The organism is Mesorhizobium sp. B2-3-15 (assembly GCF_006442875.1).
Lineage (GTDB): Bacteria > Pseudomonadota > Alphaproteobacteria > Rhizobiales > Rhizobiaceae > Mesorhizobium > Mesorhizobium australicum.
Window position 1 is genome coordinate 337,544 of sequence record NZ_VFVO01000001.1, and the last position, 54,764, is coordinate 392,307.

The 54,764-nt window shown below is 64.0% G+C and carries 57 protein-coding genes and 2 pseudogenes (2 of these 59 running past the window's edge); 25 read left to right on the forward strand and 34 right to left on the reverse strand.

Going from position 1 to position 54,764, the window contains the following annotated elements; all coding sequences use genetic code 11:
* The 10 genes from FJ954_RS01670 to FJ954_RS01715 form a co-directional block, all read right to left on the reverse strand.
* Window positions 1-479 carry the 5' portion of a COG4280 domain-containing protein gene (locus tag FJ954_RS01670; protein ID WP_140660207.1) on the reverse strand. Its footprint begins 277 nt before the window's first position, so only the first 479 of its 756 coding nucleotides appear in the window; the start codon lies at window positions 477-479; the stop codon falls past the left edge of the window.
* Between the two features lie 131 nt (window positions 480-610).
* Complete coding sequence (gene phnN / locus FJ954_RS01675) at window positions 611-1,240, reverse strand: phosphonate metabolism protein/1,5-bisphosphokinase (PRPP-forming) PhnN (RefSeq protein WP_015314549.1); 630 nt, start codon at window positions 1,238-1,240, stop codon at window positions 611-613.
* Complete coding sequence (locus tag FJ954_RS01680; RefSeq protein WP_140660208.1) at window positions 1,237-2,376, reverse strand: alpha-D-ribose 1-methylphosphonate 5-triphosphate diphosphatase; 1,140 nt, start codon at window positions 2,374-2,376, stop codon at window positions 1,237-1,239. The genes phnN and FJ954_RS01680 overlap by 4 nt, the downstream gene beginning before the upstream one ends.
* 36 nt (window positions 2,377-2,412) lie before the next feature.
* Entirely contained in the window at window positions 2,413-3,120 is a 708-nt protein-coding gene (locus tag FJ954_RS01685; RefSeq protein WP_015314551.1) for a DUF1045 domain-containing protein, read from the reverse strand.
* 152 nt (window positions 3,121-3,272) lie between these two features.
* Window positions 3,273-4,085, reverse strand: a complete 813-nt coding sequence (iolB, locus tag FJ954_RS01690) for a 5-deoxy-glucuronate isomerase (protein WP_140660209.1) — start codon at window positions 4,083-4,085, stop codon at window positions 3,273-3,275.
* A gap of 303 nt (window positions 4,086-4,388) precedes the next feature.
* Window positions 4,389-4,601, reverse strand: a complete 213-nt coding sequence (locus FJ954_RS01695) for a DUF3329 domain-containing protein (protein ID WP_015314553.1) — start codon at window positions 4,599-4,601, stop codon at window positions 4,389-4,391.
* A 40-nt stretch (window positions 4,602-4,641) separates the two neighbouring features.
* The gene (iolE, locus tag FJ954_RS01700; RefSeq protein ID WP_140615359.1) at window positions 4,642-5,559 is read right to left on the reverse strand and encodes a myo-inosose-2 dehydratase; all 918 of its coding nucleotides are present in this window, start codon (window positions 5,557-5,559) and stop codon (window positions 4,642-4,644) included.
* A gap of 105 nt (window positions 5,560-5,664) precedes the next feature.
* Window positions 5,665-7,515, reverse strand: a complete 1,851-nt coding sequence (gene iolD, locus FJ954_RS01705) for a 3D-(3,5/4)-trihydroxycyclohexane-1,2-dione acylhydrolase (decyclizing) (protein WP_140660210.1) — start codon at window positions 7,513-7,515, stop codon at window positions 5,665-5,667.
* Window positions 7,516-7,553: 38 nt separating this feature from the next.
* Entirely contained in the window at window positions 7,554-9,488 is a 1,935-nt protein-coding gene (iolC, locus tag FJ954_RS01710) for a 5-dehydro-2-deoxygluconokinase (protein ID WP_140660211.1), read from the reverse strand.
* A gap of 158 nt (window positions 9,489-9,646) precedes the next feature.
* The gene (locus FJ954_RS01715) at window positions 9,647-10,492 is read right to left on the reverse strand and encodes a MurR/RpiR family transcriptional regulator (protein ID WP_140660212.1); all 846 of its coding nucleotides are present in this window, start codon (window positions 10,490-10,492) and stop codon (window positions 9,647-9,649) included.
* Window positions 10,493-10,644: 152 nt separating this feature from the next.
* On the opposite strand from FJ954_RS01715, the gene FJ954_RS01720 reads away from it, so the two are divergent.
* On the forward strand, window positions 10,645-11,754 hold the full coding sequence (locus tag FJ954_RS01720) for a Gfo/Idh/MocA family oxidoreductase (RefSeq protein WP_140660213.1): 1,110 nt from the start codon (window positions 10,645-10,647) through the stop codon (window positions 11,752-11,754).
* 20 nt (window positions 11,755-11,774) lie between these two features.
* Here the strand turns inward: FJ954_RS01720 and FJ954_RS01725 are convergent, their stop codons facing one another.
* Complete coding sequence (locus tag FJ954_RS01725; protein ID WP_140660214.1) at window positions 11,775-12,473, reverse strand: YafY family protein; 699 nt, start codon at window positions 12,471-12,473, stop codon at window positions 11,775-11,777.
* A 128-nt stretch (window positions 12,474-12,601) separates the two neighbouring features.
* Between FJ954_RS01725 and FJ954_RS01730 the strand changes: the two are divergent.
* Window positions 12,602-13,237 (forward strand): annotated as a pseudogene (locus FJ954_RS01730) (LysE family translocator).
* A 41-nt stretch (window positions 13,238-13,278) separates the two neighbouring features.
* Here the strand turns inward: FJ954_RS01730 and FJ954_RS01735 are convergent.
* The 3 genes from FJ954_RS01735 to FJ954_RS01745 all read right to left on the reverse strand — a co-directional run bounded on the left by FJ954_RS01735 (window position 13,279) and on the right by FJ954_RS01745 (window position 15,345).
* Window positions 13,279-13,794 carry an SRPBCC family protein gene (locus FJ954_RS01735; protein ID WP_210242349.1) on the reverse strand — a complete coding sequence of 172 codons (516 nt, stop codon included), beginning with the start codon at window positions 13,792-13,794 and terminating at the stop codon, window positions 13,279-13,281.
* Window positions 13,772-14,137 carry a metalloregulator ArsR/SmtB family transcription factor gene (locus tag FJ954_RS01740; protein WP_140615371.1) on the reverse strand — a complete coding sequence of 122 codons (366 nt, stop codon included), beginning with the start codon at window positions 14,135-14,137 and terminating at the stop codon, window positions 13,772-13,774. The genes FJ954_RS01735 and FJ954_RS01740 overlap by 23 nt, the downstream gene beginning before the upstream one ends.
* 116 nt (window positions 14,138-14,253) lie before the next feature.
* Window positions 14,254-15,345, reverse strand: coding sequence for a 3-deoxy-7-phosphoheptulonate synthase (locus FJ954_RS01745; RefSeq protein WP_140615373.1), 1,092 nt, complete (start codon window positions 15,343-15,345; stop codon window positions 14,254-14,256).
* Between the two features lie 265 nt (window positions 15,346-15,610).
* On the opposite strand from FJ954_RS01745, the gene FJ954_RS01750 reads away from it, so the two are divergent.
* Both FJ954_RS01750 and FJ954_RS01755 read left to right on the forward strand, forming a co-directional pair.
* Window positions 15,611-15,856, forward strand: a complete 246-nt coding sequence (locus FJ954_RS01750; protein ID WP_140615375.1) for a type II toxin-antitoxin system VapB family antitoxin — start codon at window positions 15,611-15,613, stop codon at window positions 15,854-15,856.
* Window positions 15,853-16,278: a type II toxin-antitoxin system VapC family toxin gene (locus FJ954_RS01755; protein WP_224622823.1), complete on the forward strand. Its 426-nt coding sequence runs from the start codon at window positions 15,853-15,855 to the stop codon at window positions 16,276-16,278. The genes FJ954_RS01750 and FJ954_RS01755 overlap by 4 nt, the downstream gene beginning before the upstream one ends.
* Before the next feature lie 35 nt (window positions 16,279-16,313).
* On the opposite strand, the gene FJ954_RS01760 is transcribed toward FJ954_RS01755, so the two are convergent.
* The 7 genes from FJ954_RS01760 to FJ954_RS01790 form a co-directional block, all read right to left on the reverse strand.
* Window positions 16,314-17,108, reverse strand: coding sequence for an SDR family oxidoreductase (locus tag FJ954_RS01760; protein ID WP_140615377.1), 795 nt, complete (start codon window positions 17,106-17,108; stop codon window positions 16,314-16,316).
* A gap of 32 nt (window positions 17,109-17,140) precedes the next feature.
* Entirely contained in the window at window positions 17,141-18,136 is a 996-nt protein-coding gene (gene iolG, locus FJ954_RS01765; protein WP_015314567.1) for an inositol 2-dehydrogenase, read from the reverse strand.
* Between the two features lie 115 nt (window positions 18,137-18,251).
* Window positions 18,252-19,034, reverse strand: coding sequence for an ATP-binding cassette domain-containing protein (locus FJ954_RS01770; protein ID WP_015314568.1), 783 nt, complete (start codon window positions 19,032-19,034; stop codon window positions 18,252-18,254).
* A 2-nt stretch (window positions 19,035-19,036) separates the two neighbouring features.
* Window positions 19,037-20,113, reverse strand: a complete 1,077-nt coding sequence (locus tag FJ954_RS01775; protein WP_140660215.1) for an ABC transporter permease — start codon at window positions 20,111-20,113, stop codon at window positions 19,037-19,039.
* A 108-nt stretch (window positions 20,114-20,221) separates the two neighbouring features.
* Window positions 20,222-21,163 carry a sugar ABC transporter substrate-binding protein gene (locus FJ954_RS01780; RefSeq protein WP_015314570.1) on the reverse strand — a complete coding sequence of 314 codons (942 nt, stop codon included), beginning with the start codon at window positions 21,161-21,163 and terminating at the stop codon, window positions 20,222-20,224.
* A gap of 334 nt (window positions 21,164-21,497) precedes the next feature.
* Window positions 21,498-22,097 (reverse strand): hypothetical protein, encoded by a 600-nt coding sequence (locus FJ954_RS01785; protein WP_246681005.1) that lies wholly within the window; start codon window positions 22,095-22,097, stop codon window positions 21,498-21,500.
* 269 nt (window positions 22,098-22,366) lie between these two features.
* Window positions 22,367-23,398 carry a LacI family DNA-binding transcriptional regulator gene (locus FJ954_RS01790; protein ID WP_140660216.1) on the reverse strand — a complete coding sequence of 344 codons (1,032 nt, stop codon included), beginning with the start codon at window positions 23,396-23,398 and terminating at the stop codon, window positions 22,367-22,369.
* 135 nt (window positions 23,399-23,533) lie between these two features.
* Here FJ954_RS01790 and FJ954_RS01795 point away from each other — a divergent pair, with 135 nt between their 5' ends.
* From FJ954_RS01795 to FJ954_RS01805, 3 genes are read left to right on the forward strand one after another with little or no spacing between them, the layout of a single operon-like run.
* Window positions 23,534-24,625, forward strand: coding sequence for a fatty acid desaturase family protein (locus FJ954_RS01795; protein ID WP_140620604.1), 1,092 nt, complete (start codon window positions 23,534-23,536; stop codon window positions 24,623-24,625).
* A 27-nt stretch (window positions 24,626-24,652) separates the two neighbouring features.
* Complete coding sequence (locus FJ954_RS01800) at window positions 24,653-24,967, forward strand: MocE family 2Fe-2S type ferredoxin (protein ID WP_015314574.1); 315 nt, start codon at window positions 24,653-24,655, stop codon at window positions 24,965-24,967.
* A gap of 5 nt (window positions 24,968-24,972) precedes the next feature.
* Window positions 24,973-26,202, forward strand: coding sequence for an FAD-dependent oxidoreductase (locus FJ954_RS01805; protein ID WP_140620602.1), 1,230 nt, complete (start codon window positions 24,973-24,975; stop codon window positions 26,200-26,202).
* 232 nt (window positions 26,203-26,434) lie between these two features.
* Here the strand turns inward: FJ954_RS01805 and FJ954_RS01815 are convergent, their stop codons facing one another.
* The 5 genes from FJ954_RS01815 to hslV form a co-directional block, all read right to left on the reverse strand.
* Complete coding sequence (locus tag FJ954_RS01815) at window positions 26,435-27,394, reverse strand: DUF1402 family protein (protein ID WP_140660217.1); 960 nt, start codon at window positions 27,392-27,394, stop codon at window positions 26,435-26,437.
* A 170-nt stretch (window positions 27,395-27,564) separates the two neighbouring features.
* Entirely contained in the window at window positions 27,565-28,875 is a 1,311-nt protein-coding gene (gene hslU / locus FJ954_RS01820; protein WP_015314577.1) for an ATP-dependent protease ATPase subunit HslU, read from the reverse strand.
* Window positions 28,876-28,879: 4 nt separating this feature from the next.
* Window positions 28,880-29,479, reverse strand: coding sequence for a DUF2585 domain-containing protein (locus FJ954_RS01825; RefSeq protein ID WP_140660218.1), 600 nt, complete (start codon window positions 29,477-29,479; stop codon window positions 28,880-28,882).
* An 8-nt stretch (window positions 29,480-29,487) separates the two neighbouring features.
* Window positions 29,488-30,003 carry a GNAT family N-acetyltransferase gene (locus FJ954_RS01830; RefSeq protein ID WP_140660219.1) on the reverse strand — a complete coding sequence of 172 codons (516 nt, stop codon included), beginning with the start codon at window positions 30,001-30,003 and terminating at the stop codon, window positions 29,488-29,490.
* A 47-nt stretch (window positions 30,004-30,050) separates the two neighbouring features.
* Window positions 30,051-30,602, reverse strand: coding sequence for an ATP-dependent protease subunit HslV (gene hslV / locus FJ954_RS01835; RefSeq protein WP_015314580.1), 552 nt, complete (start codon window positions 30,600-30,602; stop codon window positions 30,051-30,053).
* Window positions 30,603-30,834: 232 nt separating this feature from the next.
* On the opposite strand from hslV, the gene hisB reads away from it, so the two are divergent.
* The 9 genes from hisB to coaA are packed head-to-tail and all read left to right on the forward strand — an operon-like array spanning window position 30,835 to window position 36,603.
* Window positions 30,835-31,434: an imidazoleglycerol-phosphate dehydratase HisB gene (hisB, locus tag FJ954_RS01840; RefSeq protein WP_140660220.1), complete on the forward strand. Its 600-nt coding sequence runs from the start codon at window positions 30,835-30,837 to the stop codon at window positions 31,432-31,434.
* A 4-nt stretch (window positions 31,435-31,438) separates the two neighbouring features.
* Complete coding sequence (locus FJ954_RS01845) at window positions 31,439-31,915, forward strand: DUF2628 domain-containing protein (protein WP_140660221.1); 477 nt, start codon at window positions 31,439-31,441, stop codon at window positions 31,913-31,915.
* 1 nt (window position 31,916) lies between these two features.
* Window positions 31,917-32,567: an imidazole glycerol phosphate synthase subunit HisH gene (gene hisH, locus FJ954_RS01850; RefSeq protein WP_140660222.1), complete on the forward strand. Its 651-nt coding sequence runs from the start codon at window positions 31,917-31,919 to the stop codon at window positions 32,565-32,567.
* Between the two features lie 3 nt (window positions 32,568-32,570).
* A complete protein-coding gene (locus FJ954_RS01855) occupies window positions 32,571-32,861 on the forward strand; it encodes a DUF1330 domain-containing protein (RefSeq protein WP_140660223.1) in 291 nt (96 codons plus the stop codon).
* Window positions 32,862-33,611 (forward strand): 1-(5-phosphoribosyl)-5-[(5-phosphoribosylamino)methylideneamino]imidazole-4-carboxamide isomerase, encoded by a 750-nt coding sequence (gene hisA, locus FJ954_RS01860; protein WP_140660224.1) that lies wholly within the window; start codon window positions 32,862-32,864, stop codon window positions 33,609-33,611.
* Window positions 33,608-34,444: an arginase family protein gene (locus tag FJ954_RS01865; RefSeq protein ID WP_140660225.1), complete on the forward strand. Its 837-nt coding sequence runs from the start codon at window positions 33,608-33,610 to the stop codon at window positions 34,442-34,444. Before hisA ends, FJ954_RS01865 begins: the two co-directional genes overlap by 4 nt.
* Window positions 34,441-35,235, forward strand: coding sequence for an imidazole glycerol phosphate synthase subunit HisF (gene hisF / locus FJ954_RS01870; protein ID WP_181177739.1), 795 nt, complete (start codon window positions 34,441-34,443; stop codon window positions 35,233-35,235). Before FJ954_RS01865 ends, hisF begins: the two co-directional genes overlap by 4 nt.
* A 60-nt stretch (window positions 35,236-35,295) precedes the next feature.
* Window positions 35,296-35,619 (forward strand): phosphoribosyl-ATP diphosphatase, encoded by a 324-nt coding sequence (locus tag FJ954_RS01875; protein ID WP_015314588.1) that lies wholly within the window; start codon window positions 35,296-35,298, stop codon window positions 35,617-35,619.
* A 24-nt stretch (window positions 35,620-35,643) separates the two neighbouring features.
* A complete protein-coding gene (gene coaA / locus FJ954_RS01880; protein ID WP_140660227.1) occupies window positions 35,644-36,603 on the forward strand; it encodes a type I pantothenate kinase in 960 nt (319 codons plus the stop codon).
* A gap of 56 nt (window positions 36,604-36,659) precedes the next feature.
* Here coaA and FJ954_RS01885 read toward each other — a convergent pair whose 3' ends face one another.
* The 5 genes from FJ954_RS01885 to FJ954_RS01905 all read right to left on the reverse strand — a co-directional run bounded on the left by FJ954_RS01885 (window position 36,660) and on the right by FJ954_RS01905 (window position 41,586).
* Window positions 36,660-38,207 carry a DegQ family serine endoprotease gene (locus tag FJ954_RS01885; protein ID WP_140660228.1) on the reverse strand — a complete coding sequence of 516 codons (1,548 nt, stop codon included), beginning with the start codon at window positions 38,205-38,207 and terminating at the stop codon, window positions 36,660-36,662.
* 186 nt (window positions 38,208-38,393) lie between these two features.
* Complete coding sequence (locus FJ954_RS01890; RefSeq protein WP_140620608.1) at window positions 38,394-39,113, reverse strand: MBL fold metallo-hydrolase; 720 nt, start codon at window positions 39,111-39,113, stop codon at window positions 38,394-38,396.
* A gap of 51 nt (window positions 39,114-39,164) precedes the next feature.
* Window positions 39,165-40,331: a diphosphate--fructose-6-phosphate 1-phosphotransferase gene (locus tag FJ954_RS01895; protein ID WP_015314592.1), complete on the reverse strand. Its 1,167-nt coding sequence runs from the start codon at window positions 40,329-40,331 to the stop codon at window positions 39,165-39,167.
* Between the two features lie 153 nt (window positions 40,332-40,484).
* Window positions 40,485-41,252, reverse strand: coding sequence for a L,D-transpeptidase (locus tag FJ954_RS01900; RefSeq protein ID WP_140620583.1), 768 nt, complete (start codon window positions 41,250-41,252; stop codon window positions 40,485-40,487).
* Window positions 41,253-41,316: 64 nt separating this feature from the next.
* Window positions 41,317-41,586 (reverse strand): hypothetical protein, encoded by a 270-nt coding sequence (locus FJ954_RS01905; RefSeq protein WP_140660229.1) that lies wholly within the window; start codon window positions 41,584-41,586, stop codon window positions 41,317-41,319.
* Between FJ954_RS01905 and FJ954_RS01910 the strand changes: the two genes are divergently transcribed.
* Complete coding sequence (locus FJ954_RS01910) at window positions 41,585-42,208, forward strand: LysE family translocator (protein WP_140660230.1); 624 nt, start codon at window positions 41,585-41,587, stop codon at window positions 42,206-42,208. The genes FJ954_RS01905 and FJ954_RS01910 overlap by 2 nt on opposite strands.
* Before the next feature lie 30 nt (window positions 42,209-42,238).
* Here FJ954_RS01910 and FJ954_RS01915 read toward each other — a convergent pair.
* Window positions 42,239-45,024: pseudogene (locus FJ954_RS01915) on the reverse strand (autotransporter outer membrane beta-barrel domain-containing protein).
* A gap of 226 nt (window positions 45,025-45,250) precedes the next feature.
* Here FJ954_RS01915 and FJ954_RS01920 point away from each other — a divergent pair.
* Both FJ954_RS01920 and xylB read left to right on the forward strand, forming a co-directional pair.
* Entirely contained in the window at window positions 45,251-46,576 is a 1,326-nt protein-coding gene (locus tag FJ954_RS01920; protein WP_140660231.1) for a tetratricopeptide repeat protein, read from the forward strand.
* Window positions 46,577-46,656: 80 nt separating this feature from the next.
* Window positions 46,657-48,111, forward strand: coding sequence for a xylulokinase (gene xylB, locus FJ954_RS01925; RefSeq protein WP_140660232.1), 1,455 nt, complete (start codon window positions 46,657-46,659; stop codon window positions 48,109-48,111).
* 299 nt (window positions 48,112-48,410) lie between these two features.
* Here the strand turns inward: xylB and FJ954_RS01935 are convergent, their stop codons facing one another.
* On the reverse strand, window positions 48,411-48,773 hold the full coding sequence (locus FJ954_RS01935; RefSeq protein WP_015314598.1) for a nuclear transport factor 2 family protein: 363 nt from the start codon (window positions 48,771-48,773) through the stop codon (window positions 48,411-48,413).
* 113 nt (window positions 48,774-48,886) lie between these two features.
* On the opposite strand from FJ954_RS01935, the gene xylA reads away from it, so the two are divergent.
* Both xylA and FJ954_RS01945 read left to right on the forward strand, forming a co-directional pair.
* Entirely contained in the window at window positions 48,887-50,212 is a 1,326-nt protein-coding gene (xylA, locus tag FJ954_RS01940) for a xylose isomerase (protein ID WP_015314599.1), read from the forward strand.
* 208 nt (window positions 50,213-50,420) lie between these two features.
* Window positions 50,421-50,630, forward strand: a complete 210-nt coding sequence (locus FJ954_RS01945) for a hypothetical protein (RefSeq protein ID WP_015314600.1) — start codon at window positions 50,421-50,423, stop codon at window positions 50,628-50,630.
* An 11-nt stretch (window positions 50,631-50,641) separates the two neighbouring features.
* Here the strand turns inward: FJ954_RS01945 and FJ954_RS01950 are convergent, their stop codons facing one another.
* Entirely contained in the window at window positions 50,642-51,619 is a 978-nt protein-coding gene (locus tag FJ954_RS01950) for a GlxA family transcriptional regulator (RefSeq protein ID WP_015314601.1), read from the reverse strand.
* A 79-nt stretch (window positions 51,620-51,698) separates the two neighbouring features.
* Between FJ954_RS01950 and FJ954_RS01955 the strand changes: the two genes are divergently transcribed.
* The 4 genes in view from FJ954_RS01955 to FJ954_RS01970 are tightly spaced (at most 23 nt apart) and all read left to right on the forward strand, a layout consistent with a single transcriptional unit that may run on beyond the window.
* Window positions 51,699-52,616, forward strand: a complete 918-nt coding sequence (locus tag FJ954_RS01955; protein ID WP_023772124.1) for a 3-keto-5-aminohexanoate cleavage protein — start codon at window positions 51,699-51,701, stop codon at window positions 52,614-52,616.
* Window positions 52,617-52,639: 23 nt separating this feature from the next.
* On the forward strand, window positions 52,640-53,269 hold the full coding sequence (locus FJ954_RS01960) for an HD domain-containing protein (RefSeq protein WP_140660233.1): 630 nt from the start codon (window positions 52,640-52,642) through the stop codon (window positions 53,267-53,269).
* Window positions 53,266-54,360 (forward strand): carnitine 3-dehydrogenase, encoded by a 1,095-nt coding sequence (locus FJ954_RS01965; protein WP_140660234.1) that lies wholly within the window; start codon window positions 53,266-53,268, stop codon window positions 54,358-54,360. Before FJ954_RS01960 ends, FJ954_RS01965 begins: the two co-directional genes overlap by 4 nt.
* Before the next feature lie 4 nt (window positions 54,361-54,364).
* A protein-coding gene (locus tag FJ954_RS01970; protein ID WP_140660235.1) for an acyl-CoA dehydrogenase crosses the window boundary here: on the forward strand, window positions 54,365-54,764 show its beginning. The gene runs 764 nt beyond the window's last position; only the first 400 of its 1,164 coding nucleotides appear in the window; its start codon is at window positions 54,365-54,367; its stop codon lies beyond the right edge, outside the window.

A 54,764-nucleotide genomic window follows, 5' to 3' on the forward strand; every position in this document is an offset into this window, starting at 1 on the left:
CTGGCGTAAAATGTCTGCCCATGCGCTGCGCCGACGGCAATGACGATGAACACCACCTCGACACCCTCGAGCAGCACCGCCTTGAACGAGGCCAGCCCGGCGAGGTAGTCGGCGCGCCGGTCGGCGGCCTGCCGGTGCAGGGCCGCGGTTTCCTTGGCGAAGGCCGCTTCCTCGTCATGCAGGGCAATGACGCCGACGCTGCGCAGGATGGCTTTTCGCAGCCAGCGCATGCCGAACAGGATGAGCAGCACCCCGACGACGAACTGCAGGGTGGTGATCGGGACCAGCGCCAGCAGCGGGCCGAAGGCCAGCACCAGGGCCGCCAGCACCGCCAGCGCCAGCGCGGCGCCGGTCAATGCCGGGCGCCAGCTGCGTGTCACCCCCACCGCGAGCACGATGGTGAAAGCTTCGACGACCTCGACCAGGGAGGCGAGAAATGCCGCCGTGACTGTCGAGAGAATGGGTGTCAGTGTCTGCATGAAGCTTCCTGTCTGGCTCGCCCCTGATTCCTGGGGCGAATTCCGGAGCGTAATCCAGAATCACCCTATGCGGCCAGCAGCCCGGAGCATTTCCAGCGACAGCGCAAGCAGGCGGGTGAAACAAGTCCGGATCAGATCAGGCCTGACATGTCGGAAAACGCCATGGCCTTGCGCAGCACTTCGGCGAAACGCTCGCCGGCCACTTCGCGCGGACCGCTGTTGTCGATCGACGTGACACCAGGGCCGGACAAGCTCATATTGGCGCTGCGCGCCAGCCGCGCCAGCACCTCGCCGCGCGACTCGCGACCGCGCATGGCCAGCCGCTCGGCCAGCACCTCGGGCGAAGCGGTGATCTCGACGATCGCCAGATTGGCATAGCGCTCGCGCAAGGTGGGGATGATCGCGCGCGACACGTTGGCGACGGCGACATGTCCATTGGAAACAGACCAGTCGACATCGGCAGGCAGGCCATAGCGCAGGCCATGCGCTTCCCAGGAGACGGCGAAAGCGCCGTCGGCATCGGCCTCGGCGAAGGCGGCGTCGGCCAGCGTATCGTGGTCCTCGCTCGCCGCATCGCTCGGCCTGGTGATGACGCGGCGCACGAACTCCAGCTGCGTCTCGTCGGCAAAGAGCGCCTTGGCATAGCCGATCACCGTGTCCTTGCCGGCGCCGCTGGGGCCCACGACAGCGACAAAGACGCCGTGACGGATCGGAAAGGTTTCGGCGGACAGTTCGCGCTCGATCGAGGCCGACACCATCATGCCACCCGGCGTCCCTGCCGCCAGACGGTGCGTACGACCGGAACATGATCGTCGACGCGCACGCGCACCAGATCGGCGCGACGGCCCTGCTCGATGACGCCACGGTCGTCGAGGCCGACGGCCTGCGCCGGGTTCTTCGAAACCATGGCGACGGCCTGCGGCAGCGAAATGCCTTCCACCATGTCGCCGAGGAAGAAGGCCGACTGGATCAGGCTGAAGGGAATGTAGTCGGACGAAAGGATGTCGAGCAGGCCATCGCTGGCCAAGGTGCGAGCCGAGACATTGCCCGAATGCGAGGCGCCGCGCATGACATTGGGCGCGCCCATCAGCACGCCGAGCCCGGCGGCCTTCGAGGCCCGCGCCGCTTCCTCGGTGGTCGGGAACTCGGCGACCCGCACGCCCTGCTCGATGGCCTCGTCGACATGAGCCGACGTCGCATCGTCGTGGCTGGCGAGCACGATGCCGCGCTCCTGGCAGGCGGCGGCGATGAAGACGCGGTTCGGCCCAGAGTTGCGTGCCGATTCGGCCATCCGCTTCTCGCAGAATTTCTGGAAATCGCGATCCGAGAGTTTCAGCTTGCGCTGGTAGTAGTAGGCATAGGTTTCAAGGTTGACGAACTGGCGCTGGCCTGGCGCATGGTCCATCAGCGACGCCAGCTTGACCCGTTCGTCACCGTCGAAATTGGCGAATGCGTCGAGGCAATCCGGTGCTGAAACCTCGCAGCGAAGATGCAGGAAGTGATCGGCCCGCAGACGATCCCGCGCGACGCTGTCCTCGATCGCATCGGCCAGCTTGCGAATGTCGTCCAATGTCAGGTCGGCGTCCTCGTCCATGCCGACGCGCAAGGCATCGAGCACGGTCGTGATGCCGGCGGTCGCCACCTGCGCGTCATGGGCGAGCACCGCGGCGATCGGATTCCAGCGCACTTTCGGCCGCGGCGCATAATGGCCCTCGAGATGGTCGGTGTGGAGTTCGACCAGCCCTGGAATGATAAAGTCGCCGCCCATGTCCTCGCCGGTCCGGGCAGCACCGGCATCGATGCCGGCGATCAAGCCATCGCGCAGCACCAGTGAGCCTTCGACGATCTCGTCGGCAAGAACGATGCGGGCGTTGGAAAGAACAGTTTCGGCGGTCATTGCGGGTAGTCCTTGGTTCTTGCAGTCGGGTTTCGTTCAGGCGGTTTTCCGGGCCGGGCGGCGTCCGAGCGCGTGCTGGGAAAGCACCATGAATGGCGCGCCGGGTTCGGGTTCGACGAACAATGTCAGCGCGTCCACGAGCACGGGCTGGCGCAACACATCGGCGAACAGGCTGTCGATCGCCGCGCGCAGGCGAGGGCTTTCCTGTGGGCCGGCCCGGCCGGACAGGGTCATGTGGAAGCGGAAGGTCTCGAAGACATAGGGATAGCCCCATTGGCAGAGATTGCGAAACTCGGCCGGCTTCAGCGAATCCGGGCTGCGCCGCTCGATCTCGGCCTCTGACAGCGGTGCGCGAAACCGGTCGAAATCGCGTACCACATTGTCGGCGAAGCGGTTGAGCGGCGGCAGCGGCCCTTCCGGCACCAGCGCGAAGAAGCTGTCGATCTGGCTGACGATAAGGCGCGGGATCGTGACGACAGGCGTAACCTCGGCAAAATGATCCAGCGCCGCGCGCAGCGAGGTCTCGGTCTCCGTGGCAGCCAGGTGGAAGGGCGCCTTCAGCGTCGCGTGAAAGCCGTAGCGGCGTGCCGAGGCGGTGTGGAAGGCCACTTCCGCCGCCGACAGATCGGCAACGGCCTCAACCGGCCTGGTCGCGGCACCGAACGGATCGCGGCCCAGCCAGTCGGCGGCGATGCGCGCCAGCGGCTCGTCCTGCCGGGGGGTGAAATAAATGGCATAACGCATGGGAAGTCCTCGTCAGAACCGTTGCCATAGGTGATTTCCATGACGGATTGACGAAGCTTTGACGGGTTTTAGAAGGCAAATCGACCCCTAGGGTCCTTAGCCGACGATTTTTCCCAGCTGGACCAATAAGTTCGGCCGGAAACGCGAGACGGTCAGGCCTTCATCAACCATTCGTGCTCGGGCGCATTGTGGAATTTCCAGGTCCGCTTCGGTCCGGCCATCACATTGAGATAATAGAGGTCATAGCCGTGGCAGGCGGCACAGGGGTGATAGCCCTTGGGCACCAGCACCACATCGCCGTCCTCGATCGCCATGGCTTCGTCCAGCGCACGATGTCCGCTTTTGTCGGCATCGGTGTAGACGCGCTGGAAGGCAAAGCCCTGCGGCGGGTTGAGGCGATGGTAGTAGGTTTCCTCCAGATAGGATTCGGCAGGCAGATTGTCCTGGTCATGCTTGTGCGGCGGGTAGCTCGACGTGTGACCGCCGGGCGTGATGACCTCGACGACCAGCAACGAGTCGGCCGGCTGGCCTTCCGGCAGGATGTTGGTGACGTAGCGCGTATTGGTGCCCTTGCCGCGCACCTCCTGGCCGAGATCGTCCGGTCCGATCACCCGGACCGGCAGGCCACCGCCAAGACCAGGCGCCGAGCAGACGCCAAGTTCCAGCTCGGTATCGGCCGTTACCGACCAGTCCGATCCCTGCGGCACGTAGACCGACCACGGCTTGCCATCGAAGGGCGACATGCGGTCGCCGAGCAGGCCGAGATCCTTGCCGCCGGCTTTCGCGGTACCCTTGCCGGTCACGAACACCAGGCAGACTTCGCGGTCGTCCGTCTTTCCCGAGGCGCTTTCGCCCGGCTTCAGCCGATGCAGGTCGAAACCGACATAGGTCCAGCCGGCGCTTTTCGGCGTCACATGGGCGACGCGGCCATGGCCCTTGTCGGCCTTGACGAGCAGTTTCGACATTTTGTCTCTCCTATCCTAGCCTTCCAACTTCGTCATCCTGGGGCGGAGCAGGAGCGAAGCTCCGTCGCGAAGACCCCAGGATCCATGCCGATACCTACGTCGAAGGGCGCAGCGGAGCGGAATTCCTGCACCGTCACAACGCTTCAAAGTCATGGCATGGATCCTAGGGTCTGCGCCGCGTCGCTACGCTCCTTGCTCCGCCCTAGGATGACGAAGCGAGGGGCGTTTCGGCCAATCGCCGACGTGTGCGATCCGTTACGCTCGCAGTATCCAATCCACAAAACTGCTCGCGCCATGGACCGCCTATTCCTTCGGATCGGCCGGAGGCTTCGTCTCGTCGGCCGGCTTATAAAGATAAAAAAATTGCCAGGCGCCGTAGCCGGCAAAGCCGAGCGCGATGACGCCCCAGAACGGCGTGCCGGTGGCGAACTCGATGACCGACCAGATGAGGCAGACCGCGACGACGGCGACACGCCGCCACAATGGCCGGAAGAAGGGGTGCTCGGAATCTTTCATCTGGCCAGCCTACAGCAAGCCCGGCCTGGCGAGAACCCGATCAGGCATTCGGAAACCCTTGCGTCTCCACCGTGTAACCGGCTGATGTCATCACCCGCATCAGCTCCTTGTGGCCAACCTGCGCCATCTTCAGCGGCGGGTTCTTCTTCGGGTCCTGCTCGGCCTCGACCACGAACCAGCCTTCATAGCCATGGTCGGCGAAGCGCTGCACGATGGCGCCGAAATCGAGCGAACCGTCGCCCGGGACGGTGAAGGCGCCGAGCGACACGGCGTCGAGGAAGGACTGCTTCGTACGGTCGAGCTTCTCGATCACGCCCATGCGCACGTCCTTCACATGGACGTGGCTGATGCGCTTGTGGTGGTTGTCGATGGCGCGCAGCACGTCGCCGCCGGCAAAGGCGAGGTGTCCGGCATCGAGCAGCAGTGGGATGCCTTCGCCGGAATGGCGCATGAAGGCATCGAGCTCCGGCTCGGTCTCGACCACAGCCGCCATGTGATGGTGATAGGACAGCGGCATGCCTTGCTCGGCGCACCATTCGCCGAATTCGGTCAGGCGCCGCGCGTAGGCCTTCATCTCGTCGCCAGTGAGCTTCGGCTTGGTGGCGAGCGGCTTGGAACGGTCGCCCTGGATCGAGCGGCCGACCTCGCCATAGACGATGCAGGGCGCGTCGACTGCCTTGAACAGGTCGATCATCGGCTGGATGCGGTCCTTGTTGGCAGCCATCTCCTCATCGACCAGCGTGCCGGAAAACCAGCCGCCGCACAGCGTCACGTCGGCGGCCTTCAGGATCGGCAGCATGATGGCGGGGTCGTTGGGAAAGCGCCGGCCCATCTCCATGCCGGTGAAGCCGGCAGAGCGCGACTGGCGCAGACATTCCTCCAGCGACACGTCATCGCTCAGTTCGGCAAGATCGTCGTTCCACCACGCGATGGGGGACATGCCCAATTTGGCTTTCAAGTCGTCACTCCGGATTAGACAGTTCAATTTTTGGCGCTAGCGCCGCCCCTCATCCGCCTGCCGGCACCTTCTCCCCGTATCGTGACGGGGAGAAGGGAGCTGGCGTCAATCGCCGACGCTCTGCATCCGCCGCTTCTCGTCATAGGCCTTGCGCGCGGCGTTCACCTGAGGCCGCGCCGAAACCTCGGGCACCGCCACGTCCCACCAATGGCCACCGGCATCGGTCGAAACCAGCGGATCGGTGTCGATGACCAGCACGGTGGTGCGGTCGTTCTTCTTGGCTTTTTGCAGCGCGTTTTCCAGCTCGGCAACCGACGGCACTTTCTCTGATATCGCACCCATGCTCGCCGCATGCGCGGCAAAGTCGATGTCAGGCAGGATTTCATAGCGCGAGTCCTGCAAGAGATTGTTGAAGTTGGCGCCGCCGGTCGCCATCTGCAGCCGGTTGATGCAGCCAAAACCCCTATTGTCGAGCAGCACCACGGTCAGCTTCAGGCCGAGCATCACCGAGGTGGCGATCTCGGAGTTGAGCATCAAGTAGGAGCCGTCGCCGATCATGACGACGACCTCCTCGTCGGGCTTGGCCATCTTGGTGCCGAGCCCGCCGGCGATCTCGTAACCCATGGTCGAGAAGCCATATTCGGCGTGGTAGGAGCCCGGCGCACCGGCCTGCCAGAGCTTGTGCAGTTCGCCGGGAAGTCCGCCTGCCGCATGCAGCAGCGTCACGCCTGAGCCCATGGCGCGCTGCACGGCGCCGATCACCTGCGCATCCGAGGGGAAAGCAGCGTTGGTCGAGGCCGTCACCTTGGCCGCATCGGCCTGCCAGGCCTTCTTGCCGGCGGCCGCATTGTCGGTCCAGGCGGCGGGCGCCTTCCAGCCTTGCAGCGCGGTTCCCAACTCGGCCAGCCCTTCCCAGGCATCCGCGACCAGCGGCAGCGCCCGGTGCTTGCCGGCATCGAAGGGCTGCACGTTGAGCCCGATGATGGTCTTGCCGGAATTCTTGAACAGCGCCCACGAGCCGGTGGTGAAATCCTGCAGCCGCGTGCCGATGGCCAGCACGACGTCGGCCTCTTCCGCCAGCCGGTTGGCGGCCGAAGTGCCGGTAACACCGACCGCCGCCATGTTGAGCTGGTGATCGTCCGGCAGCGAGGACTTGCCGCCTTGCGTTTCGCAGACCGGAATGCCGGTGGCTTGGGCGAACTTGGCCAATTCGTCGGAAGCCTGGGAGTAGAGCACGCCGCCGCCGGCGATGATCAGCGGCTTCCTGGCTCCCTTGAGCGCCGCCACGGCCGCCGCCATTTCGTCACGGTCCGGACGCGGCCGGCGCTGGCGCCACAGCCGCTCGGCAAAGAAGCTCTCGGGATAGTCATAGGCCTCGGCCTGCACGTCCTGGCAAAGCGACAAAGTCACCGGTCCACATTCGGCCGGATCGGTCAGCACCTGCATGGCCCGGCTCAGCGCCGGGATGATCTGCTCCGGCCGGGTGATGCGGTCGAAATAGCGCGACACGGGGCGGAAGCAGTCGTTGACCGTCGCCGTGCCGTCGGAAAAATCCTCGGCCTGCTGCAGCACGGGATCGGGAATGCGGTTGGCAAAGACGTCGCCTGGCAAAAACAGGACGGGCAACCTGTTTACGTGGGCAAGGGCCGCCGCGGTCACCATGTTCAGCGCGCCGGGACCGATCGAAGAGGTCGCGGCCATGAAGCGGCGGCGGAAATTGGCCTTGCCATAGGCGATCGCCGCATGCGCCATCGCCTGCTCGTTGTGGGCGCGGAAGGTCGGCAACTCGTCGCGCACCTGGTAGAGCGCCTCGCCGATGCCGGCGACATTGCCGTGGCCGAAGATCGCCCAGACGCCGCCGAAGATCGGCGTTTTTTTCCCGTCGACCTCGGCCATCTGGCGGGACAGGAAGCGGGTCAGCGCCTGCGCCATCGTCAGGCGGATTGTCTGGCTCATGGTGTTTTCCTCCGCAGTCCCTACGCCGTTGCGTATTGTTATGCCGCCTTGCGGCCGCGCGCGGCAAGCCACGCTTCGGTCAACTGTTCGAAGCGCGACGCCATGTCGGCGACAGCCTCGTCGTCCGACATCCTGCCGGCCAGCCATTGTTCGGCTGCGTGGACGAAGATGGTGCGCCCGACGGCAAAGCCCTTGACGATGGGCGCGTTGGCCGTGGCGGCAAAAGCGGCCTCCAACTCGTCCTGCGGCGCCTCCAGGCCAAGCAGCACAATGCCCCGGCACCAGGGATCGTGCTTCAGGATCACCGCCTCGATCTTGGCCCAGGCGCCGCTCGACGCCTGCGGTTCGAGCTTCCACCAGTCCGGCTTGATGCCGAGCGCATAGAGTTCCTCCAGCGCGCGCGGGATCGTCGTGTCGTCGAGCTTGCCGTGCTTGCCGGCGATGATCTCGATGAGAAGTTCGCGGCCAACTTTGCGTGCGGCCTCGAACAGCGCGCGCAGCTTCTGCTGCTGTTCTTCCTTCAGTTCCGCTGGATCGTCGGGATGATAGAAGCACAGGCACTTGATGCAATGGTCGACAGGCCATTCGGTAAGCTGCGAGCCGATGTCCTGCGAGAATTCGAAGCGCAACGGCCGCGAGCCCGGCAGTTCCACCGGGCGTCCGAGCCAGGCGAAGGGGTGGCGAGCGAATTCGAACATCGCCTCGCGGCCATGTTTCTCGTCGATCAGCATGCCATAGCCGTCGCGGCCGGCCGCGACCTTGGCCGCTGCCTTGACCGCCAGCACCTTGAAATTACGGATGCGTGCCGGATCGGCGCCGGTCTTGGTCGCCACATCCTCGAGCTGCACCCGGTGATCGCAGGCGAGCGCCATCAGCGAGGGGATGTCGCGCCGGCGTGTCGTCGCCCAATGGATGTGATTGATCGCCTCGTCCTTGCGCAGCGCGCGATGCTTGCTGCCGTTCTCGAGAAAGAACCGCAGCTCCTCGAAGGTCGGATATTCCGGCGCGCAGAGCAGCCGCGACACGGCGAAGGCGCCGCAGGCATTGGCCCAGGTCGCCGCCGTGGCAAGACTTTCACCGCCGAGCCAGCCGCGCAGCAGACCGGACATGAAGGCGTCACCGGCGCCCAGCACATTGTAGATCTCGATCGGGAAACCCTTGCCGACGACGCCGTCCTCGAGATCGTCGCTGATCGGTCCGTCATAGACGATGCAGCCCATGGCGCCGCGCTTCAGGACGATGGTGGCCGAGGACAGGGAGCGGATCGTCTTCAGCGCGCTCAGGCAGTCGTCGGCGCCGGACGCGATCATGATCTCTTCCTCGGTGCCGACGATGAGGTCGCAATCGGGCAGCACCGTCTTCAACTGGGCCGAGACGCGGTCGGATTTGACATAGCGCTCAAAGCCTTCGGCGTGGCCGGCAAGGCCCCACAAATTCGGGCGATAGTCGATATCGAACACGACCTTGCCACCCCTGGCCTTCATGATGCGGATCGCCTTGCGCTGGGCGGCATCGCTGTTGGGGCGGGAAAAATGCGTGCCGGTGACGACGATCGAACGGGCCGAGGCAATAAACGCCTCATCGATGTCCTCTTCGGCCAGCGCCATGTCGGCACAGTCGGATCGGTAGAAAATCATCGGCGAAACGCCTTCGCTCTCGACCGAAAGCAGAACCAGAGCGGTCAACCGCTCCTTGTCGGTCTTCAGACCGTCGGTGTTGACGCCTTCGCGTTTCAGCTGCTCGCGGATGAAGCGGCCCATCTGCTCGTCGCCGACGCGCGTCAGCAGAGCCGAGCGCAGCCCGAGCCTTGCCGTACCGACCGAAATATTGGCCGGGCAGCCGCCGACAGACTTGGCGAAGGAGGTGATGTCCTCCAGCCGCGAGCCGATCTGCTGGCCATAGAGGTCGACGGACGCGCGGCCGATGGTGATGACATCGAGCGGCGCCTGTCTTGCGTCCACGGCTTCGCTCATTGGAACCTCCCGTCGGTCTTGTCGTCATGGACAACATTGTTTTGGGTAACACGCGCGAGCGGCTGCGTGGCGCCGGCAATATGAAATAATAATTCCAATCCATAGTCAATATGGAATGAGCATTCCCTAGGCTAAAATTGCCTTGATGGGACGCCTGATCAAGCCTTGCGCTTACGGCTCGCGTCGCGCCGCTTCTCGCCGACGCCGACGGTCAGCGCCATGGCCAGCGCCATTGTCGCCGACAGCGAACGGAAGCCGGCGAAATCCGCCTCGGCAACCTCGAACCAGACCCTGGCGAATTGGGCGAGCGGCGAGAACGAGCTGTCGGTGATGGCGACGATCGGCACGCCCTGCTCGGAAATGGCGCGCGCCTCCTCGATCGTGGCCGGCGCGTAGGGCGAGAAGCTGATGGCGATGACGGCGTCGGCCGGTGTGGCGAAGCCGACCATCTCGGCATTCAGGCCGGCGGCCGATTCGATCAACTGGTTGCGGATCTTCAGCTTGCCTAGCGCATAGGCGATGTAGGAGGCCACCGGATAGGAGCGCCGCTTGGCCAAGACATAGATGGTCTGCGCCTTCGCCAGCAGCGAAATTGCCTCTTCCAGATGCGCATCATCCAGCGTGCGGGAAATGTCGTTGAGCGAGGTGCTGGCGGCGGCGATGAAGCCGTCGAAGATTGCCCGATGGCCGGCGCCGCCCTCGGCCTTGGCGCGCAGCGCCTGCAGCCGCTCGTCATAGGAAGAGTTGCGCTCGCGCAGACGTTCCCGGAACACCTGCTGCAGGCTGGTAAAACCGTCGAAGCCGAGTTGCTGGGCAAAACGGATCAGGGTCGAGGGCTGCACGCCGGCCGAAGCGGCGATGCTGGCGGCAGTGCCAAAGGCGATGTCGTCGGGATTGTCGAGCGCGTAGGCGGCGATCTGGGCGATGCGCTTGGGCAGGCTCTCGCGCCGGTCCAGAATCGTGGCACGCAGCGTCTCGAAGTCGCGAGGTACCTGTTCGTCCATCGTCCCTCTGCCCAAGCCTGTCTGGACACCCTCTCTGCCCCATCATAGCGAGCCTGCGCAAGAACGCCATAAGAAATGAGGCAGACATTCCATTCCTGGAAAAAATGGACTAATTCATCCACTCAGCTTTTATGGCAGCGGAGGAACGAAAAATGGTTGGCGTCGGTCTTATCGGCACGGGTTTCATGGGCAAATGCCACGCCATCGCGTGGAGCGCCGTCGGGGCCGTCTTCCCCGATGCGGCCAAGCCACGGCTCGTCCATCTCGGCGAGGTCAATGAGGAGCTCGCCAGGCGCAAGGCAGGCGAGTTCGGCTTCGCCAAGGCCACCGGCGACTGGCGCGCCGTCGTCAACGACCCGGAGGTCGATATCGTGTCGCTGACAACCCCCAATCAGTTCCATCCGGAAATGGCCATCGCTGTCCTCGAAGCCGGCAAGCATCTGTGGTGCGAAAAACCGATGGCACCGAGCTTTGCCGAAGCCGAGGCGATGGCGGCCGCGGCGAAGAAATCAGGCAAGGTTGCCGCGCTTGGCTACAACTACATCCAGAGCCCGGCCATCCGCCACATCGGCGCGCTGCTCGACGAGAAGATCATCGGCGAGGTCAACCATCTGCGCATCGAGATGGACGAGGATTTCATGGCCGATCCCGAGGCTCTGTTCTTCTGGAAACACGAGGCGACTTCCGGCTATGGCGCGCTCGACGATTTCGCCGTGCATCCGCTGTCGCTGGTCTCCGCGCTGTTCGGCCGCGTCGGCAGCGTCATCTGCGACATGGCCAAGCCCTATGCCGACCGCAAGCTGGCTTCAGGCGGCCGACGCGCGGTGGAGACCCACGACATCGCCAGCGTACTCATGCATCTGGAGAACGGCATTGCTGGCACGCTGCAGGTCAACCGCTCGGCCTGGGGCCGCAAGGGCCGCATCGCCATCCAGATCTTCGGCTCCAAGGGGTCGATCCTGTTCGACCAGGAGCGGATGAACGAATTCCAGCTCTACCTGACGTCCGACCGACCCACCGAACAGGGCTATCGCACCATTCTGGTGGCGCCGCAGCACAGGCCCTATGACCTCTTCGTGCCGGCGCCCGGCCACAGCCTCGGCTTCAACGACCTCAAGATCATCGAATGCCATGAATTGCTGACACGGCTTGCCGGCAAGCCGGCCCGGCTCATCGAGTTCGCCGAAGGACTGGAGATCGAGCGCACCGTGCACGCCATGGCGCGCTCCTTCGAGGAGAAGCGCTGGGTGGACGTAAGGTAGGGTTCGCTATGCTGGTCGCTTTAGCCGGCGGCCGCTGCATTGACTTCCCATCCGTCGACCCAGACCTGCCGCAAGCGATCGCCTTCGCCCTTGAAGCCTAGCCCGGTCGGCTGGCAATCCTCGATGCGGTCGCTGCGGAAGTTGCGGATCGCCTGGCGCAGCTCGCACCAGGCGACGATGTTGGCGGTTTCGGCGTAATAGATCAGAGCGATCGGGCGGATGAGGCGCTCGGAAGCGCGACCAAGCTCGTCGCGATAGGAGAGCTCTAGCTTCTCCTCGTCGCGTATGGCGCGGCGCACCAGCGCCAGATCGATCGCGCCTGCGGAGGGCGCGGCGAAGCCCCAGGCGTGCAACGCATTGGCGTCGAGCGTCTGGCGCAAGGGCGACGGCACCGCGCCGGCGATCTTGGCGCCGACGCGCTTGGCCGCCTGCTTGAGCTCGTCGTCGCCCGTGCGCTCGAGCAGCGCCAGCGACAGGACGATCGCCTCCATTTCCTCGATCGAAAACATCAGTGGCGGCAAGTCGAAGCCGGGGCGCAGGATGTAGCCGATGCCACGGCCACCCTCGATCGGCACGCGCATCGCCTGCAGCGCCGCGATGTCGCGATAGATCGAGCGGATCGTCACTTCCAGTTGCCCGGCGATCATTGCCGCCGTCACCGGCTGCCGCGCCAGCCGCAGGATCTGGATGATCTCGAACAGGCGTGACGCCTTGCGCATTTTTCTAACCCGGTACCGATCACAACTGACACACCATCGTCAGTTGGGCCTGCCTATAGGACTGCCTATCGGTTTGAAAATCAACAGGTTCCGCCGAGGCTGGGCCGAGCGGGAAAAAGGCAACTGACATGGGCTATGCTGAAAATCTCTGGCTGTTCTTTATCCTCCTGTTCGGCATCATCGCCGTTCCAGGCATGGACATGCTGTTCGTGCTTGCCAATGCGTTGACCGGCGGCCGCGACAGGGGTCTTGCCGCGACCGGCGGCATCATGGTCGGCGGCATGGTGCACACGCTGAACGGCGCTATCGGCGTCGGCCTGCTGGTGCATTTCTTGCCGATCCTGTTCAAGCCGCTGCTGCTTGCGGGCGCCGCCTACATGGCCTTCATCGGCATCACGCTGATGCGCAGCTCCATCACCGTCGGCAACGAGGGCCCCGCCGGCAGCCGCTCGGCATAGAAGGCGTTTCGCCAGGGCTTGGTGACCTGCCTGATCAACCCGAAGGCCTACCTCTTCGTGCTCGCCGTCTATCCGCAGTTCCTGAAACCGGACTACGGCCCGATCTGGATGCAGGCGACGATCATGGGCCTGCTGACCGTGCTGACGCAGGCCGCGGTCTATGGCGGGCTCGCAATATCGGCCGGCCGCAGCCGCAAGCTTCTGATCGCCAATCCACGGGTGACCATCCTTGCCGGCCGGGCGGCCGGGCTGCTGCTCTTCGCGGTCTCCGTGTTCACCGCATGGGAGGGGCTGAGGGCGGCATAGTCTCGCTGAACCCAACCGCCGCCCTTCTGGCGCCGGCCGAATCAGGCGGCGCCCTGCTGCAGCGTGGCGAGAAGCTCGTCCAACTGCCCGAACGTCTCGGCCATCGCATCCGCCGCCCCGGTGCCGGCGGCGTCGAGGGCTTCCTTCGAGGGGTAGAGCTCGTGCATGACCAGCAGCGTCTTGCCGCCTTTCTCCTCGAAGGTCACCGTGGTCACGGGTCCACCGTCACCACCTTCGTCATTGGTCCAGACGAGGCGCGAGGGCGGTGTCACTTCGAGATACCTGCCGAAGAACTCGGCGGGGTGCGAGTCATCATGCCCGAACACCAAACGGTACCCGCCTCCGACACGAACATCCATCTCACAGGAACGCAGGAACATGCCCATCGATTTCGGCGTCCACCACTGCTTGAACAGCTCGGGCTTTGTCCAGGCCTCGAACACGATGCGGGCCGGCGCGTCGAAGCTTCGCGTGACGACCAGCTCGCGGTCGGACTTCCGTTCCACCGTCGTGCGGTTCTGCATGGGGGTGGGCTCATTCGCTCTTGTTTCGTCCATCGGCTTCCTCCTTCCGTTTCATTTCCTCGACAACCTTGTCCAGCTCGTCGAAGCGTGCGGCCCAGAGCTGGCGGTATCTCTCGATCCATGCCGTCTCCTCCTCCAGGCGGCGCAGGCCGAGCTTGCAGGTCCGCACGCGCCCGACCTTCCGCGTCGTGACGAGGCCTGCCTGCTCCAGAACGCCGACATGCTTCTTCATGCCCGTGAGGGTCATGTGGAATTTCTGGGCCAAGTCCGTAATCGAAGCATCCGCACGGCCGAGCTGCTCCAGAACCCCACGTCGGGTGGCGTCCGAAAGCGCGGCGAACGAGGCATCCAGGCGGGCAGGAGAATACTGAACCATTTGGTTCAGTATGTAGCACGCGGATCGGTGACATGCAAGGAGGTGAGCGCTGCGGGGCCTAGGAGCGGCGTGGTCCTGGACTGAAACTGGAAGCGCCGCCCTTATGCTCCCCCAGATCAGGCGGCGCCCTGCCGGCTGTCCAGTATGGCGCGGCGCGCCGAGCGGCGCCATTCGACAGCGCCCGCGAGACCGTGCAGCACCGTCTCCGTGGTCGCCCAGTCGATGCAGCCATCGGTGATGCTCTGGCCGTAGACCAGTGGCTTGCCGGGCACGACATCCTGCCGGCCGGCGACGAGATTGCTCTCGATCATGACGCCGATGATGCGCTCGTCGCCAGCCGCCACTTGGCTCGCGACATCGGCCGCGACCTTGGGCTGGTTCTCCGGCTTCTTGGCTGAGTTGGCATGGCTGACGTCGATCATCAGACGGGGGGCGATACCGATGCGGACGAGTTCGACCGATGCGGCTTCGACGCTTGCCGCATCGTAGTTGGGCTGAACGCCACCACGCAGGATGACATGGCAATCCTCATTGCCGGTGGTCGCCGCGATGGCGCTGCGTCCGCCCTTGGTCACCGCCATGAAATGATGCGGCTGGGCGGCCGACTTCACCGCCTCGCCGGCGATCCTGAGATTGCCGTCGGTGCCGTTCTTGAAGCCGACCGGGCAGGAGAGACCCGAGGCCAGCTCGCGATGGATCTGGCTCTCGGTCGTGCGCGCGCCAATGGCGCCCCAGGCGACGAGGTCGGCGATGTATTGCGGCGTCGTCATATCGAGGAATTCGGTCGCCGCCGGCAGGCCGAGATTGTTGACGGCGGAAAGCACGTTGCGTGCCATCCGCAACCCCTTGTCGATGTTGAAGCTGCCGTCGAGGTCGGGATCGTTGATCAGGCCTTTCCAGCCGACCGTGGTGCGCGGCTTCTCGAAATAGACGCGCATGACGATCTCGAGCCGGTCGGACAGAGCCTCGCGCAGCGCCGCCAGACGGCTGGCATAATCAACGGCCGCGACCGGATCGTGGATGGAACAAGGGCCCACGATGACAACAAGCCGATCGTCGGCCCCGGTGAGGATGGAGTGAATGGCGTTGCGCGAGGCGGCAACGGTGCGTGTCGCCGTGAGTGAGCGCGGTATCTCGCGCATCACCTCGTCCGGCGTGCTCAGCAGTCTCAGTTCCTTGACCCGGAGGTCGTCTGTGGTGGTCAACACGGCTTTCTGCTCCTGTTTGGGAACCTGCCGGCTGAAACAAAAAAGCCGCCAGGTCTGGCGGCTGTTCGGATCTTGTTGCTGCAATCTTCAGATCGAGCGCAATCCTCCCGCCGCCAGCGAGCTCCTAAAGTACCAATACGTGGCGGTCAGGTTGATCATGCGTGGGCTATAGCTGAACTCGCATTGAATGTCACGCACCTGATGGCGGTCTTGTTTGAATATGTAAGAGGGTATATGTTGGATATTCCAAAAAGGATATGCTCCAATGCCGCTTTATGTGAAGGACCGGGAAGTCGACCGGCTGGTACTTGAGGTGCAGCGCCTCACAAAGGCGCCGAGCAAAGCCGAGGCGGTTCGCCGGGCCCTGACGCATGAAATTGAGCGCGCCCGCAGTGTGCAAACTGTATCGGAACGCTTGGCGGAGGCAGTCAGAATGGCTGGCGAAATCGGAGCGGATAATCCTGACTTCGATATGAGAGCCTATTCGGACGAGCTTTCAGGGGGGCTATGAGCCTGTTCATTGACGCTTCGGCGGTCGTCGCTCTGTTGCGTCCGGAGCCCACGGCAGGAGAACTCGCCGCCCGGATGGACGCCCATGGCGGGCCTTTCTTCATTTCGGCGATCGTTCGTTTCGAGACCGCAATGGCCTTGGCGCGTTCAAAGACCCCCCTGCCTTCACCCATCCAACCGGCGGCAGTCGCAAAGGCGAATGCGGCCGTGGACCGTTTCGTGCAGGATTTGGGAATCGGCGAGGTCCTCATTTCGGCCGAAGTCGGGCGGCTCGCCATCGAAGCCGCACGCAGTTACGGCAAGGGTGTCGATTCGCCGGCGCAGCTCAACATGGGCGATTGCTTTTCCTACGCCTGTTGCAAGGCATATAATTTGGCTTTGCTCTACACCGGTCAGGATTTCACAAAGACAGACATAGGATAGGTTCAAGGTGCGCCACGCAGATCGCTCGCATGAACCTACTCCGGCGACGACCCGGCGACACTCTGATCGTAGTCGACCAGCGATCCGGTCATGACGCCCGATTGCGGGCTGACCATGTAGCTGATCAGCCGCGCGAGCTGGTCCGGCTTGACCAACTGGCCCATCGGCTGCGCGGCTTCGGCCTTCGCCAGCCAGTCGTCGGGCGCATCGTGCCATTTCTTCTGCACGATGTCCTCGCCCTCGGTGTCCATCCAGCCGGGCAGCACGGCGTTGCAGCGGATGCGGTTGAAGCGATAGGCGTTGGCGACGTTCTTGGTCAGCGTCATCAGCGCGCCCTTGCTGGTCGAATAGGGCGTCAGGAAAGACTGCCCGGTATGCGCCGACATCGACAGCACGTTGACGATCGATCCGGGCGCCGTTTTCTCCAAGAGATGCGCCACCACGCCCTGCATCAGGAAAAACGGGCCGCGCACATTGGTGTCGAAGATCTGGTCGAACAGCTCTTCTGAGGTCTCGACCAGCGAGCCGCGCGCCGAGGTGGCGGCGGCGTTGACCAGGGCGTTGATCGTACCGAAATGCGAGAGCGCGGCGGCGACCGCGCGCTTGCAGTCGGCAACCTTGGAGACATCGGCGCTGATGAAGATGGCGTCGACGCCTGATTTCCTGAAATGAGCGACAGCCTTGTCGCCCTTCTCCTGCGAGCGGCCGATGAGCGCCAGCGCCCGGCAGCCTTCGTCGGCCAGCGCTTCGGCGACCGCGAATCCTATGCCTTGCGCACCGCCGGTGACGATGGCGCGTGTATTTGAATTGCGATCGGCGGATGCGCTCATCGCTCTGCTCCTGTGCCTTGGGGGTCCGGTTCTTACTTGTCGAGACGAATGGTCTTGCCCGTGGTCGCCGACTTCAGTGCGGCATCTGCCAGCTTCAGCGCCACGAGGCCATCAGCGCCGCTCGGCGCCGCCTTCTTGCCTGATGTCGCCGCCGCGATAAAGGCGGCGATCTCGAGGGCGTAGGCGTCGAGGTAGCGGGTCATGAAGAAGTCGTGCAGCGGCGGGCGCGTGTAGCCCTTCTCGTTGGCGAGCTCGATCGACACCGGCCGCTGGTTCTCGGCCGCCACCATGCCCTTCGAGCCGTGCACCTCGATGCGCTGGTCGTAGCCATAGGTGGCGCGGCGCGAATTGGAGATGACTGCCTGCTTGCCCGAAGCCGTTTCGAGGATGACGCTGACCGAGTCGAAATCGCCGGCTTCGCCGATTTTCTTGTCGACCAGCACCGAGGCGTGCGCGCTGACCGCGACAGGCTCCTCGCCGAGCAGGAAGCGCGCCATGTCGAAATCATGGATGGTCATGTCGCGGAAAATGCCGCCCGAGCGCTTGATGTAGTCGATGGGTGGCGCGCCGGGATCGCGCGAGGTGATGGTGACCATCTCGACGGTGCCGATGGCTCCGTCGTCGATCGCCTTGCGCACGGCGGCGAAATGCGGGTCGAAACGCCTGTTGAAGCCGACCATCAGGGTCGCCTTGGCCTTGTCGACAACGGCCAGGCACTGCTCGACCCGCTTGACGTCGAGGTCGATCGGCTTCTCGCAGAAGATCGCCTTGCCGGCCTTGGCGAAGCGCTCGATCAGATCGGCATGGGTGTCGGTCGGCGTGCAGATGACGACCGCGTCGATGTCCTTGGACTTCTCGATTTCGTCGATGCTGCGCACCTCGGCGCCATAGGCAACAGCCAGTTCGCTCGCCGCCTTCTCGAAGGCATCGGCCACGGCGACCAGTTTTGCCTGGGGGTTGGAACCCACGGCGCGGGCGTGGACCTTGCCGATGCGGCCGGCACCAAGGAGGGCGAAGCGAACAGTCATGGATATTTTCCTCTGGGGATGGTTCGAAGCGGGGCGCCGGTCATGGGCGCTGAATGATTTTCCGGTCAAGACAAATCGACGGGAAGGCGATGACCATCGCCTCCGAGCCCGGCCATTAGGCCGCGAGTTCCGCCTCGCCGGTCTTGGCGCCGGTGATATAGGATACGATGTCCTGGCCGTCGGTATTTTCCTTGCGCAGATTGGCGACGATGCGGCCGCGCCGGAACACCACGATGCGGTCGCAAAGGTCGAACACCTGGCGCATGTTGTGGCTGATCAGGATCAGCGGCTCGCCATTGTCCTTCAGCGTGCGGATGATGTTTTCGACCTGCGCCGTCTCCTGCACGCCGAGAGCCGCCGTGGGCTCGTCCATGATGATCAGCTTGGAGGCAAAGGTCGCCGTCCTGGCGATCGCCACGCACTGCCGCTGGCCGCCCGACATATGGCGGATGGTGTTGGAGAGGTTGGGGATCTTGACCGCGGTGCGGACCAGCGCCGCCTCGGTTGCCTTGCGCATGTATTTGCGGTCGAGGATCGAGAATGGCCCGAGATTGAACAGCACCTTTTCACGGCCGAGGAACAGGTTCGACGGCACGTCGAGGTCGTCGGCCAGCGCCAGGTTCTGGAACACCGTCTCGATGCCCGCCTCGCGGGCCTCGATCGGTCCGGCGAAATTCACTTCCTTGCCATCGAACCAGACCTGGCCGCTAGTCCGCTGCTCGACGGCGGTGATCTGGCGCACGAAGGTCGACTTGCCGGCGCCGTTGTCACCCATGATGGCGACATGCTCGCCCTTGCGCAGCTCGAAATTGGCGCCTTCAAGCGCATGCACGCCGCCATAGCGCTTGGTGAGGTTCTCGGTCTTCAGGACGATGTCTGTCGTGGAGATATCTGGCATGGTCAAGCCCTCAATGCCCGCATGCGTTGGCGCCACTGGTCGAGAACGACCGCGCCGACGATGATCACGCCCTTGACCATCTCCTGGTAGTAGGCGTCGAGGCGCAGGAAGGTGAAGCCGGAGATGATGACGCCGAAAATCAGCGCGCCGATCACCGTGCCGATGATGGAGCCGCGGCCGCCCGACAGCGAGACGCCGCCGATGACCGCCATGGCGATGGCATCGAGTTCGTACATGACGCCCATGCCGGCCTGGGCGGTGAGATTCTTGGAGGAGAGCACGACGGCGGCGAGCGCGGCGAGAATGCCGGCGATGACATAGACGAGGATCTTGTGGTTGGCGATCTTGATGCCAGACATGCGCGCTGCGTCCTCGTTGGAGCCGATCGCGTAGCAGTGCTTGCCATATCTGGTGTAGGTCATGATCAGCTGGAACAGCACGGCCAGCGACAGGAAGATGATGACGGGCATCAGGCCCTTGCCGATGGCGGCGAAACTGTCCGTCGGGAACGAGATCGGCTGGCCCTTCGACCACCATTTGGCGATGCCGCGGGCGGTCACCATCATGCCGAGCGTGGCGATGAAGGGCGGGATGCGCGTGTAGGCGATCAGCGCGCCGTTGACGAGGCCGGCGAGCAGGCCGCAGCCGATCGCCACCAGCACCGGGACGATCACGGGCAGGTCGGTCCAGCCTTGGGCCAGAAACATCGCCTTGGGGTTGGGATTGCCGTTGACGGTCGCGACCTGGGCAAAGCTCATGGCGATCATGGCCGTCGCGCCGACGATCGAGCCGGAGGACAGGTCGATGCCACCCGTAATGATCACCTGCGTGACGCCGATGGCGATGATGCCGACGATCGACACCTGCAGAATGATGATCTGCAGGCGCGCCTCGTTGAAGAGGCCGGAGACGTCGCTGCGGGTGTTGAACAGGAAGCTGTCGCCGAGAAAGACCCGGCCGATCAGTTCGAAGATGACGACGAGGATGACGAGCGCCAGGAAGACGTTGAATTCGGCCGGCCATGTGCGCTTCCTGGCGTCATAGCTGACCCCGCCGACGCCGTGAGATGTCTGTGCCAATTCTTCTATCCTCCGTCAGCCGCGGTCGTTCCCCGAGCACCTTCGGGCGCCGAGGGAAGCGGAGCGGCGCTGTCGCTGCGCGAGAGCGCCGCTCCGTATGTCCGCGGCTCAGTTCTTCTTCAGGAACTTGTCGATGTTGGCCGGCGTGACCAGCTGGAACGGGACATAGACCTTGTGCTCGACCTTCTCGCCCTTGGCGAGCTTCAGCGCGGCATCCAGCGCCCCCGCGCCCTGGCCGGCGGCGTCCTGGAAGACGGTGGCATCAAGGTCGCCCGCCTGCATGGCGGCAAGCGCGTCCTGGGTGGCGTCGACGCCGCCGACGACAACCGACTTCATGTCGATGTTGGCGGCCTTCATCGCCTGGATGGCGCCGATGGCGCTTTCGTCATTGTTGGCAATGACGCCGTCGAACTTCTTGCCGGTCGACAGCCAGTTGGTCATCAGGTTCTGCGCCTGGTCGCGATCCCAGTTCGAGGTCTGCTTGTCGATGATCTTGATGAAGCTGCAGTCCGGTGTGGCGATGACATCGTCGATGTCCTTGGTGCGCTGCACGGCGGCCTGGTTGGAAAGCTCGCCCATGATCACATAGACATTGGCTTCCTTCTTGCCGGCTTCCTTGAACAGGCGGCAGACTTCCTTGGTTTCGAGCGTGCCGGAATCGGCCTCGTTCGAGGCGACGAAGGCCTGGTTGTCTGGCAGCGTGTCGACATTGACCGGCTGGCGGTTGACATAGACCAGCGGGATCTTGGCCGCGGCCGCCGCATCCGACATCGCCTGCGTGGCCGAGGTGTCGACCGGGTTGACGATGATGGCGTCGACGCCCGAAGCGGCGAAGTTCTTGATCTGGTCGAGTTGCTTGGCGACGTCGTTCTGCGCGTCCTCGACCTGCAACTCGACGCCGCTCATGCCCTTGGCCTGCTCGATCATGCCGTTGCGCAGCACGGTGAGGAAATTGTCGTCGAACTTGGCCATCGACACGCCGATCTTGGCGGCCATGGCCGATGAACTCATCAGCGCCGCGAAGGCGACGCCCAAAAGCAGTTTCTTCATTGTATTTCTCCTCCACTTTTGGTGTCCGGTTGCACCGATCTCTCCGGAATCCCCGTTCTGCCTGGGGAATCTCTCCCGATTACCGTCTCTCTCCCCGGGTTGCGCCTGCCGTTTGCTGGAACGCCAAGGCCTCTTGATGAAACAGATGTTCCGGAACGAAAGAACCAAAATACGTGACTGGTGAAATATTTATTCCATTTGCTCGGGAGGCGTCAAGGGAGATTCCAGAACCGGATGTGCGATTTTGGCGGACACGGGAATGCGGTGCGGAGCCGACGGCGTCTGCGCGCCGGGTCCATTCCTTGGATGCCGTCGGCGGGCGATGGCATGGCGTTCAGAAATGCCAGATGTCTCTCTGCAACAAGAGGTCGAGCGGCGCTCTCCAGACCCTGCACGACGCCGCCTGCTTCACCTGCCGTTCGACACTGAGCTTGCCGTTGAGATCGAAGAAAGCTCCAATTCGCCTTCGGGCATGGAGCTTCTTTCCCCTGGTACTGTAGTTGCGGATCGGCAGCCAGTGGCGGCTGATCGTTCGCCCATCCTGGGATAGCGCGACGCCGGTACAGAATTGTTCCGGGGTGTGCAAATGCACGATTTCACTGACTTTCTCGCTGGCCGCGTATGCTCGCTCCAGCGCCGGAATGTTGTGATGATGAACGCCAAGGACGCCGCTCGCCCACATCGTTTCATCTCCGATCAGGATGCGGCCTCCAATGGAGAGCCCCTCGCCTTCGAGCGAGCGATAGGGAGCCTTTGGGCGCCCTTCGCACCGCCACATTATCGAGGACAAGGCTGAAATTCGGTTGAAACAGCGCGATATGTCGCCGGTCGGATACATGTCCGCATCCATGAAGAACAGGCGCTCGCAACGTTGAAGCAGATCGATGATGCCGGCGGCCTTGATGCCAAATCTGTATCGATTGCCGAAGGACATCTCGGTCTGTCTCTGGGCCGTGAGCTCGATCGCTTCGATGGGATAGCCGTCGAAAATGGAGGGTCGGTCGGTCAGCACCGTGATCCTGGCACCCGGGCAATAGTGAAGCAAGCGAAGCGCGCTGAAGAGCGCGCCACGCGCATAGAGCTCGTCGCTCCCAAAAGCGATGTACCCAAACCCATCCCCGTCCATTGGGTATGTATATATTAGCGATCGGTAATGCGTCAATTTGGATGCAGGTCGGGCGCTATGCTTTAGGCCAAAGCTCGCTAGATGTTCTCGGGCAGGTAGATGTCGAACGGCAGGAAGGTCTGGCCGGGTGCGTTGGCCGCGCCCGTCTCGATGGCATGCGCCATGAGGCCGAGCAGTTCGCGGCACAAGGCAGCCAGCGGCGTGGAGATCACCATGGTCAGCACCCCGTCCGCCAGGGCGGACCGCGAGACCGCCGATATCTCGTTGCAGACGACCGCCGGCATCTCGGCGGGCCTGGCCTGCCGCAGCGCCGCGACCGCGCCTTCCATGCCGCCGCCCGCGACGTAGCAGCCGACGAGGTCCGGGTGGCGGCCGAGCAGGTCGAGCAGCGTGTCCTGCGTGATCTGGTTGGCCTCGAGATTGACCAGCGTTTCCAGCAAGGTGAAGTCCGGCGCCTGCTCGCGGAAGAAGGAGCGGAAGCCGATCTCGCGCAGTTCATGGCCGTGGAAGCGGTGGCTGCCGACGAAGAGCGCGACCTTGCCCGGCCGCTTCGCCGCCTTGGAGATCATCCAGGCCGCGGTGCGGCCGACCTTGCGGTTGTCAAGGCCGACATAGCCCTCGCGAATGCCGGCCGCGAAGTCGGACAGCAGGGAAAAGACCGGCAATCCCTTGGCCTTCATCTCCTCGACGGTGACCGTCAGCGCCGGATGATCGGGCCCGACCAGGGCGACCGCCCTGCATTTGGCCGCCAGCTTGCGCGTGCGCTCGACGATTTCATCCGGCGTCAGCGAACTGGCGAAGTCGATGATGGCGACGCCGCGGAAGCGCTGCGATTGCGACAGCGCGAGTTCGAGCTGCCGCGCGAACTCCGTGTAGAAGACGTCGTTGCCTCTCAAAAGCAGGAAGCCCAGCCGGTATTCCGGCAGCTCGTGGCGCATCCTCTGCTTGATCAGGCCGGCGGCATGATAGCCGATCTCGGTCGCGATCTCGTAGACGCGGCGCGCCGTTTCCTCGCGTACCGGCAAGCGATTGTTGAGCACGCGGTCCACCGTGGCGACACTGACGCCGGAGACGCGCGCCAGATCAGTGATGGTCGGCCGTTTCGCCATGATCGCCCTCGCTCGATTGCCTGATATCGATACCTTACTTTGATAGGAAATGATAGAAACTATCTTTGTGATGTTGAGTCTATCATGGCGCGGCGTTATTTCTGGGTATCGAGCCCGTTGCCTTGGGAGGCAATCATGACCGCAGCGCCGTCCCGGCGTGACTACAGCCTGATCGGCCGCGACGCCCGGCTTGCCGTCGAGAACGGCCTGTCGGCCGCCGAGTGGTATCACACCGACATTCCCCGCAAGCAGATGAAGGAGCTGATGCAGCGCTCCGATGGCCCGGCGATCCGCGACACCGCGATCTGGCTGACCGCCCTCATCGTCAGCGGCGCCGGCGGTGCCTGGTTCTGGGGCAGCTGGTGGTGCGTGCCGTTCTTCTTCGTCTATGGCGTGCTCTACGGCTCGTCGACCGATTCACGCTGGCACGAATGCGGCCATGGAACCGCGTTTCGCACGCAGTGGATGAATGACGCGGTCTATCAGATCGCCTGCTTCATGATCATGCGCAACCCGGTGACCTGGCGCTGGAGCCACACGCGCCATCACACCGACACCATCATCGTCGGCCGCGATCCCGAGATCTCGGTGATGCGGCCGCCGGACCTGGCGCGCCTCGTCCTCGGTTTTGTCGGCGTGCTCGACGCCTGGCACGCGATGTCGGACATGCTGCGCAACGCCGCAGGCAACATCAGCGCTGCGGAAAAAACCTTCATTCCCGAACAGGAGCAGCCCAAGGCGATCCATATTGCCCGCATCTGGACGGCGATCTATGCAGCGACTATCGCGCTGGCACTCTATACCGGCTCGTTCCTGCCCTTGATGCTGGTCGGCCTGCCCCGGCTCTACGGCGCCTGGCATCATGTGATGGTCGGCCTGCTGCAGCATGGCGGCCTTGCCGACAACGTCACCGATCATCGGCTGAACAGCCGTACCGTCTACATGAACCCGATCAGCCGCTTCATCTACTGGAACATGAATTACCATGTCGAGCATCACATGTTCCCGATGGTGCCCTACCATGCGCTGCCCAGGCTGCACGCGCTGATCAAGCACGATTTGCCGGCGCCGACGCCCTCGATCCTGGCCGGTTACCGCGAGATGATCCCGGCCTTCCGCCGCCAGCTGCGCAACGAGGATTATTTCCTCAAGCGCGAGCTGCCGCCGACCGCCAGGCCGTACCGCGAGGAATTCCACAACGACATCGTCGCCGCGGCGGCGGAATGACATCCGACAACTCCAGGGGAGGACTGAATGAGCGATTGGGTCGAGGCCTGTGCCGCCGGTGACATCGACGAAGAAGATGTGATGCGCTTCGATCATGGCGGGCGTACCTTCGCCATCTATCGCAGCCCTGACGACGATTATTTCGCCACCGACGGACTTTGCACGCATGAGAAGGTGCATCTCGCCGACGGGCTGGTGATGGACGACATCATCGAATGCCCCAAGCACAATGGCCGCTTCAACTACAAGACGGGCGCGGCCAGGGGCGCGCCGGTCTGCGTCAACCTAAGGACCTATCCGGTCAAGGTCGACGCCGGCAAAGTGCTGGTTCAGATCGGGTAAAGGGCATGACGCCGGGAATGGTGATCATCGGGGCCGGCGAATGCGGCGGACGGGCAGCACTGACGCTGCGCGATCTCGGCTATGACGGGCCGGTGACGCTGGTCGGCGACGAGCCGCATCTGCCCTATGAGAGGCCACCTCTGTCCAAGGAGGCGATGGCCAGCGACGCGCCTGCAATCAAGGCGATTGCCAGCGACGAAATCCTGGCGGGAAAAGCGATCCGGCATATCCATTCCGTTCAGGCGATCGCGATCGATCGCGCGGCGCACACGGTGCGCCTGTCCGACGGCTCGGTGCTGCCCTACGACAAGCTGCTGCTGGCCACTGGCTCGACCCCACGCAAGCTGCCGATGCCTGGCCTTGGCGGGCGCTGCGTCTATCTCAGGACCTTCGCCGATGCGCTGGCCATCCGCGCTCATCTCAGCGCCGGCAATCGCATCGCCGTCATCGGCGGCGGCTTCATCGGCCTCGAGCTTGCCGCGGCGGCGCGCAAGCTCGGCGCAGATGTCACCGTCATCGAGGCGCAGTCGCGCATCCTGATGCGCGGCGTTCCGGCCGAGATCGCCGAAATCACCCATGACGCGCATGTCGCCGAGGGTGTCGACGTGATCTGTGGGGAAGGCATCTCCGCCGTCGCCGACGACGGCAAGGAGGTGCGGGTGACGCTCGCCGGCGGCCGGGAGATCATTGCCGACCTCGCCGTGATCGGCATCGGCGCCGTGCCGGTGACCGGACTGGCGGCGGGGGCCGGCCTGGCCATCGAAAACGGCATCGCGGTCGACGCAGAACTGCGCAGCAGCGATCCCGACATCTTCGCCGCCGGCGACTGCTGCTCGTTCCCGCTTGCCATCTATGGCGGCCGCCGCGTGCGGCTGGAAGCCTGGCGCAACGCGCAGGAACAGGGCGCACTGGCGGCCAGGAACATGCTGGGCGCCGGCGAGCCGCATGCCGCGGTGCCGTGGTTCTGGTCGGATCAGTATGGCCTGTCCCTGCAGATCGCGGGATTATCCGACGAAGGCCGTAGCACCGTGCGCCGCGATCTCGGTGACGGCGCCTTCATCCTCTTTCATCTGGCCGAGGACGGCAGGCTGGTGGCGGCCAGCGGCATCGGCCCGGGCAATGCGGTGGCGCGCGACATCAGGCTGGCCGAGATGCTGATCGCGAAGCGGGCAAAACCGTCGGCGGACGCGCTGGGATCGCCTGAAGTCAAGCTGAAGGCGTTGCTGGCGGCATAGGGGTCGTGCACCTTGTGGATGTCGGCGCCGCCCCTCATCTGCCTGCCGGCATCTTCTCCCCGTAGAACGGGGAGAAGGGGGCTATGGCAACCTCGCCGCAATTCATGCACCGATTGGCGAAATCATTGATGACAGCGTCTTTCTCCCCGTCACTACACGGGGAGAAATGTCCGGCAGGACAATGAGGGGCGGCGCGGCTTTGGCAAATCAACGTCAGCGCGCCGGGTCCGCCCTAAAACAGCGCCTTCAGCTCCGGCAATTTGTCGTTGACCAGCCAGCCGTAATAATTCTCTTCCGGCAGCTTCTCCGGCTCGCCGGTGGCGCGGCGTTTTTCGTTTTCCGCCTTCAGCGCATAGGCGCGCTGTTCCGGATTGCCGACATTGTAGAGCGTGGCGGTCAGGCCCGGATTGCCCGAAATGTCGAAGCCGGCGATGCTCTTATAGGCGTCGATCGACTTCCTGATCGTCGCGGCGACGTAAGGAAGCGTCAGGTCCGGATCCATGATGGTCTTGTAGACCGAATTGGGATCGGAGACGTCGAGCTTCGGCAAGCCCGACACCTTGTGCACGAGATCGCTCATCTGCAGGGCGGTCAGCGGGTTGAGCTGGCCGAGGCCGAAGGTCTGGCCGGCATAATAGGGCTGGAAGAAGGTGGCGCCGAACCGGTTGTCGGGGAAATCCTCGCCGCCGACGGTCTTGCCGCGAAACGAGCGGTTCCAAACCTGTTCACGGCATTCCCACAGATCGTAGCTGTCCGAAATCGCGGCGCACTTCCTGAATTCCGGCCGCTGCACGAAATCGGTAATGTCCTCGCCATCATAGGCGAAGGAGAGCTTGCTCGAGAGGTAGGAGATCGCCTTGACATAATAGGTCTGCAGCCGGTCATAGGCGTCGACATTGTAGGTGTGCTCGCCAACGATGGCGCCGACGATGTGCATCGGGTCGATGCCATAGGCGCTTGCCGCCTTCTTGATCTTGCCGCGCAGGTCGGGGTCGTTCTGCAACAGCGCGTAGACCTTGCGATACTTCGCCTGGAAGCTGGTGTTGGTCGCCTGGGTGCGGCGGCTGGAGGCGCCGGGAATGTCGGGCTGCTCGGCATTGCGGTTTCCCGGCGGCACCAATGTCGCCGCGTCGGCGGCGAACAGCGTCGCCGCCAGCGTCAAGCCGAGAATGACCAGGATGAGTTTTTTCATGCGCCGCCGCCTAGAGAATTGCCGCGCAAACTAGGTAAAGCACCTGGTCGAGTCGAGAGCGCCTCTTCATCCGGCGAGACGAAAGGTGGCCAGATGGTACCATCTGGCCACACATGGCTCCTGCCGGAGTTGTTACTCGATGCCGCGCCGGACTGCTCCGGCGTCTTCGTTCAGAGGATGAACCGCGACAGATCGGTGTTTCTGGAGAGGTCTCCGACATGCTTCTGCACATAGGCGGCGTCGATGGTGACGGCCGTGCCGTTGCGGTCGGGCGCATCGTAGGAGATCTCGTCCAGCACCCGCTCCATCACCGTCTGCAGCCGCCGCGCGCCGATATTCTCGATGCTGGCATTGAGGTCGACGGCGACGCCGGCCAGCGAATCGATGGCGTCGTCGGTGAAGGTCAGCTCGACGCCCTCGGTTTTCATCAGCGCGATATACTGCTTGATCAGGCTCGCCTCGGTCTCGGTCAGGATGCGGACGAAATCGTCCTTCTCCAGCGCACGCAGTTCGACGCGGATTGGCAGGCGGCCCTGCAATTCCGGCAACAGGTCCGACGGTTTCGAGACGTGAAACGCGCCCGAGGCGATGAACAGGATATGGTCCGTCTTCAACGGCCCGTATTTGGTCGCCACCGTGGTGCCCTCGACCAGCGGCAGCAGGTCGCGCTGCACGCCTTCGCGCGACGGGCCGCCCGAAATATCCGACCTGGCGGCAATCTTGTCGATCTCGTCGAGGAAGACGATGCCGTCATTTTCCGCTGCGTCCAGAGCCCGGCGCACCACCTCGTCCTGGTCGAGCAACTTGTCGGACTCGTCGCTGACCAGCAGGTCGTAGGATTCCTTCACCGTCGTCTTGCGCAGCTTGGTCTTCTTGCCGCCCATTGCCTTCGACAGCATGTCGTTGATGTTGAGCACGCCGATATTGGCGCCCGGCATGCCGGGAATTTCGAAGCCGGGCATGCCGCCATTGCCGGTGTCGGCCACCTCGATTTCGATTTCCTTGTCGTCGAGTTCGCCGTCGCGCAGCTTCTTGCGGAAACTATCGCGCGTCGCCGGGCTCGCCGTCTTGCCGACCAACGCTTCCAGCACGCGTTCCTCGGCGTTGACATGGGCGCGTGCCTTCACGTCCTCGCGCATCTTTTCGCGCACCAGCCCGATGGCGATTTCGACCAGGTCACGGATGATCTGCTCGACGTCGCGGCCGACATAGCCGACTTCGGTGAACTTGGTCGCCTCGACCTTGACGAAAGGCGCGCCGGCCAGCCGGGCCAGGCGGCGCGAGATCTCGGTCTTGCCGACGCCGGTCGGGCCGATCATCAGGATGTTCTTCGGCATCACCTCTTCGCGCATCTGGCCTTCGAGCTGCTGGCGGCGCCAGCGGTTGCGCAAGGCAATGGCCACGGCGCGCTTGGCGTCCTTCTGGCCGATGATGAAGCGGTCGAGTTCCGAAACTATTTCGCGGGGAGAAAATGTGCTCATATCACTAAATTCCACTTTGCCACTGCTTGATGGCCTCGAACGGATGCAGCAGCATGATCACGTTGAGTGTAAGATTGTCCCGGATAAGATAGCCGGTACCCAGTTCGAAGAGGATGGCGAGGCTGACGATCACCCATATAGGTAGCCTTCGCGCCATCACAAATCCCAGCACCATGGCCAGTGTGTCGGACACCGAATTGATGATCGAATCGCCGTAATAATCGAGCGAAATGGTGCCGGCGCGGTAGCGCTCGATGATGAACGGGCTGTTTTCGAGGATTTCCCAGCCGCCCTCGACGAGGACGGCGAATGCCAGCCGCAAGCCGATCGGCGAGCGCGGGAACAGGAACCGGGCCAGCGCATAGAACAGGAAGCCGTGGATGATGTGCGAGAAAGTGTACCAGTCCGAAATGTGCTGGGAGTTCTCCGAACTGTTCACCACGCCATGCCACAGCTTGACATAGCCGCAGGTGCAGATCGGCGGATGGCCCATCAGATAGAGCGTGACAGCCTGGGCGGCGAGCAGGCCGACGACGATCAGCAGCCCCATCCGCCAGCTGTCCTCGTAGGCCGAAAGGCCCTTGTCCCCGCTGGATATGACCATGCCCTGGATTACCCCTCTTGCGCGTCTTCGGCATCGATCGCCATCAGCACGACGTCGCCATAGATTGACTGCCTGCGATCAATGGCCCGGAAACCCGCCTTTTCATAGGCGCGGATGGCCCTGAGATTGGCGGGGTCGGGATCGATGATGACACGCGGCACGCCTTCCTCGAACAGGTCTTCGACGAACTGACGCACGATGGCCGAGCCATGGCCGATGCCGATCAGTTCCGGCCGGCCGATCGAGACATCGATGCCCAGCGTGCCGAACGGCTGATCGGCATAGGGATGGCCGTCTTCCATGTGCGGGTCATAGCTCTGCAGATAGGCGATCGGCTTTCCGTCGAGCTCAACGATCAGCGGCTCGACGGAAATCGAGTCTATGTGATCGGCAATCTCCGCGATTTCCGTCTCAGGATCATCCCACCATTCTGCAACATGCGGCTCGGCGAGCCAGCCGGCGATCATCGGCAGGTCCTTTTTGGTCACCGGCCGAAAATCGTAGCTACTTTCTTGTTTGACCATGATCTTTTCCGAAAACCGGTTCCCACCTTGCGGGGTCATGGTCTGGTTCAGGCGGCATCGAGCGTTTCGACGACGAAATTGTTGTTGGTGTAGACGCAGATATCGGACGCGATCTGCATCGCCCTGCGGGCGATCTCCTCGGCATCCTTGTCCGTATCCATCAGCGCGCGCGCCGCGGCCAGCGCATAATTGCCGCCCGAACCGATGGCCATGACGCCATGTTCTGGTTCCAGCACATCGCCATTGCCGGTCAGCGCCAGCGAGACCGACTTGTCGGCGACCAGCATCATCGCCTCCAGCCGGCGCAGATAGCGGTCGGTGCGCCAGTCCTTGGCGAGCTCGACACAGGCGCGCGTCAGTTGGTCGGGATATTGTTCGAGCTTGGCTTCGAGGCGTTCCAGCAGCGTGAAGGCGTCGGCGGTGGCGCCCGCGAAACCGGCAATCACATTGCCGCCCTTGCCGATGCGGCGCACCTTGCGGGCATTGCCCTTCATGATGGTCTGGCCCAGGCTGACCTGGCCGTCGCCGGCGATCACCACCTTGTTGCCCTTGCGCACCGTCACGATGGTCGTGGCGTGCATGGTCAATTCATTGGACATTTCTTGGCTCCGATTCGCACCATCCCTTCAAAAGGCGATTTGGCGCGGTACGAGTGACTTGATCGGCCATATGTATGCACGGGGCCAATGATTGCAAACCGCTCGATAGCGGCCGGGATCGCAACTGGCAATCGCCGGATCATGCTGCTAGAAGGCTCTCGTTTTCAAGCCAGCGAGCGCTTGAGGCCCGTGAACCGGTCACGATCTGAACCACTGGCACAAGGATAGAGTGATGGCGCCTCGTTCCGCCGATGCAAGCCGCAAGACTGGGGAAACCGACATCTCGGTGTCGATCCATGTCGACGGCTTTGGCAAATCGGACATCGCCACCGGCGTCGGCTTCTTCGACCATATGCTGGACCAGCTTTCCCGCCATTCCCTGATCGACATGACCGTCAGAGCAACGGGCGACCTGCATATAGACGACCACCACACGGTCGAGGACACCGGCATCGCGCTCGGGCAGGCCTTGACCAAGGCGTTGGGCGAGCGGCGCGGCATCATGCGCTACGCCTCGATCGACCTTGCCATGGACGAGACGCTGACCCGCGCCGCGATCGACGTGTCGGGCCGCCCCTTCCTGGTCTGGAACGTGTCGTTCTCGTCGCCCAAGATCGGCACCTTCGACACCGAACTGGTGCGCGAATTCTTCCAGGCGCTGGCGCAGAACGCCGGCATCACGCTGCATGTCACCAACCATTATGGCGCCAACAACCATCATATCGCCGAGACCTGCTTCAAGGCGGTGGCGCGCGCGCTGCGCGCCGCGCTCGAGCGCGATCCGCGCCAGCCTGACGCGGTTCCCTCCACCAAGGGTTCTTTGAAGGGATAGCCTCATGACCGCCTATGTCGTGATGGAGCCACCTGGCCGCAGCGAGAAAGTCGACACGACGACCTTAGTCCGCGACGGCTTCACCTGGCTCGGCCTGCTTGTGCCGCCGCTGTGGCTTGCCTGGCACCGGATGTGGGTCGAAGCGGCGCTCGCCTTTGTCGTCATGGGCGTGCTGTCGATGCTTGGCGAGAGACTTGGGCTCGGTGTGGCCGGCTCGCTTTTGTCGCTGCTCGTCTCGCTCTATGTCGGACTGGAAGGACAGGGCTTGCGCATCGCGGCACTGCGCCGCCGCGGTTGGCATGAGTGGGGCGTCGTCGAGGCCGGCTGGCTCGCCGACGCCGACATGCGCTATGCCCTTGAGGTCGAAGGGCTTTCGGATGAAGCGGCACCCGCGCCGCGCATCGTCCCAGATGCCGCTTTGGCGCGCCCGGCACAGCCAGGCATGGCGCTGGCGCTGACCCACATTCCGGGACGGCGCTGAGATGCGGGTTGCGATCATCGATTACGGTTCGGGCAATCTGCGCTCGGCCACCAAGGCCTTCGAGCGCGCCGCGCGCGAGGCCGGCATCGCGGCCGAGATCGACCTGACGGCCGATGCCGACCGGGTGCGGACGGCCGACCGCATCGTCCTGCCCGGCGTCGGCGCTTACGCCGATTGCGCGGCCGGCCTGCGTGCCGTGGACGGCATGTGGGAGGCGGTCGAGGACGTCGCCATCGCCAAGGGCCGGCCTTTCCTGGGAATTTGCGTCGGCATGCAGCTGATGTCCGAGCGCGGCCTCGAAAAGACCGTCACCAACGGGTTCGGCTGGATATCGGGCGACGTCAAGGAGATCACGCCTTCCGATCCGGCGCTGAAGATCCCGCAGATCGGCTGGAACACGATCGAATTGAGGCATAAGCACCCATTGTTCTCCGGCATTCCGACCGGCGCGGCCGGACTGCATGCCTATTTCGTCCACTCCTACCATCTCGACGCAAAAAAGTCGGACGAGATCCTCGCGGTCGCCGACTATGGGGGCCCGGTGACGGCCACGGTCGCGCGTGACAATCTCGCCGGCACGCAGTTCCATCCTGAGAAGAGCCAGGCGCTGGGCCTGGCGCTGATCACCAATTTCCTGCGCTGGAGGCCCTGAACCATGAGCAAGAAGGGCTATTGGCTGGTAATGCTGACGGTGACAGACCCGGAAGGATATCAGCGTTACCGCGACGCCATCGGCGACGCGGTTTCGTCTTTCGGAGGCCGCTATCTCGTGCGCGGCGGACAAGTGACCAATCCCGAAGGGTCGGAATTTGACAGGCAGGTGGTGGTCGAGTTCGACTCTTACGAAACCGCGCTCAGCTGCTATCGATCGCCAGCCTACCAGACAGCGTTGCAGAACAGGCTGGCGGCTTCGACCGGACATTTCGCGATCGTCGAGGGTGCCTGAGTGATCCTGTTTCCAGCCATCGACCTCAAGGACGGCCAATGCGTGCGGCTGAAGCACGGCGATATGGCGACCGCGACGATCTACAATGATGACCCCGCCGCGCAGGCAAAAGCCTTTGAAGAGCAGGGCTTCGAGTGGCTTCATGTCGTCGACCTCAACGGCGCCTTCCAGGGCCAGAGCGTCAACAGCGCCGCGGTAGGGGCCATCCTGAAGGCGACGAAGAACCCGGTGCAGCTCGGCGGCGGCATTCGCACGCTGGAGCAGATCGAGGACTGGCTCGACCGTGGGCTGGCCCGCGTCATCCTCGGCACGGTGGCGGTGCGCGATCCCGATCTGGTCAGGCAGGCCTGCAAGGCATTTCCGGGCAAGGTCGCGGTCGGCATCGACGCCAAGGGTGGCAAGGTGGCGGTCGAAGGCTGGGCCGAAGCCTCGAGCCTCGGCGTCATCGAACTGGCCAGGAAATTCGAGGGCGCCGGCGTCGCCGCCATCATCTATACCGACATCGACCGCGACGGCGTGCTGACCGGCATCAACTGGGACGCCACCATCGACCTTGCCGACGCCGTGTCGATCCCGGTCATCGCCTCGGGCGGACTGGCCTCGATCGCCGACATCGTGCGCATGACCATGCCCGATGCGAAAAAACTCGAAGGCGCAATCTCGGGCCGTGCCCTCTATGACGGCCGCATCGATCCCACAGAGGCGCTGGCGATCCTGCGGGGCCGGCCGGCGATGGAGGCGCGGTCGTGAAAGTTTCGCTCATCCTGGCCTCCTATGACAGCGGCCACTATCATGGCGGCATGGGCCAGGGGCCCGACGCGCTGATATCGGGCGGGCTTGTCGATGCCCTGACCCTTGCCGGCCACGACGTCACGGTCGAGGATATCGGCAGGGTCGGCGACGGCCAGGAGCGCGAGATCGCCACGGGTTTTGCCGTCTGCAACGCCGTCTCGGGCGAGGTCCGCATGGCCCGCGACAGGGGCCGGTTCCCCATCGTGCTGGCCGGAAACTGCCTGACTTCAGCCGGCGCGGTCGCCGGCGAAGGCGCCGACGCGATCATCTGGGCAGACCAGCATGGCGACCTCAACACGCCCGAGACGTCCGTCTACGGCTTTCTCGACGGCATGGCGCTGTCGACGGTGCTCGGCCTGTGCTGGCGTCCGATGGCGGCCGCCATTCCCGGCTTCAGGCCGATCGATCCCGCGCGCTGCGTGCTCCTCAACGCCCGCGATCTCGATCCGGCGGAGGAAAACCTTCTCGAAACATTGCCTGTCATCCGGACGGAATGTCCAGGCGTGGCGCAAGCGACGGAAAAACTGAAGGCCGCCGGCGCCAACAGCGTGCACATGCATCTCGATCTCGACGTGCACGACCCCAAGGCGCTGCAGGCCAACCGCTACGTCACATCGGGCGGACCGAACCCGGAGCAGCTGCGCGACGCGGCCTGCGCCATGGCGCTTGCTGTGCCGGTCGTCGGCATCACCGTTTCCGCTTACGATCCCGCCTTCGATGCCCAGGCCGATGTGCCGCCGCTGGTCGGCCAGATGCTCAACGATCTGCTTGCCACGATAGAGGGCCGCTGATGCTGAAGGCCCGCGTCATCCCTTGCCTCGACGTCAAGGACGGCCGTGTCGTCAAGGGCGTCAATTTCGTCGACCTCATCGACGCCGGCGATCCGGTGGAGGCCGCCAAGGCCTATGATGCCGCCGGCGCCGACGAACTCTGCTTTCTCGACATCACCGCTTCGTCGGACAATCGCGAGACCATCTTCGACGTCATCGCCCGCACCGCGGAACAATGCTTTATGCCGCTGACCGTCGGCGGCGGCGTGCGCCAGGTGGCCGACATCCGAAGATTGCTGCTGGCCGGGGCCGACAAGGTCTCGATCAACACGGCGGCGGTGAAGAACCCGGATTTCGTCGCCGAAGCCGCCGACAAGTTCGGCAACCAATGCGTCGTCGTCGCCATCGACGCCAAGAAAATCTCCGGCCCCGGCGAGGCCGACCGCTGGGAGATCTTCACCCATGGCGGGCGCGAGAAGACCGGCATCGACGCCGTGGAATTCGCGCGGAAAATGGTCGATCGCGGCGCCGGCGAGATCCTGTTGACCTCGATGGACCGCGACGGCACCAAGGCCGGCTATGACATCGCGCTGACCCGCGCGGTGTCGGACGCGGTGCGCGCGCCGGTCATCGCTTCGGGTGGCGTCGGCACGCTCGACCACATGGTCGAAGGCATTCGCGACGGCCATGCGGGTGCCGTGCTGGCGGCGTCCATTTTCCATTTCGGCACCTACACCATCGCCGAAGCCAAGGCGCATATGGCCAAGGCCGGCCTGCCGATGCGGCTGGACTCGCTGGGCAACAGGTCCTAGAGCATGCTCCCGAAGCCGGCTTTCGGGAAAAACCCGGCTTAAACAAGAAGATAGATCGACATGGCCGAGTTTTCGCTCTCCGACCTGGAAAAAATCGTCAGCGACCGCGCCCATTCCGGCGATCCGGATTCGTGGACGGCCAAGCTTTACGCCCGGGGCATCGACAAGGCGGCGCAAAAGCTCGGCGAGGAGGCGGTCGAGACCGTGATCGCCGCAGTCAAGGGCGACAAACAGGGCCTCGTTTCCGAAAGCGCCGATCTTATATATCATTGGCTTGTCGTTCTCGGCATCTCGGGTGTCCCGTTGAACGACGTGCTCAAGGAGCTTGAAGCCCGTACCGGGCGTTCGGGCATCGCCGAGAAGGCGTCGCGGCCCAAGGGCTGATCGGGAGGAAGGGCAGGTATCTCGATGGATCAGCTCGCGCCAACCGAGAAATACTCTCCGTTTCGCTTCTTCTCGGCCGAGCAATGGTCGCGGTTCCGCGCCGATACGCCGCTGACGCTGAGCGAGGACGAGTTCCGCCGCCTGCGTTCGCTCAACGACCCGGTCGACCTCGAAGAGGTCAAGCGCATCTATCTGTCCTTGTCGCGGCTTTTGTCGGCGCATGTCGAGGCGAGCCAGCTTCTGTTCCGGCAGCGCCAGGCTTTCTTCAACGCCGCCGACGTGGCCAAAACGCCTTTCATCATCGGCATTGCCGGTTCTGTCGCGGTCGGCAAATCGACCACGGCGCGCGTGCTGAAGGAATTGCTGGCGCGATGGCCGTCGAGCCCCAAGGTCGACCTCATCACCACGGACGGCTTCCTGCTGCCCAACGAGGTGCTGCGCCGCGAAAACCTGATGGAGCGCAAGGGTTTCCCCGACAGCTACGATGTCGGCGCGCTGCTGCGTTTCCTCTCGGGTATCAAGTCGGCGTTGCCCGATGTCCGCGCGCCGGTCTATTCGCACCTTACCTATGACGTCATCCCCGGCGAGTTCGTCACCATCGACCGGCCCGACATCCTGATCTTCGAAGGCATCAACGTGCTGCAGCCGGGCAAGCTGCCGCAGGACGGCAAGATCGTGCCCTTCCTGTCGGACTTCTTCGACTTCGCCATCTACATCGATGCCGACGAGAAGCTGATCCACAATTGGTATATTTCCCGCTTCATGCGGCTGCGCGAAACCGCCTTCCGCGATCCGGACTCCTTCTTCCACCGCTATTCGCAGCTGTCGGAGGATGCGGCCAAGGCGATCGCCGAGGGCCTGTGGACCAACATCAACCTGAAGAACCTGCGCGAAAACATCCTGCCGACGCGTGCCCGCGCCGACTTGATCCTGCGCAAGGGCGCCGACCACCTGATCGAGGAGGTGGCGCTGCGCAAGTTGTAGCCGATAGACTGGGCGTGGCGGGCGCTCCACAAGCCCGCCACGCCGCTGTTTATGTGTCAGCCATTGGCGAACGGCACGGCGACATAGATCTGGGTGTCGCCGCGCTCCACCAGAAGCAGCACCGATTTGCGTCCGGATTTGCCGGCTTGGGCAATCGCTTGGGTCACCTGCCTGGCGCTCTTCACCGGAGCCTGGTTGACGGCGACGATGACATCGCCCGGCTGGATGCCGGCAGTCGCTGCCGGCTTGTCGGGATTGACGCTCGCAACCACCGCGCCGTGCTCGTTCTCGGGCAGGTTCATCTGCTGGCGGATGTCCGGCGTGATATCCATCAAGCCAAGGCCGACGGCCGGCACGCGGGAACCCTGTTCGGTGCCCGGCGCGCTGGAGTCGTCCGTCGACGCCGTTTTCACATCGTCGCTGTTGCGTCCGACCTCCACCGAGATCTGCATGGCCTTGCCCTTGCGCCAGACATCCAGTCTCTCCTTGGCACCCGGCGCGACGTCGGCGACGGCTCGTGACAGGTCCTTGGGATCCTTGACGTCCTGCCCGGCGAAGCCGGTGATGACGTCGCCGGTCTCGACGCCGGCCTTGGCCGCGGGCGAGCCGTCATTGACCTGCGAGACCAAGGCACCGCTGGGATGGTCCAGCCCGATGGCGCTTGCCACATCCGGGGTGACGGGCTGGATCTCGACGCCGAGATAGCCGTATTCGATGTTGCCGCCCTTCATCAGCTTGGCGACCACCTTCTCAGCCTGGTCAGACGGAATGGCGAAACCGACACCGACGCTGCCGCCATTGGGCGAATAGATCGCCGTGTTGATGCCGACGACATTCCCATTGACGTCCACCAGCGGGCCGCCGGAATTGCCGTGATTGATCGGCGCGTCGATCTGGATGAAATCGTCGAAGGGCCCGCTATGCAGGTCGCGGCCACGCGCCGAGACGATACCGGCTGTTACCGTGGTGCCGATGCCGAACGGATTGCCGATCGCCAGCACCTGGTCGCCTGTCATGAGCTTGTCGGAGTCGCCCCACTTCACGGTTGGCAACGACTTGCCGGCGTTGATCTTCAGCACGGCGAGGTCGTTCTTGGCATCGTGACCGACCAGCTTGGCCGGGAGCTCCGTGCCGTCGTCGAGCGTGACCTTTATCGAGGAAGCGCCGTCGACGACATGGTTGTTGGTGACGATGGTGCCGTCGGCACCGACGATGAAGCCCGAACCGAGCGCTTCGGCCCGCGGCAACCGCTGTTGCGGAGGCGTCTTGGGAGCGGGCATGCCCTGATCGCCGAAGAACTGGCGGAAATAATCGTCGAAGGGCGAGGCGCCATCGAAGGGCGACGCTTCGTTCATTGCTTCCGGCTGTCCTTTCATGACCGTGGTCACGGTCACGACGGCCGGCTTGGTCGTGGCCACGATCGGTGCCAACGAACCCCTTGGGGCCGTGGTTCCGGCAACGGGGGTCTGCGTCGTTGCAACCGTGTTGCCCGTGCCGACGCCGTTCGCGCTGTCGGCGAATGAGACGACAAAGGGAGAAACCAGCAGCGCGGCGCCCAGCAGGGCGGCGACGCGATGCCTACGAAGAATGCTCAGGTTTGACATGGTCGTTCTGTCCGGGCGAGGGGTTGATCCGCGCCGCGGGTCTTCCTGGGAGAAGTGCCCGTCAGCGTGCCGACGGCCCGGGTTGCCTGCCTCGCCACGCATGGCAGCCGGCCGGATCGACAACAACTATCTAGGGCGCCGATCCGCGCGATTTAGGGTTTTAGCCCGACCTTACGAAGATTTAATTCAGAGTGCGCTTACGGATCGCAGATAGGCCGACGCGATTTCGCGCATGCGCCCGCCGTCGAAGCTCGGGCCGTGGCCGCCATGGCCGATCCTGATCGGCAGGTCGAGCAGCCGGCGCATCGTGTTGCGATAGGCCTCCCGGTCGGAATCCGGCAAATCGTCGATCAGCGTGTCGTCATAGATGGCGTCGCCGCTGAAAAACAGGCCGTCGGTCTCATCGAAAAGCGCGATCGAATCCGGCGAATGTCCGGGGAGATGCAGCACCCGAAACCGGCGGTCGCCTAGATCGACCACGTCGCCTTCGTCGAGCATACGCGTCAACGGTGCCGGCGCTATCGCATAGTCGGCCGACTTCCAGCCAGGCGCCGGCAATTTCGAAACGGCCCCCTCGAGATCGTGGAACATGTAGGCGTAAGTCGCGGCCTCATCCATGCTCTCGAATTGCGCTGCGCTCATCCTTGGCCCGGCCCGCAGCGGAAATTCGTGCAGCGAGCCGACATGGTCAAGGTGGATATGGGTGGCGACGACCAGAAGCGGCTTGCCTTCGGCCGTCTTTATCTCCGGCGCCAGCGGACAGATGCCCATCCCGGTGTCGACCAGAAGGTCGGCGTCGCGGCCGGTGAAATGCCAGATATTGGCGCGCACATAGTCGTGCACGAACGGCTCGGTCAGCATCGTCGTCCTGCCGTCGACGATGCGCCTGGAGAACCAGTTATCCATCAGGATGAGCCTGGGCATCAAGTGTGAGCCGGGCATCAAGCGAACCCGGCATCAGACGAACGGCTTTCCGACCTTGTATTTTTCCGGCACCAGCCGCTTGAGATAGGCCATGCCGGCCTCGGACAGCTGGTTGGCGTCGGGCTTCATGAAATCGTCGGGCATGTGACGGGTCTTGCCGGCGACGTTCTTCAGCGGCACCTTCTTCAGCACTATCTTGCTGCCATCATATTGCAACGCCACCGAGCCGCCGCCCTGTTCGGCGACGCCGACGGCAAAGGCGCCGGCATCGAAGGCCTCCTGCGCATCGACCGGGCTGATGGAGCCGACATAGCCGCGCGGCATGTAGCCGAGTGCGTCGACGCGGGCACGCTTGCCCGGCAGCCCCTCGGCCAATGCCCGTTCGAGCGCCGCCGGCAGGTCGCTGCCCGAGAGTTTGACGTTGCCGTGCTGGTCGCGCTCGAGCTTGTCCGCCGGCACCAGGCTTTCGACCAGTGCCTTGCCGTCGGCGGTGCTGACGCCTTCCGACACGGCGACGATGCAGCGCTTGTGGCGGTCGAGGGTGGCGCGCACGTCGTCGATGAAACCGGCGGCGGAGAACGGCCGCTCCGGGACGTAGACCAGATGCGGGCCGCTGTCGGAATCGAGCTGCCAGGCCGCCGACGCCGCGGTCAGGAAGCCGGCATGGCGGCCCATGACGATGCCGACATAGATGCCAGGAAGCGCGCGAAAATCGAGATCGACGGACAGGAAGGCGCCAGCGACGAATTCGGCCGCGGACATGAAGCCCGGCGTATGGTCGTTTTCCTCGAGATCGTTGTCGATGGTCTTCGGCGCATGGACGAAAGCGATCTTGCCGCCGGCGGCATCGGTCAGGATCTGCTGCGTGCCCGAGGTGTCGTTGCCGCCGATATAGATGAAGGCGTCGGCGCCCGCCTTCTGCAGGCCCTTCAGGATGACCTCGCAATAGGCGGCATCCGGCTTGTCGCGCGTCGACCCGAGGGCAGCGCTCGGCGTCCCGGCGATCAGCCGCAGCCGGTCCTCGGGGATGGCGGAGAGGTCGACATAGTTGCCGTCACGGATGCCACGCACACCGTGCAAGGAGCCCAGCACCTTGGCACCGGGATGGCGCCTGCGGATCTCCAGCGCGGCGCCCACGACCGTCTGGTTGATGACGGCGGTCGGGCCGCCGCCCTGCGCGATGACGAAAGTTCCGGCCATGCTTGATGTCTCCCTGGAGCATGACGCCGAAAGAGACGGATTCGGATTTCAGATCGAACGAACCTGAAATCATCCGGCTCTAGGCGATGGTTTTCAGGTCACCTTGGCCTGTCTTGCCGCATCGCGCAACGGGAGAAACGGAGGGCTGGACGATCACATGACGACGACGGGGTTTTTCTTCGAAACCCGGCTGTAGAGGTCGATAATGTCCTGGTTGATCAGGCGCACGCAGCCCGACGACATCGCCTGGCCGATGCTCCACCATTCCGGCGAGCCATGGATGCGGTAGCCGGTGTCCTTGCCGTCCTGGTAGATGTAGAGCGCACGCGCCCCGAGCGGATTGGTCAGGCCGCCGGGCTGGCCGCCCTGCCACTTCACCAGTTCCGGCTTGCGCTGGATCATTTCGGGCGGCGGCGTCCAGGTCGGCCACTCCCTGCCATACTGGATGTTGGCGCGGCCGGACCAGCGGAAACCGTCCTTGCCGATGCCGACGCCGTAGCGGATGGCGTCGCCACCCGGCTGGACGAGATAGAGCATGCGTTCCTTGAGATGCACGACGATGGTGCCGGGCGCCTCGCCGGTCGTATCGACGACGATCTGGCGGCGGAACTCCGGCTTGACCTTGAGATAGGGCACCTCGGGCACGTTGAAGCCGTTATCCGTCAAGGAGGCATACATGACGTCGGGGCTGGTGATGTTCTTGTCGACGCTGATCGAGGGCCGGATCGGCACCGAACCGGTGACCGTATCGTCGAGCTGCAGCGCCGGCAGATCGCCACCACCCGAGGTCGAGCAGCCGGCGACGCCGAGCAATGCCAAAGCGCCCGCCCCGGACAGGACGGCGCGGCGGGAAAGAAGAAGATCGGTTTCGACTGCGTCGCCGTTTCGTGGCGGCGTCGGACCTTGCGGCAACTCACGCATATACCCAAATCCTACGCTGTCGGCGGGAAGCACGGTCCGGCCGGATAGTGGGCATTTTCATCATTCATGGTTGATAAAGCGTGAATGCCTTGCGCTGCTTGCGTTTGCGCCTTGCCGAGGCGCCGCTCCGCCCTCCCGCGCGGTCGCCATTAAACATCTGCAAGACGTTGAAACCGTCATCAAGCTTTTTGCCGCTGGCGCAATTGACGTCGCGGTCCCGTAAGAGTCGTGCCGGTTGCCCGGCCGGAATACGCAAAAACAAGGATTCGGTCCCTTTACATTCTTCGGGAGCCAAGGATTTATCCTCTTCTTTGAGCTCAAAGGAGACGAGCATGTCCTTCGAAAACTGGGCCGCCTTCACTGCCGCGTCGACCATCCTCCTCATCATCCCGGGCCCGACAATCCTTCTGGTCGTCTCCTATGCGCTGGGCCAGGGCTGGCGCACCGCTTTGCCGATGGCCGTCGGCGTGGCGCTCGGCGACTTCACCGCCATGACCTTGTCGATGCTGGGCATCGGCGCGCTGCTTGCCGCTTCGGCTGGTGTTTTCACCATCCTGAAACTGATCGGCGCCGGCTATCTGATTTATCTCGGCGTGAAACTGTTCCGCGCCGGCGGCACGCTGAAGGCCGAACCACGCACCGACGCGGTGTCGTCGGCCAAGATGATGGCGCATGCCTGGCTGGTCACCGCGCTCAACCCGAAAAGCATCACCTTCTTCGTCGCCTTCCTGCCGCAGTTCCTCGACCGGCACGCCGACTTCCGGACGCAGATGCTGATCTTCGAGACGACCTTCCTGGCGCTCGCCTTCGCCAACGCTTTCGGTTACGCGCTGATCGCGGCACGCGCCCGCAACGTGGTCCGCAATCCCAAGGCGATCCGCATCTTCAACCGTACCGGCGGCACGCTCCTGGTCGGCGCCGGCATCGCCACGGTGGCGATGCGTTCCGGCAATTGATGTCCCGACGCGGGTGAGGCCCGGAGGGCCTCACCATTTTACGCTGAAGCCCAGATTGCCCTCGAGGATGCGGCGTTTGTCGCCGCCGAGATTGGTGGTGTAGTCGCCGGTGGCGAAGATGCTGACCTTGTCGGTCACCTTGGCGACGATACCGCCGCCGAACTCGAACGAGGTCGACCTGCCCTCCGTCGAGATGTCGGTGGTGTCGAAACTGACACGATCGGTGCCGCCAAAATCATGCCAGATATTGGCCTTGAGGTAGGGCTGCAGCGCTATGCCATTGACAACGGACTCGCCCTGCAGCCGAGCCCCGATCCGGCCGGTGACGCTGCCCTCGCTATCGAAGGAAACCGACGAGAAACGATCCTTGGCATCGTCGAGCGACAGATGCTGCCAGATCAGTTGCGCCTGCGGTTCGAGCGTCCAGCCCTGCGCCAGCGCAATGGGATAGCCGCCCTCCAGCGAGGCGGTGACACCTGTTCCGCCAATGTCGATGCCGACATCGCGCGACGACGTCGCGTCGCCGCCGAAGAAGGTGGCCATGAGGACGCCGTCGAGGTACCAGCCGCCTTGGCCGATGCGGGTCCAGTAACCGCCGACGCTGGTGCCGCTGACATCGATGCCGCCGACGGACAGATCATTCTGCCCCAGCGCCTGGCCGCGCACATCGCCCTTCATGCTGGCATAGGCGACGAACAGGCCGGCGCGATCGATCCCGCCCGACGCGGTTTCGCGTCCGAAGACGTCGAAGCCCGCCTGCAGGCCGAACAAGGTGCCGTCGAAGGACGGCGACACCGTTCCCGACCAGCCCATCTTCGCGTCCTGGCCGTAGATGCGGCCCCAGACCGGCGACAGCTCCGTGTTCGACAACAGGCTCTGTTCGCCGCGCCGCTCATGGAAGGTGCCAAGTGTCGTCATCGCCAGATGCTCGGCCACAGGCGGCACCGCGGAATAGACCGGCACCTCGACGCGATAGAGCAGGATTTCCTCCCCTGCCGCGGGCATCGGAAGATCGGGCACGGCGGTCGGGACCGGCGGGGGCGGTGGCGGTGGATCAGCCGCCGGCGCCGGCGGCGGCAGTGGCGGCGGCACGGGCACCGGATCGCTAGCCTGCACCGGCGGCGTCGGGTCGGCCGGCGGAGTGTTGATATCGCCCTCGGTCGGCGCCGGCACCGGCGGCAGCGCGGATGGCGGCGGCGGAGGTTCGGTCTCGGGCGGCACCGGTTCCGGCGCGGGTGTTGGTTCTGCCGCCGGCGGCGCCGCGGCCGGCGATGTCGGCGTTATCAGCGACGAGCGCAGATACCAGTTCTCCGCGCTGCCTGCGGTGACGCCACCCTTGAACAGATAATATTCGAAGGCGCCTGCCGCGACCGGCACGTCGAGCGCGAAGGCGCTTGAGGTGGAGGTGGCGCCGTTGACCGCCTGGACGACCATGATGCCGTCCTGCATCGTTTCGGCCCCCGCGCCGCCGACATTGACCACCGCGATGCCGGTCGAGCCGGAAGCCGTGCCGCCCGAAAGCACCAGCCTGTCCGACGCCGACGAATCATCGCCGAGCTCGGTCTGGATGAGCAGCAGGCCGCCGAGCCCGGTGTAATTGCCCGAAATCATCAGCCGGTCCGTCGCGCCGGTACTGCCATTGGTCAGGTCGATGCGGCCTGCATTGACGACGTCCGCAAGCTGGCCCGACGTCAAGGCCTGGATCGATGCGTTGAAGCCGCCGCCATAGAGCGTGCTCGCGGCATCGACATTGAGCGATCCCGTGCCGGTCCCGCTGTCTCCCAGCACGAGATTGCCGTCCAGCGTGAGCTGGGTGTCGTTGGTGGCGTCGACGGTCTCCCAGTTTTGGATCCGGCTGATGCCGTCGAGCTTGACGTTATCGAAGGTCAGCGTATCGGTGCCGAGACCGCCATTCAGCGCGTCGGAGCCGCCGAGATTGGCTTTGGTCAGGTTGCTCAGCTTTGCCGTATCGTTGTCGCCGCCGAGATCGACGGCGCCATAGATGATGCCGCCGCCATTCCACACGAAATTGTCCGCGCCGAAGCTCATCAGCACATCGCCGCCGACGGTGCCGCCCGTGATCGTCACGCTGTCGTTGCCGCCGCTGACGCTGATGTTGCCGCCGATCGTGCCGCCGGAGAGAATGATGGTGTCCTGGTCGAAGCCGGTGACCAGGTTGCGGTCGATGATGCCGCGCGACATGTTGAAATAGTTCCTGTCGAGCTTCATGTTGACGCGGCCGATGCGGCCGTCGGTCATCACGGCACGGTCGCCGTCGTCGAAGAAATCGACGATGCGCCCGCCGGTCATGGTGAAGGTGTCCAGCCCGTCGCCCTGGTTCAGCGAACCGACCTGGCCGCCGCTCATGTTGAAGTCGTCGATGCCGGCGCCCTGCTGGACATTGCCGGCGACGGTGCCGCCGCCGATGGTGAAGAAATCCGTGCCGTCGCCCTGATCGACCGTGCCGGTGATGGTGCCTGACTGCATGTTGATGCGGTCCGTGCCCGGGCCGAAGGTGACGTTACCGCTCACCTGGCCGGTGCCGCCGGCGGGAAAGTTCAGCGTGTTGTTGCCGATGGTGTCGTTGAGGCTGCCGCCCGAATCGCCACTATCGCAAGTGAAGACGTCATTGCCCGGAGACGGAACCAGCAGGCATGCCGCCGGGCCGCGGAGTTCGGCAGCAACATAAGGGTCGTAGTTGCAAGTAAGCTAATAAACCCAGCATTGATCCGCCTGGGCTTTCGCTGCGGCAAAGAAACAGCCCTGCCAATGTGCTCCGAACCGCTGTTCGGAACCTGTATTTCAAAATGCCGCATCGCGTCCCCTCTCAGATCGCGATTTCAAGCCCCTTACCCGCGCCGCAATCAAGCCACAATTCGTCCAGTTTTACAAAGCCTATTCTGTCTCCCATGGTTGATGAACTGCAAAAATGTCTGACATGCCGCGGCGCGACTCGTGAAATGGCGTAGCCGTGGCCTATGCTTTAAGATCACGCTGGACCGTGGGCATCATGCCCATCGGGCCTCGACCGGGGACTCTCGCATGGCCATCAGGGACGCATTTGGCCTGGCATTTTCGGGCGCGACGGAAGCTGGATTCGCGCCCTACGGCCAGGCCGTGCGCGAATTGCAGTGTTTCATTGGCGATCCCGTGAAATCCGTCGATCGCGCCATCGCGCAGGACCCCGGTTTTGTCATGGCGCATGTCTTCAAGGGCTACCTTTTCGGCCTTGCCACCGAACCGGGGGCGACGGCCGTGGCCAGGATCTGCCACGAGGCGGCGCTGCCGCTTGCCGCGACAACGCGTGAGCGGGCGCATGTCTCGGCCCTCGGCCACCTCGCCAACGGGCGCTGGCATCAGGCCTCCGGCATTCTGCGGGACATAGCGATCGATTTTCCGCTCGACGCCGTGGCGCTCCAGGTCGGACACCAGGTCGATTTCTTCACCGGCAACGCCCGCATGCTGCGCGACCGCATCGCCCGCGCCCTGCCGTCATGGCAGGCGGACATGCCGGGGTATCACGCCATTCTTGGCATGCAGGCCTTCGGGCTCGAAGAGATGGCTGAGTATGCGCAGGCCGAAAGGCTCGGCCGTACGGCGGTCGAGATCGAACCGCGCGATGGCTGGGCGCAACATGCGGTCGCGCATGTGATGGAGATGCAAAGCCGGCAAAGGGACGGCATCGCCTGGATGCGTACCGATCCCGAAGCCTGGACGAAGGAGAGCTTCCTCCAGGTCCACAATTGGTGGCACCTGGCGCTGTTCCACTACGATCTCGGCGAGACCGGCGAGGTGCTGGCGCTCTATGACGGGCCGATCTATGGCAGCAGATCGACGCTGGCGCTCAACATGGTCGATGCATCGGCGATCCTGTGGCGGCTTCACCTCGGCGGCGTCGACGTCGGCGACCGCTGGACGACGCTGGCCGCCAATTGGGTGCCCAAGGCCGCTGCCTCCAACTATGCCTTCAACGACGCCCACGCGATGATGGCCTTTGTCGGCGCCGGGCTCGATGCTCCGGCCCGGACCTTGCTCGAGGCACAGCGCGAGGCGATGCGGGGCGGTGACGACAATGCCGCTTTCACGCGGGATGTGGGTCATCCCCTGACGCTTGCGATCAAGGCGTTCGGAGAGGGCAACTACGCCGAAACCATCCGACTGATCCGGCCGATCCGGACCATCGCCCATCGCTTTGGCGGCAGCCACGCGCAGCGCGACGTCATCGATCTGACGCTGATAGAAGCCGCCTTGCGTGCCGGCGACGGTGCACTGGCCAGGGCGCTGACGACGGAGCGCTCGACCGTACGCCCGGACAGTCCGCTGTCGGCGCTGTTTTCGAGACGTGCCGCCGATTTGTCAGAGAATTGACCCGGAGCGGATCTTGCCTTAAAAACTGGCCCAAACATATTTTTCGGGTTCCGAAAAAAATAAGAACGTGGGAGGAAACCATGTATCTCGGCCTCGACCTGGGCACATCGGGCGTCAAGGCGCTGCTGATCGATGCCGGACAGGGCGTCATCGGCTCCGGCCATGGCACGCTTGATGTTTCTCGCCCTCATCCGGGCTGGTCCGAGCAGGATCCCCTGCACTGGATACGCGCCTGCGAAGATGCGATCGCCGACCTGAAGGCGGCACATCCCGGGCAGTTCGCGGCAGTCAAGGGCATCGGCCTGTCGGGCCAGATGCATGGCGCGACCTTGCTCGATGCGGCCGATCAGGTGTTGCGCCCCTGCATCCTGTGGAACGATACGCGCAGCCATGTCGAGGCGGCGGCACTGGACGCCGATCCGCGCTTCCGCGCGCTCACCGGCAACATCGTCTTTCCCGGCTTCACCGCGCCCAAGCTCGCCTGGGTGAAGAACAACGAACCCGCTGTCTTCGCCAAGGTGGCAAAGGTGCTTTTGCCCAAGGATTTCCTGCGGCTCTGGCTGACCGGCGACTACATGTCGGAAATGTCGGATTCGGCCGGCACATCCTGGCTCGATGTCGGCAAGCGGCGCTGGTCTTCCGAGTTGCTCGCTGCGACCTCGCTTGAGGAAAAGCAGATGCCGTCGCTGGTCGAGGGCACGGAAAAAGCCGGCGCCCTGCGCGCCGAACTCGCGTCGCGGTGGGGCATCGCGGCCGGCACTCCGGTGGCTGGCGGGGCCGGCGACAATGCGGCTTCCGCCTGCGGCATGGGCACGGTCGGCGCCGGCCACGCTTTTGTCTCGCTCGGCACATCGGGTGTGCTGTTTGCCGCCAACGCCGCCTATCTGCCCAACCCGGCCAGCGCGGTGCACACCTTCTGCCATGCGCTGCCCAACACCTGGCACCAGATGGGCGTCATCCTGTCGGCAACCGATTCGCTCAACTGGCTGTCGGAGATCACGGGCAAGGGCGCGGGCGAACTGACATCGGAACTCGGCGAGACGCTGAAGGCGCCGACCGGCGTATCCTTCCTGCCCTATCTCTCGGGCGAGCGGACGCCACACAATGATTCCGCCATTCGCGGTTCGTTCACAGGCCTGGCGCATGAATCGGGCCGCGCAGTGCTGACACAGGCCGTGCTCGAAGGCGTCGCCTTTGCCTTCCGCGACAGCCTGGAGGCATTGAAAACCGCCGGCACGACCTTGACGCGCGTGACCGCGATCGGCGGCGGCTCGCGCTCGCGCTACTGGCTGAAGGCGATCGCCACCGCGCTGCAATTGCCGGTGGATATTCCGGCTGATGGCGATTTCGGCGCTGCGTTTGGAGCGGCCAGACTTGGCCTGATCGCCGCGACCGGCGCCGATCCGCTGGCCGTGTGCTCCGCGCCGAGGACAGATGCCACGATCGAGCCGGATGCAGCTCTTGGCGGCGCCTTCGCCGATGCCTATCACCGCTACCGCGCGCTCTATCCGGCGATCAAGGCCGTAACCGCGTGAGTTGGCGCTTGTCCCATTCCTTTCGTCCGGGCGCTGGCGCTGCCCCTCACCTGCCTGCCGGCATCCTCTCCCCGTATAGAGACGGGGAGAGGGGCGCTGTCATTGCTGGTTTCGCCAATCACCAACGTCGCAGGAAAGGCGTCGAGATTGCCGCCGGCCCCCTTCTCCCCGTCACTATACGGGGAGAAGTGCCCGGCAGGGCGATGAGGGGCGGCGCCGACTTCGCCAAGCGGTCCCCTCTACAGATTGGACAAGCAACTACTGTAAGCGTGGGAGCCACTCAACTTGCCAGCAAGACCTCACTGCGCCGGCACCTTGTCGAGGAAGCCGGTGACGCTCTTCAGGCGGCCGTTCTCGATGATGCCGATATCGGTGCCTTCGATGACGGAAGCAGTGCCCTCGGGCCCGAGATTCCACGAAAATCGGATCTTGTCGGCAAAGCCGTCCGGCGTGCCCTTCAGCGAGAAGCGGAAGCCGGCAAAGCGCTGCTGGACGCCGCCGATCAGCGCCGCGACGCCTTCATGGCCGTCGCCCTGCATGAGCGGATCGCGATAGCTGACGTCCTCGGTGAAGACAGCCTTGAGCAAGGCCGCCCGGCGGTCGGCATCGCTTTCGTTCCAGGCGGTGATGTAGTTCAGGGCGATCGTGTCGAGGTCGGTCATGGTCTGTCTCCTTCGTTTGACGGTTTTGACAGGACCGTTTTCGACCAGCCTCGGCGTGAAACCAATTACGCCTGAGGTAATCGGGCAAACCTATCTTGGAGAGGAAGAGAACCATGAGCAGCGGCTTTTTCGGCGATATCCAGACAATCAAATATGAAGGACCGGATTCGACCAATCCGCTGGCCTACCGTTTCTACAATCCCGACGAAGTGGTGGCCGGCAAGCGGCTGGAAGACCATCTGCGCTTTGCCGTCGCCTACTGGCATTCCTTCGCTTGGCCGGGCGGCGACCCGTTCGGCGGCCAGACCTTCGACCGTCCCTGGTTCCCCAAGGCCGGCGGGATCGACACGATGGAACTGGCGAAACTCAAAGCCGATGTCGCCTTCGAGATGTTCTCGCTGCTCGGCGCTCCCTATTTCTGCTTCCACGACGCCGATGTGCGGCCCGAGGGCAAGGATTTCTCCGAAAGTGCGGCCCGCCTCGATGAGATCGCCGATTATTTCGCCGGCAAGATGAAGCAGACCGGCGTCAAGCTTTTGTGGGGCACGGCGAACCTGTTCTCCAACCGCCGCTTCATGTCGGGCGCGGCGACCAATCCCGATCCGGATGTGTTCGCCTACGCGGCCGCGACGGTGAAGAGCTGCATCGACGTCACCAAGCGGCTGAAGGGCGAGAACTACGTGCTGTGGGGCGGGCGCGAGGGTTATGAGACGTTGCTCAACACCGACCTTGCCCGCGAGCAGGAGCAGGCCGGCCGTTTCCTGAACCTCGTCGTCGACTACAAGCACAAGATCGGCTTCAAGGGCACGATCCTGATCGAGCCGAAGCCGCAGGAGCCGACAAAACACCAGTATGACTACGACGTCGCGACCGTCTACGGCTTCCTCAAGCGCTTCGGCCTGGAGAAGGAGGTCAAGCTCAACATCGAGCAGGGCCACGCCATCCTGGCAGGCCACTCCTTCGAGCACGAACTGGCGCTGGCCAATGCACTCGGCGTCTTCGGCTCGATCGACATGAACCGCAACGACTACCAGTCGGGCTGGGACACCGACCAGTTCCCCAACAACGTGCCGGAAATGGCGCTGGCATATTACCAGGTGCTCCAGGCCGGCGGTTTCAAGACCGGCGGCACCAATTTCGACGCCAAGCTGCGCCGCCAGTCGCTCGACCCGCAGGACCTGCTGATCGGCCATATCGGCGGCATGGATTCCTGCGCGCGCGGCCTCAAGGCGGCAGCGAAGATGGTAGAGGACAAGGCGCTGTCGGGTCCGCTCGCCGAGCGCTATGCCGGCTGGAACAGCGCCGAGGCCAAGGCGATGCTGTCGGGCAAGCGGACGCTGGAAGAGATCGCCGAGCGCGTGGTGAAGAAGAAGATCGAGCCGCAACCGCGCTCCGGTCGCCAGGAACTGCTCGAAAACATCGTCAACCGCTACGTCTGACGCTGCCTGACCGTCGGCAATCCAAGCCGGCGCACTATGCGATTCGAAAGCTTGGCGCGCGGAAACTTTCTGCGCGCCATGCTGAAATCGACGACAAGGTTTTGCCCCTTGCCGCCTCTCAATGACCTCGCTCTTGCCTTCAAACTGCCGTCACGAATCTCGTATAGGTATGGCTGGTGGCGGGAGAGGAAGAAGGAGGCGAACCGATATGCAGAACGAACGTGAAATCGACGCCCTGCTCTCACCTGGCGAGGCCGGATCGATCATCGACCGGCTGATGGCAATGCCGCATCCCAGGGATGGCGCGCGCCGGTCCAACGAATGGGATCGTGCTGTTGCCAGCCGTTTCGAGACCCATCTGGCTAGACAGATGCGCTCGCAGATCGATGGCGGCAGCGACCGGCAAAACGCCGCCTGAGCCGCCTGGATTCAACCTCGGCGAAGCCTGACAGGGGCTTCGCCAAAAGCCCTTGAAAATGCTCTCGAAAAGGCCGCGGCAGACGAGAACCCCGTCCGCCCGGCGATGTCCGCCATGGCGATCCGGGTGTCGACAACGAGCCGGCGCGCGGCGCCCAGGCGCAGCCTGAGATAGTAGGCGCCCGGCGTCTCGCCGATCGACTTGCGAAAGATGCTTTCCAGGGTGCGCGCCGTCACCCCGGCGCGCCTGGCCACCGCGTCGATGGTCAGCGGCTGGTCGACATGCGCTTCCATCAAGCGGATCGCTTGCGCCAGGCGCGGATCGTAGCCGTCGAGCCGGCCGAGCGAGACCAGCGGCTGGGCATCAGTCGCGGCACGCGCCTGGTCGTAGATGAAGACGCTGGCGACATCGAGCGCCACCGCCATGCCGAGTCGTGTGCGAATCAAGTGCAGCATCAGGTCGAAGGTCGGCGAGGCGCCGCCCGAGGTGAACACCGGCCCATCGATTACATAGCGGTCCGGCCGGACATCGACGCCGGGAAAAGCCGACGAAAAATCCTCCATGTCTTCCCAATGGGTGGTTGCGCTGCGGCCCTCCAGCAGGCCGGCGCGCGCCACCAGCCAGGTGCCGGCCTCGACGCCGCCGCACGCGCGGGCCGCCCGCGCCGCCCTCCGCAAGCCTGAAAGCAGAGCCGACGTCGCGTAATTCTGGGTGCCGAAACCGGCGACGACGACGAGAACGTCGGTCGTCTCCTTGGCGTCGAAACGGCCGCTGACCGCCACCGGCAGGCCGCAGGTGGTAACCGGCGCCTCGCCTGTCACCGAGACCAGCTTGAAATCGAACAGGGTTTCGCCGGAAATGCGATTGGCGGCCCGCAGCGGGTCGACGGCGGAGGCGACGCACATGATCGAGGAGCCGGAAAACACCAGGAACGTTACCTTGAGGGTCTCACGTTCGGCGCGAAAGACAGATTTTTCGCTTTTGATCATGTCGCCTTCGTAAAACGCAAAGCAGCTTTGATCAAGTCGAGCGATGGTAGGGGCTGTTTCGAATGGGAGGAGAGTTTCGATGCCGCTCGCGATGAACCGTGAGGTCTTCATTACCTGTGCCGTGACCGGGTCCGGCGGCTCGCAGGATCGCTCACCCCACGTGCCGCGCTCGCCCAAGCAGATCGCCGATTCGGCGATCGACGCGGCCAAGGCCGGCGCTGCCATCGTCCATTGCCATGTGCGCGACCCCGAAACCGGCAAGCCCAGGCGCGACGTGCATCTCTACCGCGAGGTGACCGAGCGCATCCGCGCGGCGGATGTCGACGTCATCCTGAACCTCACCGCCGGCATGGGCGGAGACATGGTGTTCGGCTCGCCCGAAGCGCCGCTGCCGCTCAACGAAAAAGGCACCGACATGGGCGGCGCCACCAACCGCATGGAACATGTGCGCCAGTGCCTGCCGGAAATCTGCACGCTCGACTGCGGCACCATGAATTTCGCCGAGGCCGACTATGTCATGACCAACACGCCCGGCATGCTGCGCGCCATGGGCGGCATGATGACGGCGCTCGGCGTCAAGCCGGAAATCGAGGCCTTCGACACCGGACATCTCTGGTTCGCCAAGCAACTGGTCGAGGAAAAGGTGCTCGATCCGGACGCGCTGGTGCAGCTCTGCATGGGCGTGCCGTGGGGGGCGCCCGACGACCTCAACACCTTCATGGCGATGGTCAACAATGTGCCGTCGACATGGAACTGGTCGGCTTTCGCCATCGGCCGCAACCAGATGGCCTACGCCGCTGCCGCCGTGCTCGCCGGCGGCAACGTCCGCGTCGGCCTCGAGGACAATCTGTGGCTGGACAAGGGGGTGCTGGCGACCAATGCGCAATTGGTCGAGCGTGCCGCCTCGATCGTCACCAATCTCGGCGCCCGGATCCTGGGGCCGGAAGAAGTGCGCAAGAAGCTCAACCTGACCAAGCGAGCGCCGATCGCGGCATAAAATTATTCGCAGGGAGGGTCGATATGGCTACTGTAAAATTCACCGCCATGAAGGATGGCGACAGGCAAGACTACGAGTTCCTGACCGCGCACGAGATCGACTACGCGGCCAGGACCGGCGAGCGGCTGCTCGACGCGCTGGTGCAGCTCGACGAAGGCCTGTCCGGCTACAAGATCACCCGGCTCGGCCATTCGCTGCAGGCGGCGACGCGGGCCTGGCGCGACGGCGCCGACACCGACTGGATCGCCTGCGCCGTGCTGCACGACATCGGCGACATCTACGCGCCCTACAATCACGACGAATACGCCGCTTCGATCCTTAAACCTTTCGTGCGCGAGCAATGCACCTGGGTGGTGGAAAAGCATGGCGACTTCCAGCGCCTCTATTACGCCCACCATCTCGGCGGCGATCGCCATGCGCGCGACCGTTTCGCCGGCCATGCCTATTTCGACGATTGCGACCAGTTTTGCGAACGCTGGGACCAGTCGAGCTTCGACCCTGACTATGAGACGCTACCGATCGACTTCTTCCGGCCGTTCGTGCTCGAAGTCTTCGCCCGCAAAGCCTACGACCCATCGGTCATCCGCGCCGGCGAGCGCGTGCCTCTCACCGATCCCGAAACCGCCAGGACAAGAACCGGAGCCTCTCAATGAGCATCATCAACAAGGCGGCCGCCATCGGCGGCGGGGTCATCGGCGCCGGCTGGGTGGCGCGGCTCCTGCTCAACGGCATCGACGTGTCGATCTTCGATCCCGATCCCGAAGCTTCGCGCAAGGTCTCGGAAGTGATGAAGGGCGCGCGCCGCGCCTACAAGCAGATGGTGCCCGGCGGCCTGCCGAAAGAGGGCAAGCTGACCTTCGCCAAGACGATCGCCGAGGCGGTCGCGGATGCCGACTTCGTCCAGGAAAGCGTGCCGGAACGGCTCGACCTCAAGCACAAGGTGCTGGCCGAGATCGACACCCACGCGCCGGCCAACGCCATCGTCGGTTCGTCCACCTCGGGCATCAAGCCGACCGACATGCAGGTGGCGATGAAGAAGCACCCGGAACGGCTGGTCGTCGGCCATCCGTTCAATCCGGTCTATCTGCTGCCGCTGGTCGAGATCGTCGGCGGCGACCAGACTTTCCCGGAAGCCATCGAAGTCGCCAAGGAAATCTATGCCTCGATCGGCATGAAGCCGGTCGTCATCCGCAAGGAGATCGAGGCTTTCGTCGGCGACCGCCTGCTCGAAGCCGCCTGGCGCGAGGCGCTGTGGCTGATCAAGGACGGCATCTGCACGGTCGAGGAACTCGACGACATCATGCGCTACGGCTTCGGCCTGCGCTGGGCGCAGATGGGCATGTTCCAGGTCTATCGCGTTGCCGGCGGCGAGGCCGGCATGCGCCACTTCATGGCGCAGTTCGGGCCCTGCCTGAAATGGCCGTGGACCAAGCTGATGGACGTGCCGGAGTTCAACGATGAGCTGGTCGACCTGATCGCCACCCAGTCTGACGACCAGGCGCACGGCCTGTCGATCCGCGAACTGGAAAAGATCCGCGACGACAATCTGGTCGCGATCATGGATGCGCTGTCGAAGCAGAACAAGGGCAAGGGCTGGGGCGCCGGCGCGCTGCACAAGGATTACACAAGACAGCTCGCCAAGCTGGCGGCGAAGAAGCCCGTGGCCTCAAAGGCAGCGGAAAGGGCCAGGGCCGCCAAGCCAGTGAAGAAAGCCGAAAAGCCGAAGAAAAAGAAGAAGGGCTGAGACCATGGATTTCGGTCTTTCGGAAGAGCAGAAACTCATTGTCGAGACGACGCGCGCCTTCGTCGAGAACGAGCTTTATCCGCACGAGCGCGAGGTCGAGCGCACCGGCGTGCTGCGCCGCGAGCTGATCGAGGAGATCAAGGCGAAGGCGATCGAGGCGGGCCTCTATGCCGCCAACATGCCTGCCGATGTCGGCGGCGCGGGGCTCGATACGGTGACCTGGCTGCTCTACGAGAAGGAACTCGGCCGCGCCAATTACGCGCTGCACTGGACCTGCGTGGCGCGCCCTTCCAACATCCTGCTCGCCGGCACGCCGGAGCAGCGCGAAAAGTATCTTTTCCCCTGCATCCGCGGCGAGAAATGGGACTGCCTGGCGATGACCGAGCCGGGCGCCGGCTCCGACC

Bases quoted from the DNA above. Each gene is read 5' to 3' on its own strand.
- phnN (WP_015314549.1), bottom strand. From the start codon at position 1,240: ATGATGGTGTCGGCCTCGATCGAGCGCGAACTGTCCGCCGAAACCTTT.
- FJ954_RS01680 (WP_140660208.1), bottom strand. From the start codon at position 2,376: ATGACCGCCGAAACTGTTCTTTCCAACGCCCGCATCGTTCTTGCCGAC.
- FJ954_RS01685 (WP_015314551.1), bottom strand. From the start codon at position 3,120: ATGCGTTATGCCATTTATTTCACCCCCCGGCAGGACGAGCCGCTGGCG.
- iolB (WP_140660209.1), bottom strand. From the start codon at position 4,085: ATGTCGAAACTGCTCGTCAAGGCCGACAAGGGCCATGGCCGCGTCGCC.
- FJ954_RS01695 (WP_015314553.1), bottom strand. From the start codon at position 4,601: ATGAAAGATTCCGAGCACCCCTTCTTCCGGCCATTGTGGCGGCGTGTC.
- iolD (WP_140660210.1), bottom strand. From the start codon at position 7,515: ATGAGCCAGACAATCCGCCTGACGATGGCGCAGGCGCTGACCCGCTTC.
- iolC (WP_140660211.1), bottom strand. From the start codon at position 9,488: ATGAGCGAAGCCGTGGACGCAAGACAGGCGCCGCTCGATGTCATCACC.
- FJ954_RS01715 (WP_140660212.1), bottom strand. From the start codon at position 10,492: ATGGACGAACAGGTACCTCGCGACTTCGAGACGCTGCGTGCCACGATT.
- FJ954_RS01720 (WP_140660213.1), top strand. From the start codon at position 10,645: ATGGTTGGCGTCGGTCTTATCGGCACGGGTTTCATGGGCAAATGCCAC.
- FJ954_RS01725 (WP_140660214.1), bottom strand. From the start codon at position 12,473: ATGCGCAAGGCGTCACGCCTGTTCGAGATCATCCAGATCCTGCGGCTG.
- FJ954_RS01735 (WP_210242349.1), bottom strand. From the start codon at position 13,794: ATGGACGAAACAAGAGCGAATGAGCCCACCCCCATGCAGAACCGCACG.
- FJ954_RS01740 (WP_140615371.1), bottom strand. From the start codon at position 14,137: ATGGTTCAGTATTCTCCTGCCCGCCTGGATGCCTCGTTCGCCGCGCTT.
- FJ954_RS01750 (WP_140615375.1), top strand. From the start codon at position 15,611: ATGCCGCTTTATGTGAAGGACCGGGAAGTCGACCGGCTGGTACTTGAG.
- FJ954_RS01755 (WP_224622823.1), top strand. From the start codon at position 15,853: ATGAGCCTGTTCATTGACGCTTCGGCGGTCGTCGCTCTGTTGCGTCCG.
- FJ954_RS01760 (WP_140615377.1), bottom strand. From the start codon at position 17,108: ATGAGCGCATCCGCCGATCGCAATTCAAATACACGCGCCATCGTCACC.
- iolG (WP_015314567.1), bottom strand. From the start codon at position 18,136: ATGACTGTTCGCTTCGCCCTCCTTGGTGCCGGCCGCATCGGCAAGGTC.
- FJ954_RS01770 (WP_015314568.1), bottom strand. From the start codon at position 19,034: ATGCCAGATATCTCCACGACAGACATCGTCCTGAAGACCGAGAACCTC.
- FJ954_RS01780 (WP_015314570.1), bottom strand. From the start codon at position 21,163: ATGAAGAAACTGCTTTTGGGCGTCGCCTTCGCGGCGCTGATGAGTTCA.
- FJ954_RS01785 (WP_246681005.1), bottom strand. From the start codon at position 22,097: ATGTCCTTCGGCAATCGATACAGATTTGGCATCAAGGCCGCCGGCATC.
- FJ954_RS01790 (WP_140660216.1), bottom strand. From the start codon at position 23,398: ATGGCGAAACGGCCGACCATCACTGATCTGGCGCGCGTCTCCGGCGTC.
- FJ954_RS01795 (WP_140620604.1), top strand. From the start codon at position 23,534: ATGACCGCAGCGCCGTCCCGGCGTGACTACAGCCTGATCGGCCGCGAC.
- FJ954_RS01800 (WP_015314574.1), top strand. From the start codon at position 24,653: ATGAGCGATTGGGTCGAGGCCTGTGCCGCCGGTGACATCGACGAAGAA.
- FJ954_RS01805 (WP_140620602.1), top strand. From the start codon at position 24,973: ATGACGCCGGGAATGGTGATCATCGGGGCCGGCGAATGCGGCGGACGG.
- FJ954_RS01815 (WP_140660217.1), bottom strand. From the start codon at position 27,394: ATGAAAAAACTCATCCTGGTCATTCTCGGCTTGACGCTGGCGGCGACG.
- hslU (WP_015314577.1), bottom strand. From the start codon at position 28,875: ATGAGCACATTTTCTCCCCGCGAAATAGTTTCGGAACTCGACCGCTTC.
- FJ954_RS01825 (WP_140660218.1), bottom strand. From the start codon at position 29,479: ATGGTCATATCCAGCGGGGACAAGGGCCTTTCGGCCTACGAGGACAGC.
- FJ954_RS01830 (WP_140660219.1), bottom strand. From the start codon at position 30,003: ATGGTCAAACAAGAAAGTAGCTACGATTTTCGGCCGGTGACCAAAAAG.
- hslV (WP_015314580.1), bottom strand. From the start codon at position 30,602: ATGTCCAATGAATTGACCATGCACGCCACGACCATCGTGACGGTGCGC.
- hisB (WP_140660220.1), top strand. From the start codon at position 30,835: ATGGCGCCTCGTTCCGCCGATGCAAGCCGCAAGACTGGGGAAACCGAC.
- FJ954_RS01845 (WP_140660221.1), top strand. From the start codon at position 31,439: ATGACCGCCTATGTCGTGATGGAGCCACCTGGCCGCAGCGAGAAAGTC.
- hisH (WP_140660222.1), top strand. From the start codon at position 31,917: ATGCGGGTTGCGATCATCGATTACGGTTCGGGCAATCTGCGCTCGGCC.
- FJ954_RS01855 (WP_140660223.1), top strand. From the start codon at position 32,571: ATGAGCAAGAAGGGCTATTGGCTGGTAATGCTGACGGTGACAGACCCG.
- FJ954_RS01875 (WP_015314588.1), top strand. From the start codon at position 35,296: ATGGCCGAGTTTTCGCTCTCCGACCTGGAAAAAATCGTCAGCGACCGC.
- coaA (WP_140660227.1), top strand. From the start codon at position 35,644: ATGGATCAGCTCGCGCCAACCGAGAAATACTCTCCGTTTCGCTTCTTC.
- FJ954_RS01885 (WP_140660228.1), bottom strand. From the start codon at position 38,207: ATGTCAAACCTGAGCATTCTTCGTAGGCATCGCGTCGCCGCCCTGCTG.
- FJ954_RS01890 (WP_140620608.1), bottom strand. From the start codon at position 39,113: ATGGATAACTGGTTCTCCAGGCGCATCGTCGACGGCAGGACGACGATG.
- FJ954_RS01895 (WP_015314592.1), bottom strand. From the start codon at position 40,331: ATGGCCGGAACTTTCGTCATCGCGCAGGGCGGCGGCCCGACCGCCGTC.
- FJ954_RS01900 (WP_140620583.1), bottom strand. From the start codon at position 41,252: ATGCGTGAGTTGCCGCAAGGTCCGACGCCGCCACGAAACGGCGACGCA.
- FJ954_RS01910 (WP_140660230.1), top strand. From the start codon at position 41,585: ATGTCCTTCGAAAACTGGGCCGCCTTCACTGCCGCGTCGACCATCCTC.
- FJ954_RS01905 (WP_140660229.1), bottom strand. From the start codon at position 41,586: ATGCTCGTCTCCTTTGAGCTCAAAGAAGAGGATAAATCCTTGGCTCCC.
- FJ954_RS01920 (WP_140660231.1), top strand. From the start codon at position 45,251: ATGGCCATCAGGGACGCATTTGGCCTGGCATTTTCGGGCGCGACGGAA.
- xylB (WP_140660232.1), top strand. From the start codon at position 46,657: ATGTATCTCGGCCTCGACCTGGGCACATCGGGCGTCAAGGCGCTGCTG.
- FJ954_RS01935 (WP_015314598.1), bottom strand. From the start codon at position 48,773: ATGACCGACCTCGACACGATCGCCCTGAACTACATCACCGCCTGGAAC.
- xylA (WP_015314599.1), top strand. From the start codon at position 48,887: ATGAGCAGCGGCTTTTTCGGCGATATCCAGACAATCAAATATGAAGGA.
- FJ954_RS01945 (WP_015314600.1), top strand. From the start codon at position 50,421: ATGCAGAACGAACGTGAAATCGACGCCCTGCTCTCACCTGGCGAGGCC.
- FJ954_RS01950 (WP_015314601.1), bottom strand. From the start codon at position 51,619: ATGATCAAAAGCGAAAAATCTGTCTTTCGCGCCGAACGTGAGACCCTC.
- FJ954_RS01955 (WP_023772124.1), top strand. From the start codon at position 51,699: ATGCCGCTCGCGATGAACCGTGAGGTCTTCATTACCTGTGCCGTGACC.
- FJ954_RS01960 (WP_140660233.1), top strand. From the start codon at position 52,640: ATGGCTACTGTAAAATTCACCGCCATGAAGGATGGCGACAGGCAAGAC.
- FJ954_RS01965 (WP_140660234.1), top strand. From the start codon at position 53,266: ATGAGCATCATCAACAAGGCGGCCGCCATCGGCGGCGGGGTCATCGGC.